The organism is Arthrobacter sp. CJL-S3, from assembly GCF_056711635.1.
The window spans coordinates 1,597,191-1,652,259 of the sequence record NZ_CM160046.1; the positions used below are offsets into that span (position 1 = coordinate 1,597,191).

63 protein-coding genes and 1 tRNA gene (2 of these 64 only partly in view) are annotated in these 55,069 nt (G+C 63.0%); 33 read left to right on the plus strand and 31 right to left on the minus strand.

All coding sequences use genetic code 11. The features are described 5' to 3' along the window. From AC06G6_RS07155 to AC06G6_RS07165, 3 genes are all read left to right on the plus strand, one after another. On the plus strand, positions 1-534 hold the final stretch of the coding sequence (locus AC06G6_RS07155) for a virginiamycin B lyase family protein (protein ID WP_479827661.1). The gene continues 681 nt to the left of window position 1, outside the view; 534 of the gene's 1,215 nt are visible here — the last part of the coding sequence; the start codon falls outside the window, past its left edge; the stop codon is at positions 532-534. Positions 535-975: 441 nt separating this feature from the next. Continuing rightward, on the plus strand, positions 976-1,302 hold the full coding sequence (locus tag AC06G6_RS07160; protein ID WP_479827664.1) for a hypothetical protein: 327 nt from the start codon (positions 976-978) through the stop codon (positions 1,300-1,302). Between the two features lie 193 nt (positions 1,303-1,495). Beyond that, entirely contained in the window at positions 1,496-1,981 is a 486-nt protein-coding gene (locus tag AC06G6_RS07165) for an N-acetyltransferase family protein (protein ID WP_479827666.1), read from the plus strand. Between the two features lie 281 nt (positions 1,982-2,262). Here the strand turns inward: AC06G6_RS07165 and AC06G6_RS07170 are convergent, their stop codons facing one another. The 3 genes from AC06G6_RS07170 to AC06G6_RS07180 form a co-directional block, all read right to left on the minus strand. Beyond that, positions 2,263-2,682 carry a hypothetical protein gene (locus AC06G6_RS07170; RefSeq protein WP_479827668.1) on the minus strand — a complete coding sequence of 140 codons (420 nt, stop codon included), beginning with the start codon at positions 2,680-2,682 and terminating at the stop codon, positions 2,263-2,265. A gap of 86 nt (positions 2,683-2,768) precedes the next feature. Beyond that, on the minus strand, positions 2,769-3,230 hold the full coding sequence (locus tag AC06G6_RS07175) for a DUF5956 family protein (RefSeq protein ID WP_479827670.1): 462 nt from the start codon (positions 3,228-3,230) through the stop codon (positions 2,769-2,771). Between the two features lie 122 nt (positions 3,231-3,352). Then, positions 3,353-3,913, minus strand: coding sequence for a suppressor of fused domain protein (locus tag AC06G6_RS07180; RefSeq protein WP_479827672.1), 561 nt, complete (start codon positions 3,911-3,913; stop codon positions 3,353-3,355). Between the two features lie 209 nt (positions 3,914-4,122). On the opposite strand from AC06G6_RS07180, the gene AC06G6_RS07185 reads away from it, so the two are divergent. From AC06G6_RS07185 to AC06G6_RS07195, 3 genes are all read left to right on the plus strand, one after another. Next, positions 4,123-4,956, plus strand: coding sequence for a hypothetical protein (locus tag AC06G6_RS07185; protein WP_479827675.1), 834 nt, complete (start codon positions 4,123-4,125; stop codon positions 4,954-4,956). A gap of 190 nt (positions 4,957-5,146) precedes the next feature. Next, complete coding sequence (locus tag AC06G6_RS07190) at positions 5,147-5,962, plus strand: MOSC domain-containing protein (RefSeq protein WP_479827677.1); 816 nt, start codon at positions 5,147-5,149, stop codon at positions 5,960-5,962. Beyond that, positions 5,959-6,462: a hypothetical protein gene (locus AC06G6_RS07195; protein ID WP_479827679.1), complete on the plus strand. Its 504-nt coding sequence runs from the start codon at positions 5,959-5,961 to the stop codon at positions 6,460-6,462. The genes AC06G6_RS07190 and AC06G6_RS07195 overlap by 4 nt, the downstream gene beginning before the upstream one ends. A gap of 117 nt (positions 6,463-6,579) precedes the next feature. On the opposite strand, the gene AC06G6_RS07200 is transcribed toward AC06G6_RS07195, so the two are convergent. The 4 genes from AC06G6_RS07200 to AC06G6_RS07215 all read right to left on the minus strand — a co-directional run bounded on the left by AC06G6_RS07200 (position 6,580) and on the right by AC06G6_RS07215 (position 9,397). Further along, positions 6,580-7,014: a bleomycin resistance protein gene (locus tag AC06G6_RS07200; protein ID WP_479827680.1), complete on the minus strand. Its 435-nt coding sequence runs from the start codon at positions 7,012-7,014 to the stop codon at positions 6,580-6,582. A 52-nt stretch (positions 7,015-7,066) separates the two neighbouring features. Continuing rightward, positions 7,067-7,561: an N-acetyltransferase family protein gene (locus AC06G6_RS07205; RefSeq protein ID WP_479827682.1), complete on the minus strand. Its 495-nt coding sequence runs from the start codon at positions 7,559-7,561 to the stop codon at positions 7,067-7,069. A 309-nt stretch (positions 7,562-7,870) separates the two neighbouring features. Next, positions 7,871-8,230, minus strand: a complete 360-nt coding sequence (locus tag AC06G6_RS07210) for a hypothetical protein (protein ID WP_479827684.1) — start codon at positions 8,228-8,230, stop codon at positions 7,871-7,873. 546 nt (positions 8,231-8,776) lie between these two features. Beyond that, on the minus strand, positions 8,777-9,397 hold the full coding sequence (locus AC06G6_RS07215; protein ID WP_479827686.1) for an N-acetyltransferase family protein: 621 nt from the start codon (positions 9,395-9,397) through the stop codon (positions 8,777-8,779). Between the two features lie 332 nt (positions 9,398-9,729). Here AC06G6_RS07215 and AC06G6_RS07220 point away from each other — a divergent pair, with 332 nt between their 5' ends. Next, complete coding sequence (locus tag AC06G6_RS07220) at positions 9,730-10,476, plus strand: hypothetical protein (RefSeq protein ID WP_479827688.1); 747 nt, start codon at positions 9,730-9,732, stop codon at positions 10,474-10,476. Between the two features lie 37 nt (positions 10,477-10,513). On the opposite strand, the gene AC06G6_RS07225 is transcribed toward AC06G6_RS07220, so the two are convergent. From AC06G6_RS07225 to AC06G6_RS07240, 4 genes are all read right to left on the minus strand, one after another. Next, positions 10,514-10,870, minus strand: coding sequence for a DUF2019 domain-containing protein (locus tag AC06G6_RS07225; RefSeq protein WP_479827690.1), 357 nt, complete (start codon positions 10,868-10,870; stop codon positions 10,514-10,516). Positions 10,871-10,971: 101 nt separating this feature from the next. Further along, positions 10,972-12,255, minus strand: a complete 1,284-nt coding sequence (locus tag AC06G6_RS07230; RefSeq protein WP_479827692.1) for an IS30 family transposase — start codon at positions 12,253-12,255, stop codon at positions 10,972-10,974. Positions 12,256-12,672: 417 nt separating this feature from the next. Next, entirely contained in the window at positions 12,673-13,299 is a 627-nt protein-coding gene (locus tag AC06G6_RS07235) for a hypothetical protein (protein WP_479827694.1), read from the minus strand. Next, entirely contained in the window at positions 13,296-13,880 is a 585-nt protein-coding gene (locus tag AC06G6_RS07240; RefSeq protein WP_479827696.1) for an RNA polymerase sigma factor, read from the minus strand. Before AC06G6_RS07240 ends, AC06G6_RS07235 begins: the two co-directional genes overlap by 4 nt. 460 nt (positions 13,881-14,340) lie before the next feature. Here AC06G6_RS07240 and AC06G6_RS07245 point away from each other — a divergent pair, with 460 nt between their 5' ends. Further along, positions 14,341-14,895 (plus strand): hypothetical protein, encoded by a 555-nt coding sequence (locus AC06G6_RS07245; RefSeq protein WP_479827698.1) that lies wholly within the window; start codon positions 14,341-14,343, stop codon positions 14,893-14,895. Between the two features lie 179 nt (positions 14,896-15,074). Beyond that, positions 15,075-15,734: a hypothetical protein gene (locus AC06G6_RS07250; RefSeq protein WP_479827700.1), complete on the plus strand. Its 660-nt coding sequence runs from the start codon at positions 15,075-15,077 to the stop codon at positions 15,732-15,734. Between the two features lie 250 nt (positions 15,735-15,984). On the opposite strand, the gene AC06G6_RS07255 is transcribed toward AC06G6_RS07250, so the two are convergent. After that, complete coding sequence (locus tag AC06G6_RS07255; RefSeq protein ID WP_479827702.1) at positions 15,985-16,578, minus strand: nucleoside/nucleotide kinase family protein; 594 nt, start codon at positions 16,576-16,578, stop codon at positions 15,985-15,987. Between the two features lie 63 nt (positions 16,579-16,641). Continuing rightward, entirely contained in the window at positions 16,642-17,364 is a 723-nt protein-coding gene (locus AC06G6_RS07260; RefSeq protein WP_479827704.1) for a class I SAM-dependent methyltransferase, read from the minus strand. A 234-nt stretch (positions 17,365-17,598) separates the two neighbouring features. Here AC06G6_RS07260 and AC06G6_RS07265 point away from each other — a divergent pair, with 234 nt between their 5' ends. Then, positions 17,599-18,237 (plus strand): GrpB family protein, encoded by a 639-nt coding sequence (locus AC06G6_RS07265; RefSeq protein ID WP_479828573.1) that lies wholly within the window; start codon positions 17,599-17,601, stop codon positions 18,235-18,237. 21 nt (positions 18,238-18,258) lie between these two features. On the opposite strand, the gene AC06G6_RS07270 is transcribed toward AC06G6_RS07265, so the two are convergent. From AC06G6_RS07270 to AC06G6_RS07285, 4 genes are all read right to left on the minus strand, one after another. Next, positions 18,259-18,726, minus strand: coding sequence for a P-loop nucleotide/nucleoside kinase family protein (locus AC06G6_RS07270; protein WP_479827706.1), 468 nt, complete (start codon positions 18,724-18,726; stop codon positions 18,259-18,261). A 141-nt stretch (positions 18,727-18,867) separates the two neighbouring features. Beyond that, entirely contained in the window at positions 18,868-19,041 is a 174-nt protein-coding gene (locus AC06G6_RS07275; RefSeq protein WP_479827708.1) for a hypothetical protein, read from the minus strand. Positions 19,042-19,419: 378 nt separating this feature from the next. Continuing rightward, positions 19,420-20,439: a hypothetical protein gene (locus AC06G6_RS07280; protein WP_479827710.1), complete on the minus strand. Its 1,020-nt coding sequence runs from the start codon at positions 20,437-20,439 to the stop codon at positions 19,420-19,422. Positions 20,440-20,548: 109 nt separating this feature from the next. Then, entirely contained in the window at positions 20,549-20,761 is a 213-nt protein-coding gene (locus AC06G6_RS07285) for a hypothetical protein (protein WP_479827712.1), read from the minus strand. Positions 20,762-21,178: 417 nt separating this feature from the next. Here AC06G6_RS07285 and pip point away from each other — a divergent pair, with 417 nt between their 5' ends. After that, positions 21,179-22,135 carry a prolyl aminopeptidase gene (pip, locus tag AC06G6_RS07290; RefSeq protein ID WP_479827714.1) on the plus strand — a complete coding sequence of 319 codons (957 nt, stop codon included), beginning with the start codon at positions 21,179-21,181 and terminating at the stop codon, positions 22,133-22,135. 73 nt (positions 22,136-22,208) lie between these two features. Here the strand turns inward: pip and AC06G6_RS07295 are convergent, their stop codons facing one another. Further along, entirely contained in the window at positions 22,209-22,772 is a 564-nt protein-coding gene (locus AC06G6_RS07295) for a chloramphenicol phosphotransferase CPT family protein (RefSeq protein ID WP_479827716.1), read from the minus strand. A 72-nt stretch (positions 22,773-22,844) separates the two neighbouring features. Further along, entirely contained in the window at positions 22,845-23,477 is a 633-nt protein-coding gene (locus AC06G6_RS07300; RefSeq protein ID WP_479827718.1) for a CG0192-related protein, read from the minus strand. A gap of 722 nt (positions 23,478-24,199) precedes the next feature. On the opposite strand from AC06G6_RS07300, the gene AC06G6_RS07305 reads away from it, so the two are divergent. Continuing rightward, entirely contained in the window at positions 24,200-25,453 is a 1,254-nt protein-coding gene (locus AC06G6_RS07305) for a hypothetical protein (protein WP_479827720.1), read from the plus strand. A gap of 457 nt (positions 25,454-25,910) precedes the next feature. Here AC06G6_RS07305 and AC06G6_RS07310 read toward each other — a convergent pair whose 3' ends face one another. Further along, positions 25,911-27,125: a Vgb family protein gene (locus AC06G6_RS07310; protein WP_479827722.1), complete on the minus strand. Its 1,215-nt coding sequence runs from the start codon at positions 27,123-27,125 to the stop codon at positions 25,911-25,913. Between the two features lie 812 nt (positions 27,126-27,937). Here AC06G6_RS07310 and AC06G6_RS07315 point away from each other — a divergent pair. Then, on the plus strand, positions 27,938-28,219 hold the full coding sequence (locus AC06G6_RS07315; protein WP_479827724.1) for a hypothetical protein: 282 nt from the start codon (positions 27,938-27,940) through the stop codon (positions 28,217-28,219). Positions 28,220-28,495: 276 nt separating this feature from the next. Then, positions 28,496-28,702 carry a PLD nuclease N-terminal domain-containing protein gene (locus AC06G6_RS07320; protein ID WP_479827726.1) on the plus strand — a complete coding sequence of 69 codons (207 nt, stop codon included), beginning with the start codon at positions 28,496-28,498 and terminating at the stop codon, positions 28,700-28,702. 95 nt (positions 28,703-28,797) lie between these two features. On the opposite strand, the gene AC06G6_RS07325 is transcribed toward AC06G6_RS07320, so the two are convergent. The 3 genes from AC06G6_RS07325 to AC06G6_RS07335 all read right to left on the minus strand — a co-directional run bounded on the left by AC06G6_RS07325 (position 28,798) and on the right by AC06G6_RS07335 (position 30,658). Beyond that, the gene (locus tag AC06G6_RS07325; protein ID WP_479827728.1) at positions 28,798-29,373 is read right to left on the minus strand and encodes a hypothetical protein; all 576 of its coding nucleotides are present in this window, start codon (positions 29,371-29,373) and stop codon (positions 28,798-28,800) included. Between the two features lie 275 nt (positions 29,374-29,648). Continuing rightward, positions 29,649-30,101 (minus strand): DUF5956 family protein, encoded by a 453-nt coding sequence (locus tag AC06G6_RS07330; RefSeq protein WP_307463300.1) that lies wholly within the window; start codon positions 30,099-30,101, stop codon positions 29,649-29,651. A 98-nt stretch (positions 30,102-30,199) separates the two neighbouring features. Then, positions 30,200-30,658 (minus strand): hypothetical protein, encoded by a 459-nt coding sequence (locus tag AC06G6_RS07335; protein ID WP_307463297.1) that lies wholly within the window; start codon positions 30,656-30,658, stop codon positions 30,200-30,202. A 262-nt stretch (positions 30,659-30,920) separates the two neighbouring features. Here AC06G6_RS07335 and AC06G6_RS07340 point away from each other — a divergent pair, with 262 nt between their 5' ends. Further along, positions 30,921-31,205, plus strand: coding sequence for a DUF6804 family protein (locus AC06G6_RS07340; RefSeq protein WP_479827731.1), 285 nt, complete (start codon positions 30,921-30,923; stop codon positions 31,203-31,205). A 223-nt stretch (positions 31,206-31,428) separates the two neighbouring features. Here the strand turns inward: AC06G6_RS07340 and AC06G6_RS07345 are convergent, their stop codons facing one another. From AC06G6_RS07345 to AC06G6_RS07360, 4 genes are all read right to left on the minus strand, one after another. Beyond that, positions 31,429-31,956 carry a GDP-D-glucose phosphorylase 1 family protein gene (locus tag AC06G6_RS07345; RefSeq protein WP_307463290.1) on the minus strand — a complete coding sequence of 176 codons (528 nt, stop codon included), beginning with the start codon at positions 31,954-31,956 and terminating at the stop codon, positions 31,429-31,431. Between the two features lie 12 nt (positions 31,957-31,968). Next, positions 31,969-33,000, minus strand: coding sequence for a NucA/NucB deoxyribonuclease domain-containing protein (locus tag AC06G6_RS07350; protein ID WP_307463287.1), 1,032 nt, complete (start codon positions 32,998-33,000; stop codon positions 31,969-31,971). A 458-nt stretch (positions 33,001-33,458) separates the two neighbouring features. Continuing rightward, on the minus strand, positions 33,459-33,653 hold the full coding sequence (locus AC06G6_RS07355; RefSeq protein WP_479827734.1) for a hypothetical protein: 195 nt from the start codon (positions 33,651-33,653) through the stop codon (positions 33,459-33,461). A gap of 89 nt (positions 33,654-33,742) precedes the next feature. Beyond that, positions 33,743-33,973 (minus strand): hypothetical protein, encoded by a 231-nt coding sequence (locus AC06G6_RS07360; protein WP_479827736.1) that lies wholly within the window; start codon positions 33,971-33,973, stop codon positions 33,743-33,745. A gap of 279 nt (positions 33,974-34,252) precedes the next feature. Here AC06G6_RS07360 and AC06G6_RS07365 point away from each other — a divergent pair, with 279 nt between their 5' ends. Beyond that, positions 34,253-34,852 (plus strand): recombinase family protein, encoded by a 600-nt coding sequence (locus tag AC06G6_RS07365; protein WP_479827738.1) that lies wholly within the window; start codon positions 34,253-34,255, stop codon positions 34,850-34,852. A gap of 114 nt (positions 34,853-34,966) precedes the next feature. On the opposite strand, the gene AC06G6_RS07370 is transcribed toward AC06G6_RS07365, so the two are convergent. Next, complete coding sequence (locus tag AC06G6_RS07370) at positions 34,967-35,680, minus strand: response regulator (protein WP_479827741.1); 714 nt, start codon at positions 35,678-35,680, stop codon at positions 34,967-34,969. Then, complete coding sequence (locus AC06G6_RS07375) at positions 35,677-37,401, minus strand: sensor histidine kinase (RefSeq protein ID WP_479827743.1); 1,725 nt, start codon at positions 37,399-37,401, stop codon at positions 35,677-35,679. The genes AC06G6_RS07370 and AC06G6_RS07375 overlap by 4 nt, the downstream gene beginning before the upstream one ends. Before the next feature lie 138 nt (positions 37,402-37,539). Between AC06G6_RS07375 and AC06G6_RS07380 the strand changes: the two genes are divergently transcribed. The 11 genes from AC06G6_RS07380 to AC06G6_RS07430 all read left to right on the plus strand — a co-directional run bounded on the left by AC06G6_RS07380 (position 37,540) and on the right by AC06G6_RS07430 (position 48,654). Next, on the plus strand, positions 37,540-38,892 hold the full coding sequence (locus tag AC06G6_RS07380) for a cation:dicarboxylate symporter family transporter (protein ID WP_479827745.1): 1,353 nt from the start codon (positions 37,540-37,542) through the stop codon (positions 38,890-38,892). 313 nt (positions 38,893-39,205) lie between these two features. Continuing rightward, positions 39,206-40,105: a ParA family protein gene (locus AC06G6_RS07385; RefSeq protein ID WP_479827747.1), complete on the plus strand. Its 900-nt coding sequence runs from the start codon at positions 39,206-39,208 to the stop codon at positions 40,103-40,105. An 8-nt stretch (positions 40,106-40,113) separates the two neighbouring features. After that, entirely contained in the window at positions 40,114-40,962 is an 849-nt protein-coding gene (locus AC06G6_RS07390; RefSeq protein WP_479827749.1) for a segregation and condensation protein A, read from the plus strand. 176 nt (positions 40,963-41,138) lie between these two features. After that, positions 41,139-41,708 (plus strand): SMC-Scp complex subunit ScpB, encoded by a 570-nt coding sequence (gene scpB / locus AC06G6_RS07395; RefSeq protein ID WP_479828574.1) that lies wholly within the window; start codon positions 41,139-41,141, stop codon positions 41,706-41,708. 111 nt (positions 41,709-41,819) lie between these two features. Further along, positions 41,820-43,133, plus strand: coding sequence for a pseudouridine synthase (locus AC06G6_RS07400; RefSeq protein WP_479827751.1), 1,314 nt, complete (start codon positions 41,820-41,822; stop codon positions 43,131-43,133). Between the two features lie 2 nt (positions 43,134-43,135). Continuing rightward, positions 43,136-44,245, plus strand: a complete 1,110-nt coding sequence (locus tag AC06G6_RS07405; RefSeq protein ID WP_479827753.1) for a prephenate dehydrogenase — start codon at positions 43,136-43,138, stop codon at positions 44,243-44,245. Beyond that, entirely contained in the window at positions 44,245-44,973 is a 729-nt protein-coding gene (gene cmk, locus AC06G6_RS07410; RefSeq protein ID WP_479827755.1) for a (d)CMP kinase, read from the plus strand. Before AC06G6_RS07405 ends, cmk begins: the two co-directional genes overlap by 1 nt. Before the next feature lie 79 nt (positions 44,974-45,052). Then, positions 45,053-45,733 (plus strand): lysophospholipid acyltransferase family protein, encoded by a 681-nt coding sequence (locus AC06G6_RS07415; RefSeq protein WP_479828575.1) that lies wholly within the window; start codon positions 45,053-45,055, stop codon positions 45,731-45,733. Then, positions 45,730-47,280, plus strand: a complete 1,551-nt coding sequence (gene der, locus AC06G6_RS07420; protein ID WP_479827757.1) for a ribosome biogenesis GTPase Der — start codon at positions 45,730-45,732, stop codon at positions 47,278-47,280. The genes AC06G6_RS07415 and der overlap by 4 nt, the downstream gene beginning before the upstream one ends. Before the next feature lie 164 nt (positions 47,281-47,444). Further along, a tRNA-Pro gene (locus AC06G6_RS07425) sits at positions 47,445-47,521 on the plus strand. A gap of 188 nt (positions 47,522-47,709) precedes the next feature. After that, a complete protein-coding gene (locus AC06G6_RS07430) occupies positions 47,710-48,654 on the plus strand; it encodes a carbon-nitrogen hydrolase family protein (RefSeq protein WP_479827759.1) in 945 nt (314 codons plus the stop codon). 40 nt (positions 48,655-48,694) lie between these two features. Here AC06G6_RS07430 and AC06G6_RS07435 read toward each other — a convergent pair whose 3' ends face one another. Next, on the minus strand, positions 48,695-49,564 hold the full coding sequence (locus AC06G6_RS07435) for an Fpg/Nei family DNA glycosylase (RefSeq protein ID WP_479827761.1): 870 nt from the start codon (positions 49,562-49,564) through the stop codon (positions 48,695-48,697). A gap of 146 nt (positions 49,565-49,710) precedes the next feature. On the opposite strand from AC06G6_RS07435, the gene gcvH reads away from it, so the two are divergent. From gcvH to AC06G6_RS07460, 5 genes are all read left to right on the plus strand, one after another. Beyond that, the gene (gene gcvH, locus AC06G6_RS07440) at positions 49,711-50,097 is read left to right on the plus strand and encodes a glycine cleavage system protein GcvH (RefSeq protein ID WP_307463222.1); all 387 of its coding nucleotides are present in this window, start codon (positions 49,711-49,713) and stop codon (positions 50,095-50,097) included. Positions 50,098-50,250: 153 nt separating this feature from the next. Further along, complete coding sequence (locus AC06G6_RS07445; protein WP_307463219.1) at positions 50,251-50,727, plus strand: FHA domain-containing protein; 477 nt, start codon at positions 50,251-50,253, stop codon at positions 50,725-50,727. Positions 50,728-50,750: 23 nt separating this feature from the next. Continuing rightward, complete coding sequence (gene ftsR, locus AC06G6_RS07450) at positions 50,751-51,467, plus strand: transcriptional regulator FtsR (RefSeq protein ID WP_479827764.1); 717 nt, start codon at positions 50,751-50,753, stop codon at positions 51,465-51,467. Then, complete coding sequence (locus tag AC06G6_RS07455) at positions 51,467-51,970, plus strand: bifunctional nuclease family protein (protein ID WP_226762347.1); 504 nt, start codon at positions 51,467-51,469, stop codon at positions 51,968-51,970. The genes ftsR and AC06G6_RS07455 overlap by 1 nt, the downstream gene beginning before the upstream one ends. 271 nt (positions 51,971-52,241) lie before the next feature. Then, on the plus strand, positions 52,242-52,838 hold the full coding sequence (locus tag AC06G6_RS07460; protein ID WP_307463212.1) for a MerR family transcriptional regulator: 597 nt from the start codon (positions 52,242-52,244) through the stop codon (positions 52,836-52,838). Positions 52,839-52,955: 117 nt separating this feature from the next. On the opposite strand, the gene AC06G6_RS07465 is transcribed toward AC06G6_RS07460, so the two are convergent. Beyond that, complete coding sequence (locus tag AC06G6_RS07465) at positions 52,956-53,798, minus strand: ParA family protein (protein WP_479827766.1); 843 nt, start codon at positions 53,796-53,798, stop codon at positions 52,956-52,958. 374 nt (positions 53,799-54,172) lie between these two features. On the opposite strand from AC06G6_RS07465, the gene AC06G6_RS07470 reads away from it, so the two are divergent. Continuing rightward, a protein-coding gene (locus tag AC06G6_RS07470) for a pyruvate carboxylase (protein ID WP_479827768.1) crosses the window boundary here: on the plus strand, positions 54,173-55,069 show its beginning. 2,499 nt of this gene lie beyond the right edge of the window; the window shows 897 of its 3,396 coding nt (coding positions 1-897); its start codon is at positions 54,173-54,175; its stop codon lies beyond the right edge, outside the window.

Genomic DNA, 55,069 nt, shown 5'->3' on the forward strand with positions numbered 1-55,069 from the left:
GCTGACACCGTGGCCTACCGCATCTATGTCCCGGGCGGACCCACGGAGGCCGCCGTCGGGCCGGACGGGACCCTTTACGTGGCCAGCGCCCTACGTCCCGCCCTGTCCGTAATACCGCCCGGGGCCACAGCGACCGGTCCCTCCATCCCGACAGGGAGCAACCCCGGTCGCCTCGCGGTAGCTCCGGACGGGACCATCATCGTGACGACCCCGGGCAGCGGCTTGGGAAACGGTTCCGTGGCCCGCTACGCAACCGCCGCTGCAGTTGCGGCTTCGGCGCCCGCCCCAGCCTCGGCACCGGTATCCGACCCGAACCGACCCGGCGACGCGGCGACAACCCCGTGGAGCTCTCCGGCCGGAATTGCGGGAACGGCCGGAGCGGCAGTTCTCGTCATCGCCCTGCTCATCGTGGCCACGCAGCGCCGGCGAATGGCGTCCCTTCGCGACCGCGCCAGCGGGTCAGAGAAACACCCCGCGGATCACCACAGCGCAGGTTTCTGGAGCGGGCACGCCGATGCAGGCCAAAGCAAGTGATCTGGCCCGAGCGGGCTTGACCGGTTGTCCCAAGCTGATGTGGAAAACCCGGACAGTAACCGTAGCCACAGCTATCCGCGGGCCCACGCCACCCTTTCACCAACTTCGGATGGGCAGTTCGGTCGCAGGCAACGGTGTGCAGAGGTAGGAGGGGTCGCCAGCTATCTATATATGGCACGCTTCACCCCGCCGAAAGAAGTCAGTCCGAGCCACGATCGTCGCAAACAGGGAAATGGCGGAAACACATGCCACTAGAGTTCATGGACATGCTGGCGAAGCCCACTCTTGGTTTCAGCCAGGCACTACTCTCAAATGCGAACCCGGAGTCAGTCCTGAATCGCTGCGCCTGCACGCCGAGTGGTATCGATAGAGTCCCGTAGAGGGATCCACTAGCGGACTGGCTTACGGGCACAGGTCTGAGCTGGATGTGATGATAAGGCGATGAGTCATGAGATGTTTCAGTACTTGCCTTGGCCCTTCCCAAATAATGAGTTTCCTGCCGATTTGGGCGCAGTGGTCATGCGTTCGGTTCTTGACCGAGTTATGCCGGCGCTTCAGGTCCTTCACGATCCAGAGGGCGGGTGGGCTATCGCTGACGGCGTGGGGGATCCGAACGATCAAGAAGCTTTGGTGGTTACGCATATCCGGCATGTGACTAACCATGATCCTTCGCTGGATGAGCTGGCGACGATGCCCCCAGGAACAGAGGCTAACCGTGAGAGCGTCAATGGCGATTGGGAACTTTCTAGTTTCGCTTGGGACGACTAACGCGGTATCCGATGCGGTCTCATTGGGATGGTGGCCTGCCGCAGGTGCGAAGTGACCCGCTCGAGGATGCACCTGTTAGCCTGCGGCAGGGATTTGTTTGCGCCCTGGTAGCGCAAACAGCCGCCCGCAAGGGTGCAACCCCGACTTTCAGTTGAGCGGAACTCAGTGTGGGGTTCCCGGGAGGGACGAGTGCATGGTGGTCGAGGATATGAAAGTGCGTTCAGCGGGCCTTGAAGACGCGGCAGAGGTACGTCGGCTCTCGATTGCGTTCACACCCAGTACCGAGGCCGACGTCCCACCGGACGTTTTCAACAGCCGTTACGCCCAGCTCTTGGCGGATGGCTCGTGGTGTGTGGCTGTGGCTCAATCAGGGGGCCGGCTGTATGGATATGCCTTGGCCCAAGACTTCGGGCCGAGCCTGCGCACGGACTTCACCACAGGTCGAGTGCACGATCTCTTCGTGGATTCTGACGCACGCCGAGCGGGCACTGGTAAGGCCCTCATGGCCTTCATCTTTAGCTGGGCGCGGGCTCGTCGCCACCCGATGATCTTGGACTGGCAGGCAAGTACCTCCGGGATCGCCTTCTATGAAGCCCTAGGCTTCAAGGCCGATCGCATCGGGGACTTCCCCGACCACCCAGGATTCACGCTGGATCTGCGGGCGGGCAACGGCGCTTAGCGACGCAGGACTTCCCAGGTAGCGCGTTAGGTCTTCTGCTGTTGGTGTGGGCGAGACGGAAGGTGTCTGTGCCGGCTTCGATAATGCTGCCATTGAACGTCTGCCTGTCCAGGATTGCCGCGTCCACCCGGAGAGTGATCCGTTGGGGGAACCCTGTGCGGGGAACTTTTCCCGGCGATTGCCTTTTAGGAGCCAAAAGGGGCCGATCTTCACGCGGCAATGCGAACGTCGGCAAAAGCCGCGAGACTGCGAAGCGGGCACCCGCTGTTCCTTTTGCGCCCTCAGCTGTCGAAACTAATACGGCTCCACTCGAAGGAATCACGCCAGTGCGGCTCCGCGAAGGCCCACGATGTGATCAAAGCGTGCGCGGCCCGCACGTCCGCCACGCTCGTGCTGAAGTGCTGATCCGCGCCCCCGTCGCGATACTCGACGACGTAGCTACCATCATCGTTGCGGGCAGACTGAATATACGTTTGTCCTGTCGAGTCGGCCAAGCGTTCGACGATCAAGAACTTCTCTTCACCGCGCTCGACATCCTCTAGGAACATGAACAGCGCATCCTCGGAAGGATCGTTCCATGATTCGCCCGACTCAGTCGTTGCCCTCAGCATCGGCTTCAGTTGAGCTTCCTGCATCATTTCCCCCGAGTTAGTACGGCTACCGATGCGGTAAACCCTATCGCCAGCGTTCTCGCGCGCCATACACCAACCCTGACGGGCGGCTGGGGAGTTCCTATAGGGGAACCCTAAACGGGACGAATGCCTCGATCGGGATGGCTGAGAGGCGCTCAATCGGTGTAAAAGCTAGCCATGGCTTCTTTCGCGCGACCTGCCATCGTCGACGGACGCAGTCCATCGTCAGGGAGTCTCTCGGTCGTGGCTGCCCAAACGACACCCCAGAACGCCTCGTCGTCCAAGTCGTAATTAAATGGGCGACGGATGTACCAATCGAACCCGCGGGGTCTCGGCGGGATGTCCGCCTCGGCCAGGTAGACATCAATGTCGTCGTCGATGGATGTCATGTCGGCTTCAGTCAGCTTGAATGGCTGTCGTTGCTCTCCGCCCCCGGGTAGTCGACGGACAAACGAACCGAAACGGTCACGCGCGGCTGGCCGTACCCTCGCAAAGTTGTCAGGACCCGCAGCCCAGAGGACCAGGGCGCCCCAGCCGTTCTCGGTGGCAAGTATCCAATCCTGAGGAGCTTCCGACAATTCAGTGCACTCCCACGGGTCATGTGTCATGCTCACCATCTTTCACGGCTAATCTAAGCTGGCAATCCCTGCGTGCCTATGGTGGATCCGCTTACGGTGGCAATCCCGTTCCTTTATCGCTGCCCGCCTCAGCATGCATGGCAGGTCAGACACCCACTGCGCTATGCACTTAATGGGCCCGGAAGGCTCCGGTTTAGGTCAGAAAGTCTGGGTGGGTCCTCATCCCAGACATCAAACAGACCTTCAAGGTCGTGTTCTTTCACGCGCTGGGCTTCTTCGGCGAAGACCGGTGTGGCACCCAGGAAGACTACGTGGTGCCCGTTATCGAGTTGCAGCGGCGGCATGAAGCCGTCAAATCGTTCCAGCATGAGCCACGACCTGAAGGGTAGGCCCTCAACGATATAGCCGTTGCTTGGAGTCACCAGATGGCCATGCTCTAAGAAGATGCCGTCCGAGATTAGGTCATTGGCCATCACGCCGAAAGCAGCCCTGAATGTTTCACTGCCAGCCGAGATACGCGTATACAGTTCAAACCCGTGCCCGTGATTCAAGGGAGCTTGCACCAGAGCGTGAAGCCCAAGCGTCGCGTACAGGTGAACTCGATGACGGGATGTCCCTCTTGGCCACTCGAGTACGCCGATCGTGCCCGGCCTGTTGTCGAACTTCCAATACTCTGGCTCTGCACCGAAGTGTTTCTCGTAATGAGAATCTACTGCTTTCACGCTGCCCAAGACCTCAACCCCCTGTAATACCTGGTCAGTACCAGCTTAAAGCTTGAGCGCCTGAGGCTGGCTTGCCGTGAAGCTTAGTACCCAACTGGCCAGCTGGGTTCGAAGCTCCCAGTAAAGGATCCTCGAATGGGCGGCTTCCCAGGGCACGTGGCCGCACAGGGGACGCCAGACATACGATTGATGCCTACTAGAGTGGGCACGTGCATGCAGTAACGAGGGTCGAGTACGAGAGCGCAGGATTCGAGAGGCTCAGGCACGCAGCCGATCTTTTCCAGTCCCTCGAGCGCGAAATCGACGAATGGAACAAGCAAAATACCCTGCTCGCACCGACAAAACGCAACGCATCGAACCCCCGAGAATTAGAGATCTTCCAACCGCGGGAGCCTCGAATTCCGCTGTCCCGCTGGAGCAACAGTTTTGGTGACGGAGTGCACAGTTTGCGTTCCTCGCTCGACAGGCTCGCCTTCGAACTTTGCCATGTGACCGGCCAAGCACCGGAGAAACCCGCGCAGATCTATTTCCCCATCGCCGAGAAACCCGGCGAGTGGAGGGACAAGACAAAGCATCTGGGATCGATACCGGAAAGAATTCTCGAGCGCCTGAAGCAGGTTCAACCCTGGCATTCAGCCAATCCGAAAACGCACTTACTGACCCTTATCCACGGCTTGGACATCATCGACAAACACCGAACCAAGGTCGATGTCACCGCCCTCCCGACCGGTTTGTCGCCGGAAAGATTGCGGGCATGGCCAGGCGGCGAGGAGCACTCGGAGGACTGGGGCAACCCTTGGATGCAGGTCACATACGACAGTCCTGTGGGCTCGGACGCGGAGCCCGCACTGTGGGACGTCGACGTATGGCCGTTCGTCCATTTCGAAGGTCGTATGGCGCTCCTGGGCCAGCCCCAGCCATGGCTCTACCAGGAGACCATGCGCATTTTCCTGTTTGTCACGTCCGGCGATTGGCCCGAGTCAAGCAATCCCGTACCCGAGCCGGAATGGGTCGTACTACCGCCCTCTGGTATCCAGCCTTAGCGGAAAGTCCCCGGGCCACATAACCGGAGCGGTTTTTGGCGTCGCCTTTCGGACTGCGCAACTGACAGTGCCGAACCCCGAATTCCGCTCGGTGAAGGAACCCACTAGTCATTGCCTGGCCGATCAAAACCGTTTGCAGACTGTGAGCATCTGGCATGACCACCCAGCATGCGCGTGGAAGGATGCCAGAATGACACACGAGGGAATACTAATCGGGACGGTCCGAGCGTTGTACCGCTATCCCGTCAAGTCGACCGCCGGTCAGGCGCTGCGCACTGCCCACGTGACGGCCGGCGGGCTGCAGCACGATCGCAAGTGGGCCATCTACACCGAAGACGAAGGCATCGCCAGCGGCAAACGTACCCGGCGTTTTCGTCCCGTCCCTGGGCTGATGCAATGGTCCTCCCGAGTAGACGACGAACACGACATCCCAATACTGGTAAGCCCGGACGGCGTCCAGTATCGCGCCGATGATGCCGCGGCCTCGCAATCGCTGTCCGAGGTCTTCGGACAGCAGCTGAACTTACGCCACGAAACAACAATCCAGCACCACGATGAGACACCACTGCACCTGGTGACAACGTCCTCGCTAGCAGCGCTGGCCGGCCTGACAGGACTGCCGGTGGACGAGCGTCGATTCCGAGCCAACCTCATCATCGACACCGGGACCGAGCCGGACTTTATGGAAGATCATTGGATCGGCGCCCAACTGGTCATCGGAGACGAGGTCCGCGTACAACTTGGCCAAGGTATGCCCCGCTGCGTGATGGTCGACCAGCCTCAACGCGGAGTCGCCGCCGAACCGAAAACCCTTAAACTGCTCGGCACGCACCACGATACGACTCTCGGATTGCAGGCCCACACCATCCGTACTGGAGTGATTCGCATCGGCGACAGTGTCGTCCTCCGGACCGGAGATGTCGACAACCTCGAAGAAACTGGATCAATGAAGACTAGTGAACAGAGCAACTCCCGATATTGGGGCACTGGAGGAGACCTGTGGTGAGCAAGCCAACGCTTGGGGACGTCTTTGTCATACCGACGGGGGACGGCCGGGCCGGGGTCGGACAGGTGGTTGCGACCTACGGCAAAGACGCATACTTCTTCGCGATCTTCGACTTTGTGCTGCCTCTGGACGAGGTGGCCGAGCGAGCCGTTGAGGGTCTCTCGGCGCCGGTGCTGTTTCTCGCCTTGTCAATGGACGCCAAGCTTTACGCTGGCCACTGGACTGTGGTGGCTCAAGCGCCCGTCAATCCAGCCATCCCGCTGCCGGCCTACAAGGAGGCGGTGGACTTAGCCACAAACATCGAGGTTGTCGATTTCTCGGGAGAGCGCAGGCGGGCAGCGACTGCGGCAGAGGCAGCGTCATTGCCGAATCGAAAGATCGTTGCGCCCGTGCGGCTCGAACGGGCGTTGCGGGCCGCGCTCGGCCTGGAACCGTGGCTGGAGCCGTTTGACGAACTCAGAGTCGAGAACGTCGTGCCGAGCGCTTCTGTATTCGGCTGAGCCGGTTCAGCCGGTGATGAGCCCGAACTTGGGTTTCATCAACGAACCCTCTGCGGGACGTCTGGTGGACGACTCATCCCACCGTCATACTCTGCGACTGACTGCATGCCGGGGGATCTAGCAATGTGGAGCGGGGCGGCGGCCGCGAGTTGATTGGAAACGTATGAGATAGCCGTCCGGATCGCTAACGAGGAACTGCTCCACCCCGGCCTCTTCGTTGCCGACGCGGTACCACTTCGTCTCGGGCTGCATCAGGAGATCGATCTCGGCACTCGCTAGCGCTGTAGAGAGCAGCGCTGTGTTGGGGACGTTGATCTGAAAGTTGATGCCGCGGCCAAGTGGAGCCACCAAGGGGCCAGTAATCCAGTTCCGGCCGACGCCGATTTGCTCCAGCATGAGGTGAGCACCGCCGAGAGTGATGTACGCAAAGCGTTCCTCAGGTCGCGAGTAAAGCACCTCAAATCCACAAACATCGCGCCAGAATGCAAGGCTGCGATCTAGGTCAACGACCAACAGCTCGGGGACAAGCGCTGGTTCGAGGCTTTGAGTCATGCACCTATCGTCGCACTGCCCTTAAGCCGATCCTTTGGCGGGCGTTTGCTGCTTAGATCGTGCGGACCATTCGAACCTCCCGCACGTCGCCTTCGGTCTTCACCGCCCCGTCGTTGACATAGCCATTCTTTCGGTAGAAGGCTTGGGCGCGCGGGTTAGGGTCTGCCACCCATAGCGCAGCAGGCGTGGTCCGGTCGATGACTGCGTTGAGCAGCGCCGTACCCACCCCCGAACCGTGGAACGCGGCATATGCGTAGAGGACGTACAACTGGTGCGGCTGGTCCGCGTCGTCAAGGGAGGGGCCCGACATTGCAATGCCGATCAGCGTGCCTCCATACGAAGCGACAGCGACGGTGTTCTGGTCGTACCTTGGATCGGTCAGGGCCGCGGCCCAGAACGTCTCGCGCCGACTCAGGAGCGCGGGATCGTCCAGAACAGCGTCGCGCATCAATCCCCGGTAGGTTTCGCGCCAGGCGTCCACGTGAACTCTCGCCATGTTTGGCGCGTCCGCGGGCTCAGCCCGACGCACGTCAAAGATGATCGTCATGGCACAACGGTACTTGGGCTGGCTCCAGACCAATCAGGCTTGTCACGGATCGCGGAGGAAATGCGACAGCAGCGCCTGCAAGCCTGTCGATCACCGCATTGTTGGTGCCCGTTAGTCGAACCCCTATAGGACAGATCCGTCACCAGGGCGTGCCCCGAAGGTCGATGTCACCTTTCGGCCACCTGCTTGCGTCGCGTTTGGTCGGCCACTTTGTCAGGGCTATCGCGCCTTCCAAGGTAGTGGCGCCCAACCCACGGTAGGGGGCCACTCTGCCGGCGGATGGCCGTGAGTCGCCTGCTGCCTTGATTGTCAGGAGCTGGCTTCGAAAGGTGCCTCGTCCACAACTTCCACTCGCACCACTAGCTTCTTGAAATCTGGGTTGAAGCCGATGTCATTGCATCGATAGCGCCAGCCATGAGGTTCAATACGTTCGACAAGCATTCCCGATGTGGCTTTCAGCGACTCAAAACGTCCGTATTTCCTCCCGGAGTCCCAGACGTTGTAAAGCGTGATTGTGCCGTTGCTTTCAACAACATCAATGTCGACTTCCGGAGGAGCGCTGTCCTGCCACAGGACCAGCGCTCGGGACGTCACATCAGCGAGGGTCAAACTGCCTTCGGTCGCGATAAACATTCCCTGCCGCCACGGAGCATTGACTTCCTCGAACACAACCCGAAGCCGCTGACCCGGGCGCACAGGAAAAGTATGTATACGGAACACCGGCTCACCATTCGGTCCGTGCATGCCTTCATGGATTGTCTCGCCAGGAAGTGCCCTGCTCTGCCCCATCAAGACCTCGGCCCCGTGGAGGAGGCATGCGTCTGTCCGAAACAGCCTCCACCGTGGATGACCAGCCGGGCACATCCTCTCATCACGCCAGGCTGACGGGTTGTCGCGGCGGCGGCAGCAAAGCAAGGGGCGACGATCTCAGTCATGGCGGTCACTCTAATAGACCCCGAGACAGATCGCGACGGAATCCGTTCCGTTCGGCGATTATTTTGTCGCCCGGTAGCCCCGAAGAGGGATCCCCTAGCGGGCACTCCATCGGCATGGCGGCAAGGGCCCCAGGTTCGACCACGCCCCTCTCTGAGTTCCTTGGAATCTCTGGCGGACAAGCCCGGGTGTTAGTTCGAGAACCGATCCATGTGATTGCGCAGCCGGTACGACGGTCGTCGCCCGGGGGGATCCTTTGCCCGCCATATAGACGAGAGCTCGTCATTCAACTGCCAGGATGGGCGACGTCTGGAGCTCGAGGAGAAGGGTATCTGAACCGCCGTTGCGGCCAACCTCGCGGAACCCTAAACGCTCATACAGCAACCGTGCCCTGTTCCCGTCCTCAACACTGAGACTGATAGCCCGCAAGCCACGGGATGATCCTTGTCCGATCAGACTTTCCATGAGCGCCGTGCCGACTCCCGTGCCGCGGCGGTCGGCCAACACACCGATAGTCAGCTCCGGGATGTCCGGGGCCACGAAACCGTAGCCTGCGTCGTCGACAGCGAAGATGCGACACCAGGCCGCGCCCACAGGCGTCCCTTCCGCAGCCTCGGCTACAACACCGAAATCTCCGGGCCGGGGCCATCCTTCAAGATAATGCGAAAGCTCGGGCATGCTCATGAACTGCTCCAAGGTGAACCGAGCCTCCCCAGTCCAGTTCATCGCTTCCAAGCCTGCAGCCCTGAGTACGCCCAAGTCCTCAGCAGTCGCCTCGCGGATGATCACTGCCTCAGTGCCCATGGTCATGAGGATAACCCCCAAAGCCCACGGCCGGACGCCGGCCTGCCTTTCCACCATCCCGCCGTCACGATTCCTTAGCATTACCGACGTCGTGTGCATGAAACACACCCAAACTTATCGGCACAGGGCGGTTTCCAACCATCGTCGCAACAGGTTCGATTTTGAAGGTATCAGAATCGTTGGTTAGCCATCGAAGACGCTGCCGGTGTGCGCCAAGCGAACGACGGGTTCAGTCGAATGCTGCTTCAACGGTCGCTGTCACGTCTGGTTGGACGAAGTGTGAATCGTCCGGTTCCTCTTCCTTTGCGGGTGGCAAATGGCACCCGCATTGGCTGCACTATCGATCGCTTACTCGCCATAGCGCATTCCGCAAAGCGGGCAGGAGGACTGGTAGCTTCGAGCTGTTGAAGTCCCGTTGATGGAGGTGTGGCATGACTCTTTGCGATGACGCGTTTGCTCCCATAACCTCGGTCATCGGTTTTATCCGGGTACCTGTACAGGATGCTGTCCATGCCCTGAAGGCCTGGAGGGCGCGGATTTACGGTTCTGCCACCGTCCGAAGTCTCGATGGCGGTCTGGTCCGGAACGTTGGAACGCTCGAACCACTTACGGTGGGCGTGAGGCCGCGAGAGCTTCTAGTGGCCACCCGAAACCCGGCATGGACGGCAGTTTTTGACTGCGGCGTGGACGGCGGGGACCCTTTGTCAGCTGTGGGACATCTGGCCCAGGAAATGCTGGTTCACGGGGTGGTGATTTGTTCGATACCTCCGGCCCGCGCGGCTAACGAAAGCCCCGGACGCTACGGAGCGCTCCAGCTAGAACTCTTCGGGCCTTTGAAAACGGACTTCATGAACTATGTACGGACCATTTCGCTGACCCAGGATGGATCAAAATGGCGTTTCGACGCGAACGGAACGGTCCAGCCTTTCGAAGACACAGAGGCATACGGGCGCCGGAAAATGACGGACAAGTTCACACTGGACATGCTGGACCACTACGCCCGGGAGCTTGGCCTTGACCCGTTCAATCCAGACTTCTATCCCGGGCCGTCCGCCTTGGTAACTCACCCGGTCCTGCCGGCTCATGAATCGATGGGCTTGACTGAAGCCCAACAACGGCTTGGGATCGAACCACCAGCTGAAGATTCTCTTACCTATTACACGGGACCAATGCCTTGATGGCGCCGAGCAGGTCTCTTCCTGGCGAGACCTCGTTCTACCAGTCGAACTTCATCCGGCCAGCCCTGTATTCGCGAAGTGTCATCTTGGCGGTGAAAGAATAGTCACCCTCGGCGTTGATCAAGGCTTCCAGAGCTTCTTCAGCGGGGCGAGGGGCGAAAGCCAAGCATTCTCCTGCTGACTTCATACGAACGCCCCGGACGGGGTCCCCCAGAAGGGCTACAAGACCTGCACGTCCCGCTTCGGATTCCCGTAACACCAGAGCGAGTCGGTGCAGTTCGAAAAAGACCTTGTTTGCCGTCTTTGCGTTTGACTGTGCCGCCACCCATTCAAGTGCCATCGATTCATACGTTGAGAGTTTTGATGCTATATCAGCAAGATTTGGTTCGATCATGGAAGAAGCCCCTTCTCTATTTCCTAGCACTGACAGGGTTCATTGACATTCTCACTCCCAGCCCAACACCCTAGCTGTACACATCTGGGCGTCAATTCGGGTTATCCACGGCTGAAGTTGGGAGCCATTTGGGGCAGCTCCCCGGCAGTAGTAGCGGTGGAAAACCCATGAGAATTGTCCCCAGCTGTGGGCAGCGGAACCGTGCCGTCGGTGACTGCGGAAACCGCCGTGACCTGAAGCGCAGCCAGCGACTGGAGGGAAACAAACCGAGCCGTTGCACTGTCCCACCCGAGGACGGCCCGCGGCCGGCCGTTGATCTCATCAGCAGCGAAGAGGACTTCAGCTTGTTCTACCGCGCTGAGGTCCGTCCCCTTACGGAAGTATTGGCGGAGCAAGCCATTGGTGTTCTCATTCGAAGCCCTCTGCCAGGGGCTGGCCGGATCACAGAAGTACACGAGCGTTCCAAGCACTGCGGTCACCTCTGCGTGCTTGGCCATCTCCGAACCCCGGTCCCACGTCAGGGACCTCCGCAGCGTCGCCGGCAAGATCCCGAGAGCTTCTATGAGGTAATCACGCATGACTTCAGACCGGTTTCCGGCGCGAAGTGCGAAGGCGATCAGGAAGCGTGAAGACCGCTCCACCAGGGTGACAATCGCGGATTTGTTCGCTTTTCCCATGATGAGGTCCCCTTCCCAATGGCCCCCTTCTTCCCGAGTGGCAATATGGGCCGGCCGCTCGCCGATCTTGAGGGCATCGCTCATGTAGTTGGGCGGCTTGACCTTGGTACGCGACCGTGGCCGCCTGGTGAACTTTCCCGAACGCAACAGCCGGGCGGAGCCCGACGGGACGGGCTGGATGTTCAGATTGTAGAGCGCACGATAGATCGTTTCGTGGGCCAGATGCCGGTGGGACTCCCCGGGAAACCGTTTCGTCAAGGCTTGGCAGACCTGTTGCGGACTCCAGCGCTGGGCCAGGCGTCCCACGACGAACGCCCGCAGCTCGCTGTCGCCGGCCAACTTGGAGAGCCGGACTCTCGGGCGTCTGCCCTGGGCCATCTTCTGAGCCCGAAACGGGTGATAACGTCTCGTGTCCGGCCGATTGCGGGCCAGCTCACGGCTGATCGTCGATGGGGAGCGCCCGAGTTCCCGAGCGATGGATCGAAGGCTTGATCGTGCCAACAAACGGTCTGCGATGAATACCCGCTCATCTTCGGACAGATAACGGCTGGACCCACTGACGACAGGGACTGGAAGCCGCCGGCGCGGATCCAGACCCTGCTGGCGCAACCCGGGCACTCCATTGCGGCCGTTCAGCCAACCGCTCCCTGTGTTACGGCTGATCCCGAGGATCCTGCATGCCGCGGAGTTCGAATGCCCGTCTTTCATGAGTTGAACATATCCGGGCCGCTTATCAAGCAGGCCCGGTGGTCCCATTTTCCGCAAACGACGCGCCGAGCGTCCCATAAACAGCACCCTTTTCAGTCAGGTGTTGCGACGTTGATGAGAAACCGAGCGGCCCCACTACGTGCCCGGATGGGGAACCCTTTGCGGGACAACCTGAGAGTTTTTATCGAATCACGTTTGGTGCCGCGGCTGTGAGTCGCTCCAATTCGGAGCTAGGGTTCATCGGGCCGGGCCGGTCGCCGAACATTATCCAGGCAACGACGATCGCAACCACGACGAGGACCAGCAGAAGCGTCGTAATGAGCAATGCGTTCGGCTTCATCGGTTTCATCGTGCCCCATTTTCCGTTGCTGGCTGGACGTCGTGGGAAGGAAATGGCGTTCCGGAGCCGCACTGTTCCTAGTCAGTTTCCCGAACCAGGAAGTTCGGCCCCTGCTGCGTCCAGCCAGGTTCATCCTTTACGGACTCGAGGTTCTTCTTCACGCCCGCGGGGACCATCAGCCACACCGATTCCTTGCCGTCCGCGCTCACGGACTTCATCCCGTAGGACTCGAAGTTCTTCAGCCACACGCACCCTGCTCCATCGCTGTTCCCCGTCTTTTTGTCTACCCCAATCATGCAGATGTAGTCATCGCCGGCGGGGGCGGCGTAGTACGTCTGCGCTGAAGTCTGTCCGATCCGCCGTGTCTTCGTGGGGTCGATGTCCCGCCGGGACACAGCATCCACCATCATGTAGCTGAAGAGTTCCGGATTCACCGTGGCCGGGATTTTGTCCGTGTCCTTTTGCGGCTCCGCCAGGCTCGGGATGATTCGTGACGCATCCAAAAACCTGTCCGGTGGTGCCGGTGCAGAGGCGGTGACGAGGACAGTCGTGCCGGCCACAAGGCCCGCTCCTGCCAGCGCCCCGGCGCTGATCCACAGCCGCGTGCGACCCCTGGTCCGTGAGGGTGACGCTTTCTGGGTACGTGAAACCAGTTCTGCCCGCAGGGCTTTGCTGAACGTGTCGTCGGGGTGCAACTGGTTCATGACCTGTCTCCTTCTAAAGCCGGGGTTGGCCGCAACTCCCCGATGATGGCCTTTTTCATGCGTTGACGCGCCCGGTGCATGCGGGACTTGGCCGCCGCCGGTGTCAGGTTCAGGACGGCTGCGGCTGCTGCGATGGTGTATTCCTCGAATACGACAAGGCTTACTAGCTGTAAGTCCAAGGCGTTAAGGGTTCCTAGGGCCCGGGCCGCGTCCCCGTCTATCTGGTCGTCCAAGTGCTGATTCGATGCGGGATCGGAAACGGCTTCATCCCGGGGTAGAGAGTTGAGGAGTCTGCGGTGGCGGAACGCCGTCCGTCCGCTGTTGCGTGCCACATTCGTGGTGGTGACCAGCAGCCAGGGAAGCACAGAGCGCTCAACGAGCCGCACCTTGCTTCGGCGTCTCCATAATTCAAGGAACGACGTTGCCATGATGTCGTCAGCGTCATGCCGGTTCCCGGACAGCCGGTAGGCGTGGCGGAAAACTCTGTCGCGGTGCCGGTCAAACAACACTCCGAAGGCGTCGCCCTCACCGTTAAGGCTGCGCGTCCAGAGCCCGTCGTCATCGGATTCAATGTTCCCCATGCCCTGTATTGTCCGGGAGCAGCCAAAAGGTTTCACATTGTTGGAGATATTTTCAATCGACTGCGCGGGCCCAACTAAACCAATGGAACGAGCAGTTGGATGGGATTGGTCCTGTTGCCACTTGCCTTGGGCAGTTACCGGCCGACCGTATCCGAAGTAGGGATAACGCCGGGCGCCCACCAGCGTTTCAGCTCATCAGAAGGTTGAGGAGGCCCGATAAAGGGATCCTTTACCGGACGTTTCGGTCAGCAGCTAGCGACTTTGATAGCGGAGACAACAAAAACGGGGCAGACGAGGGCAGACGACATGCGACAGTGGTCCGGCTCAGACCTTGAGGGCGGCTTTGTATCGGCGTCTCGTTTCTTGTCTGCCTGCCAAATCGAGCACGCGACCCAAAAGAGCTGCCGTTCCAGCGGGATAAAGTGGCTAATTGACGTCGTACTCCCAGTAGGCTCTGGGCATGTCATTACCTGGGGGAAGAATGCCGTGGTTCCGTGGGGCTGCGCTGTTGTTGGCCGCGGCTTGTGCGGTAACGGGCCTGTCCGGTTGCGAATATGCGGATGACGGCGCAGATCCGACCTCGGCGCCTTCCAGAACCAGCCGGCCGGCACCTCCGTCGCCGCTGCCGACGGCCCCTGATCTTGCAAACGCCGAAAATCGGAACTTCAAAGACCTCGACCCCTTACTCGGCGCCGGGCCAGAAATCGTCGTTCTGGAAGGTGTCGGTGGACTAGGTGGAAGCGGGTTCCGTAAGTCGGTCAGGGCATTGGCCAAGGGAACGTACACAATTACCGCGGCCTGCGTCGGTGCCCCGACCGCGTACCTGTACATTTCCCAGGAGGGCCTTCGGGACGGCGGCAAACTTGAACTGAATCTCATCTGCGGAAAAGCCACAAAAGCTCAGGTCGACATCGAAGCAGGCCCGGTTCAGGTCCAAGGGTTCTATCCCACCAACAACCCCGGCACCGGAGCAGTTGCAGGTTTCTGGATGGTCCCGGACGCCACCGGTTCCTAGAGAAGGTGGGGGTTCGCGGCGACGCTCACCCGCTTGCCGTCTCCGAAAGAAGGGGTCATGCATCAAAGGCCCCCTTCGTGTTTCAAGGGTATTGGCCCACTCCGACGGACAACCGAACAGGGCGATTCTTAGGATAGGTTTCTTTCACTGGGCGGGCGCCCGGGCATGGAGGGGGACCATTGCAGACATCAAACGAAGGCCCGGTTAAGGGACAGCCAGACACAGTCAGCGGATCCGGTCGTTATGCGACGGTGCGGCCGGCCATAACGCTCCGCTCGGCATCGGCACGACCGGTGGCCGCCGGAGTGTGGTTGTTCGCTGCCGGCACGCTGGCGTGGTTGTTGATTGCCGAGGATCTCAATGCCGCAATACGCGCTGCGCCTTGGCTGGTTTTGCTGTCCTGGTTTGTTTACGCCTCCCAGTGGCGGCCGTGTCTGCGTATCGACGCCCTTGGGTTTGAGGTGATCAATGGTTTGCGCGACCACCAGATACCGTTCGGGACCGTGAAGGACATCGAAGTCCGGTTCACCACAGCCATCTGGGCGGCCGGTAAAAAATACGCGAGCTGGGGCGCTCCGACCCCTCCGTCCGCATTCGTCTCCGGATTCCAGAATAGAGTAGACGTAAATAGCCGCCCCTTCAGCATGCTCCCGAGCAACGAACGCATCAGCCAGCCGGAGACGAGGACTGGACGTGATGCCATCGTCGCCGCGTGGCAGGACGCCCGATCCGCCGGATACACCTCCACACATGAGGTTGTTGTCTCCAAGTGGAACGCACCCGTGATCGTCGTCGGACTGCTCGCGATTCTCTCAGTGATCGCCGCAGCTTTGGTCTAGACGCTGGCCTACCTCCGACGGTCGAGTCCGTTGCTGCTGCCACAAGGATGAGAAACGATCTGGTCCACATTGGTCCAAGCACCAGCTTGGTTGATTTGAGCGGCGCCCTCGCCCCGATGTGCTTGCAGCCCTTGGGAGTGCGGGCACCAAACCCGCGCCAATGCGCGGTGACAGAATGACGCCAAAAAGCTCCGGGACCCACAGGGTTCGGTCGCGCAAGACGTTTCTGGCGCGCCCGGAAGGCGAACCCTCACCGGACAGTTGAAACCATGTCGGGACGGATGACTTTCGGGGAAGTGAAATCCGAGTTGTCCACGACGAACGTGGCACGTTCCCAGGGTCGTGCAGCGTCGAAGTAGAGGCGCTGTCCGCCGACGTAGCGGCGCATCGTTGGGTGCTCCGGGTCGGGGTTGCTGCCGTTCCGTACTGCCATTCGTGCCGCGGTTTCGATGAACGGAACGTCCAGGAATACCGATGCCTCCCAGTAGGAGGCGAGTTCATCTCGGTGCAGGAACATGCCTTCCACAACGACCAGTGCATCTGACGGAGCGCGAACGAATTCCGCTTGTTTCATTCGGTCGGTCACTGAGTCATAGGAAGCCGGCGAGTACCAGCCGTCCCCCTTTGGGCCGAGTGGAGCGAGCAACTGATCCCGTAGGGCCGCGTAGTTGTAGGTATCCTCCCAGAATCCTTCGGGTGAAGTACGTCCCTTGGCATGCCTGACAGTCGAGGGGTTCAGAAAGTCGTCGGCGTGGATGACGATCACGGGTCGATTCTGGATCTCGAATGCCAGGTTTGCGGCGAAGGATGTCTTGCCACTGCCATCCACGCCATCGACTGCCACTAGCCGGCGCCCTGGACCGACGGCGCAGAGAATTTCAGTTGCCAGCGTTCGCAAGGGGATCCCTCACCGTGCTCGCGCGACAAACACCATCAGAGGCGATTGCGCGGTGAAAGGAGATCGCTGCCAGTCGCCGTACACCGCCTCCACCTCAAACCCCGCGTCGCGCAGTTGGCCTTCCAAACAGTTGCGCTCACGGAAGGCGAGGCACAGGGTTTCCGTGACCGTTTCGTTTGCCTCAAAGAACAGGTTGTGGAACGCGATCTCTACGACACCAGCGCTCAGCTCCCTCACATCCGCCCACTCAACTAGTGCGCCGCGTGGCGTTTCCCGCGTGGTGCGGGCACCCGATCCCCACTCCTCCCAAGCTCTCGCGGAGGGGTTGCGGCTTTCGAAAGCGAGGGTGCCGCCGGCCGCCAAGCTGCTGCGAACGTCGCGCAGGGTACGTTCCCAGTCCGGGTCGAGAATGTGCTGCACAACGTTGCCCGTCATGACCGCGTAGTCGAACCGGATGTCAGGGATGCTGCGGCTGTCGCCCAGGATCCACGTCACCGAGCTGGCCCCAGGCCGCCGGCGTGCGTAGGTCACCATGCCCGCTGAGGGATCCACCCCCACAACGGTCCTGCCGTCCCGGACAAAGGTTACGGTCAGTATCCCTGTGCCGCAGCCGAGGTCCAGCACCGACTCCGGCTGTCGTTCGTCCGCCAGTACGCGGTAGAAGTCGTGGTCCGGCCCGTCGGGATTGTCTTCGTCGTAGAGGTCGACAAGCCTGGAGTCGTAATCGATCACATCGCAAGGCTAACCGTTACGCCGGCGAAGAACGACGTTCCCGCACTCCGGCCAGCGAATCACGGTTGAACACACTGCGTAAGCTGAGGGATCCATCACCGGACGCCTGCGTCCCAAGTGGTCGAGATTTGGATGGTGCGCTAGTAGGACAGCCCTGCTCCGGTGATCCTTGAATGTGTGAGGCCAGCTACTCACTTGGCGTGCCTTCCCATCCGTGTAACGATCGGGGTTGTGATGACCCATCCCTTGTGGCGCCCGTTCGAACCCGACAATAACGCCCGCCGTCAGGCTGGACGTGTCGCTCACCGACAAGTTCAACCCGGTCCGCTTGAGGAACATCACCCGTCATGGGTGAAACAGTTCACGTCGATGCATGACTTGATCAGCCAGACGATCCCGGAGCAAGCGCTGTGCATCCGTCATGTCGGGTCGACAGCAGTTGCCGGCCTCCTGGCCAAACCCGTCATCGATATCGACCTGACCGTACCCGATCCGACTGCTGAACCTAGCTACGTCCCTCGGCTGGAGTCAGTGGGATTCAGGCTCATTTTTCGGGACGACGTGGCGGGGGACGCGCATCGACATCTCACCTTTAACGAGCCGAACACCAATCTGCACGTCTGGGCCCCGCACGCTACGGAACCACGACGGCATGAGCTTTTCGCTGCATGGTTGCGGTCACATGAGCAGGACCGGCGGATCTACGCTGAGGCGAAACGCGCTGCCGCGGATGCTAGGGACTCACGTCGATACAACGACGGCAAGGCCGCAACCGTGTACGACATCTACGAACGGATCTTCCACACCGATCAATCCCACCATCACTCTCCGCAACCCCGGACCCGGCCCGACAACAACCTAGACGACCAGTGATGGGTTCGGTGAGGGAACCTTCTACGGGCCGGCTATGACCCTTAATGGGCCTTCGTCCGTAGTCGGAACCTCGAAGTGGTCGAAGTACTCGGCCGCCAGTTCCTCGCTCAAACTGAAGTCGTCCGGGTGGTTCGCCCCCCGGGCACGAATGCGGGCCAAGACCTCGTCTCGAGGCGTGGCCAAATAGATGGTCTCTGGCTCCACTCCCAGCGGCCTGAGCAGACGGCGGTATTCCTCACGCATGCTTAGCGACCAGAACGAGAAGTCGAGGACCACGTCTTCACCTGACTCGACAAGGGTGACCAGGCGTGCCCGGAGTGCTGCATCAATCTCGCGTTGATTTTCCAACCCGAGGGGCATGGTGCGCAGTCCCATCTGCCACGCAGCCTTGTCGACAGAGAGCCGAGTCATTCCATCAGCCTCCAGCTGCCGAGCGATCGTGGATTTACCTGCGCCGGCTGGGCCGCACATGAAAACGACTCGACTCATTCCACGATCGTACGGGCCAAGGGAGCGCTCATGGCGGTACAACGTGGCGCGGGCTGGGCTTGACTGCCTCCAACTCAAAAACGGCCCCTTTCGCGGCTGGAGCCGCCCCGGTCCCACGGAACCGGCTGGGACCGGCAGAAGCTACTGGAGGTAGATGAGGTGTGGGTTGTTCAGGGGTGCCGCTGCGAAACAGATCAGCAGGACCACGGAGAGCCAAAGCATCCAGCCGCGGTCGAACCAGGCCCCCGAAGCCGATCTGATCCCTTTAAAGACCAGGATGGGCAGGGCGACGAGCTGAGCGAGAGTGACAGTCATTTCGAACTTTCGCCATCCTGACCCGGGGGCGCAGGCCGCCGTCCGGTATTCGCCATCGCAGGCAATCCCGGCCAAGCCGTCGAGTCCGGCGATCGATAGAAGCGTGCCGGCGTAGGCGCCCCAAACCAAGGACCAGGATTGCTGCCACGGCTACCCACGCGAGGAGAGTTCTTCTGCGGCTGGCCGGTGTCCAACTCGAAATCCGCTCGCTCGTTGTTTCCCCCATGGGGCCACCCTGTCATTTCCTCTAATGGTTCTTGGCAGGTCTGGTACCCGCTGGCAGGCTTGGTGTTGATCTGTCGAAGTCGCCTGCACGGCCACTACTTGTCCCCAAGGGGATCGCTCACTGGGACGACTGGCCGTCTTGGGCTCCAAGGTCTAGTGGTGTCGATATTGCGTGGCGAACGCATCCTCCATGAGGACGCCGAACATCTCGGTTATATAGACGGCGACACTCGCATGCTGCGCAATCAGATCAGCACCGTCGCCGAGTGCCGCACGCACTGGGTCCAGTGCTGGTGTGGCGGGGTCAGCGGCGGCGGCACGCAACAACTCCAGCCGCTGAAGACCGGAGGTATAGCCGAGTTCGAATAGCGTCCAGTGGAACAGGTGCATCAGGGCAGTATCACGGTCGAAGCCGTCATGATCGGGCATTGATGCTTTTTCCTCCGCAGTGAGGTCAAATTCGCGGTGAAGTGCCAGGCCGAAGTCCGTGAAGAGTAGTCTGCCCTCTCGAACGAGGATGTTTCCCGGGTGCACGTCAAAGTGTTGGAATCCCTGGCTGTTCATCCATGCCGTGGCTTCAAGAAGTTGGTCGACCACGTCAGGGAAGACGGTCGCCCCAGTGCCCTCAGCTACGCACCTGCGCACCCAGGCGCCCAGCGTCTCGGGCACGTACTCAAGGAAGAACACCATGCTTTTAGATGCGGACTCCATCGCGGCAAGTTTGCTCTGCATTTGAGGCCAATGTAGCCCCCACTGGCGGGGAGAAGCATCGCCGTCGAACTCGCTGAGGTCTGCCTCACACTTCAGGTTCAATACTCGCCAGTTGAGCAGCAGCGGGAAGAAATCCACGGTTCCTGCTTGTACCCACGTGGACGTTGCTTGATGCGCTGCCAGTTCTCGCCCGACCGCGTGGGTAGGGCTTCCTATGCCGTAGTGGGAGACGAAGGGAAGCTGAAGCCTGCTTGTGGTGGCGGTCGGATCGGCTTCTTCGACGCTTGTCAGTGGGAGTTGTTTCAGGAAGGCAGTCCGTTCACCGATGCGGACTTTCTTGGTTGTTCCCCCGATACCAACGCCTACTGGCTCAGCAGCATCGAGAAGCATTTGCACGCCGGCGTCATCGAGCCCGGCGAGCAAAGTGGAAATACTTTGGGCTTCCTCTAAACGCGCCGTCATCACTACACCCTAAGGTCCGGGGCTTGCCACGCAAGCCCTCGAGTCAATCCTTCGGGCTATGTCGGACCAACAGCGAGGAATCCGGAAAGCGCCGCCCGTAAGCCGAACGCTACGCGGGCCTCCTGCCTGGCTCGCTCACATTTGTGAATTCCGGGATGCCGAATCGCCTCCCAATGAGTATGCGGATGGCCGCTTCTAGGGGCTGATCTTCCAGCTCAACGCCCTCGCCCCCGTAACGAATTCCCGTTTCGTCGCCTACCGCTTCGATGTCAAAAAGGTTGAGGACCTCGGCCACGCGCACCTGATACTCGGTGGCGGTCATTTGGCGAGACACACCCACTGGAATTGTGCTGAGGGTGCGCGCGACCCCAGCCTGGATGGATTCATTCACCTGGCGGGCAAGCCAATGCAGCAACGACGCCGATCGCGCCGAGTTTTCGAGTTTTCAATGCTTCCCCCTGCGTCCGGACGGGGTTTCGGTGTAAACCGCCGCCAACTGATGGTGCACTCTTGCATGGCGTTCTGCCATTGCACAAGGGGTTCCAAACCGCCATTTCACCGCTGCTCTTCTTTATGTGCACCCGTCGACGGAACAGACATACCTTTGGGGCACTCGTGCTGGCTCACCACCCCACGAAGCACAGCAAAATATTTCTCGCATACCCGCCCTCACAAGCTGTCCCATATGCCGGTCCATCAACGGACGGCTGATGGTAGGAGGTTCTCGTATGGTTGCAACATGAAGTACTCCCCCTTGGCGCCCTTCGATTCGGGCCTGCTCGATCTTCATGACGGTGCGCAGCTGTACTGGGAGGTGTCAGGGAATCCTGATGGCCTGCCGGCGCTCTGGCTGCACGGTGGCCCTGGTAGCGGATTGGGCCTTGGAGGGTACCGCCGCCACTTCGACCCCGACCGTTACATGATCGTCGGGATCGACCAGCGAGGGTGTGGCCGCAGCCGCCCACTCGTGAGCAAAACGCCTGAAACCTTGGCGTTGAACACCACCCAGCAACTTGTCGCCGACGCTGAGCAGTTGCGCGAACGGCTGGGGATACAGCAGTGGGTGCTTGCAGGTGTGTCCTGGGGCACCACGCTGGCCCTGGCCTACGCGTTGGCGCACCCCGGCCGCGTTCTGGGTCTGGCGCTCGTGGCCGTTACGACCACCGGACGAGACGAGGTCGACTGGATCACGGAAGGCATCGGTCGTGTCTTCCCCGAAGCCTGGAATGAGTTCGCCGATGCCTCACAACGCGGACATGGCGAACGGGTGGTTGACGCGTACGCGCGGCGGCTTGCGTCTGAAGACCCGATCGATCGCGCAGAAGCCGCACTCGCTTGGGATACGTGGGAGAGCATCCACGTATCCCTGGACACTCCCGACCAGCGCGGCCTCCGACACGAAGACGATGCCACGCGGCTCGGCTTCGCGATGCTCGTGACACACTACTGGTCCAACGACGCATTCCTCCCCGGACCCGATTCGATCCTCGCCCGGATCAACGAGCTGAAGGACATTCGCGCCCACCTGATTCACGGCCGCCGCGACATCAGCGGACCAGCCATCACCCCGTGGCGACTCCACCGCGAATGGCCATCGAGCACACTGACCATCGTCGAAGACGAGGGACACGGAGGTACCGGCGAGATGGAACTCCTCGCCGCAGCACTCGACGAACTCGCCAAGGATGACACCTGACGGCCCAACAACCCATAGCCGACCCCTCACCGGACGTCTCCACCCTTCATCAATGTGCACGGTGATGGATCCCTTAGCGGGCGAATGCCTCAAGCGAGAGCTGGCGCGCGATGTCGCCTGCGCACTCTTCCGCGGAGCTATGCGTGGTGTCGACCTCGATGTCGTAAACCACTCCGTCGTGCACGCTTAGAGCTTGCTGTCGCGCCATCCCTTCCGCTCTGTCGAGGCGTCGTGCCTCGCGGGATGCGGCGACGTCCGGGTCGCAGCGCACGGCCACCCAGATCAGTTCGACACCGCTGAAGGCTGAACGCAGGCGCTCCTGTCCCGCTCTCCCTGATAGAAGGACCTCATCGAGGATCAGGTGGGCCCCTGCGCGGGCTATACCGCTGAGTCCGGTGTACCAACTGCGTTCCAAGGCCCGATGCTCAGGACTGAAAGTGATGGTGCCGTCCTGCTCGAAGGAGATTCCCGCGCGCGGGCTGTCACCCCCAGCAGGAAGGGCGTCGATGAAAGTGTCGACGCCGAAAGTCAACCAAATGCCCGGGAGGATTTCCTGAAGCGCCCGAGCAATTGAAGACTTACCGGAGCTGGAGCCGCCGTTCAGTACTATCACTTGGGGATTCTGGGTGGTAGACACCCCGCGAGCCTAGTACGGAATTGAGGACTGAGGCACGCCCGCAGACCCTCGGACGGGGCAATCACCGGCCGTTCAGGTCTGGGTCAACGATGCGAGCTGCACTGGCGTGGACTGTTGATCCCAAGTGGCGGTGAGATTCCTCAGCTTTGGGGGACTACCAACGAGGTTGAGTGCCCGACGAACTGACATCTCCAGGTTTTCTGTTTCAATGGTTGTCACATCGCCTATGGTGTCGGGAACTGCGGAGCCGATGACGGGAACTCTGGTGTTGGACGTTCCGGTGCTCTGCAGATGTACGGACTCGGGAATTATTTCCATCTTCCGATCGACCTCGGAGTACTGGTCGGCCTGAGGCTCTCCGGTCAAAATGGTGGCAGCCAGGGCGGATGCATAGACGGGATCACCGGCGGCGTCGTAAATCCATCTCGTTCCGAGAAATGAGTGCTCCATCGTGCCGACAAGGCACGGGTCGGCGCCTGGAAGAGGCGAACCCCTGTACGTCATTGGAACCTGAAAAACTGCGCCCTCGCTTGCAACGAGAAGTGTTTCGATGCCGACCTCGCCGTCCGGATCGTCAAAGCGGAAGGAGCCGACACGTACGAGGTTTATTGGCCCGATGCACCTGAACCATTGTTGGTTGGGCAGCCAGCGTTCAAGGAGCTCCATTTTCGACGGAGTCAGAGTAGCCCTGTGAACGATAGCCATGAGCCCAGCATAAGGGCGGGCGAAATGAGGGGAATAAGACTCCGCACGCTCCCGGCCAATTCGTTCCCGCAAGCCGGTCCGTTAGAGGAACCTTGACCGGGACGAAAACTGGCGATGCAGCACCGAAGGCCCACGGCGGCCAAGAATGTGACGTTCATTGGATTGCCACCATCATCGGGCGAAGTATGAGCCGCTCTATGCGGTGAACTCCTTCAGTGTCAGCATTGGAGCTCGTCGGATTGCACATAGGGGAGTCAATGAAATCCACATCCGCTAGATCAGGCCATAAGTTTGCGAAGTCCGCAAAATGAATACTGCGAAGGTTGTATCGATAGCTCTCGTCATCGCACTGTTGCTCGCCATTGCTTCCCTCGTGGTCTCGGCAATTAGAAGCGATTGGACAACTTCCGTCGTAGCGGGCGCAGTATCAGTGATGGTACTGGTCCTAATCGGCATCCTGAGACGACGGAGGCGCAGCGCCTGATTGGGAAGGCTGTGCAATGTCGGTGCACTGGTTGGTGGGGTCGTGAGCCCCACGTTCGCCGGGACAGATGCGCCGCAGCGGGGTTGCCCCTCAAGCCGATCCTTTACCGGGCGCTTCCGAGGGTACCCCGCAATACCTAAAGGATGGCTGCGTCGTTGAGTTGCAGCCGCCTAGACCGATCGGGAAGGCGCCGAGCCCAGTACCGCGGTCACGGGATACTGGACTCATGAGTTGCCCCGTGCCTGATGCCCACCGCCGCCTCGATGACGCGCATGCGGAATGGCACGACGCCCTCGATGCCTACTTCGATCCTCATCGGTTCCGGCGCAGCTTCAACTCGTTCCTCGCTTCGTTTCAAAGCACCATCGATACCATCGCCCGACGAAAACGGAGCATACCGGGAGGCGAGGAAACGCTTAAGCAATGGGAAACAACGGTCAAGGGCGACCGCCTCTACAAGTGGGCGGTGAAGGCTCGGAATCTGGTCGTTCACGAGGCCGACCTGTCCCTCCACAGCCTCGCATGGGTCGAGCATGCGGCATTAGACCACAGCCGGTACGGCGGGAAGCTGGAAGCGGCTCCTGAGTCCAGCGCTGACGAATTGTTGTCTGCATACCTCTTGAACAAGCCGGAGAGCATCCGGTCAGGGGTAGTGAAAGTGTCCAGGAAATGGGTAGATAACTCCTTGCCTGACAAGGAGCTACTTGAGGTAGCCAGCCACCTGTACGGAAGATTGGCCGCACTCGTCGCCGCATTTCACTCTGACGATGAAATGTCGTGTTCTGACCTCGGATTGCCGGAGCGTGATTGCACCAAAAATCGGGACAGAAGCAGGCCAAAATGCATGGCCTGGGGAAGCCAGGCACCGATCAGTCGAACTGTTGACCTCTCAACGCGCCACGAACTCGCCATGGAAATAATGTCCGTCCAGCGGGACCCATCTGTGAGCCAACAGGACTTAGAGCAGCGCTATGGCAGCGTCTTCAAGTTGGACGGAGACCCTATCAAAGAGTCCTTACAACAGATGCGCCGCGCCTCCGTCTACCTAACAGTCGACAGCGAAGCGATGCCTTGGATGCTGCTCTACAAGGGCAGCAACCTAGTTGATACTTTCCAAATTAGTGCGGTCTCAAAACCGACTCTGCTCGCCATGTTTAGCGGTATGGCTGAGAGGGTCCGCACGACCGGAGCCGATGGTTTCCTCTTCACAGCAGAGGCTTGGACAACATGGCACCCAGTCGTCAAACGCCCTGTCCACCAACATGAGGGCACGTTCTATGACGTCAAACCCGACCGGGGTGAAGTCCTCTTGGTTGTGGCAGCAACCAGCGATGGCAGACGCGTATTACTTCAGCGACACTTTGCCCGGGACGAAGCTGGCTGGCCCGTGCTCGGGCGAGTTGTATCAACCACGAAGCTGGGGCCCGAATGGCGAGTGGTCGTGGAAGCATTGAGTGGGCTTCCGCGTAACAGCGCATTCCGCCGCGATTGACCGTACCTGTTAGACACGAAAAGACCGCGAAGCAGTCCTTGAACACCGCCAGCAGACCGTTCCGTGTGCCGATCCCTCTACGGGACTCTATCGATACCACTCGGCGTGCAGGCGCAGCGATTCAGGACTGACTCCGGGTTCGCATTTGAGAGTAGTGCCTGGCTGAAACCAAGAGTGGGCTTCGCCAGCATGTCCATGAACTCTAGTGGCATGTGTTTCCGCCATTTCCTGTTTGCGACGATCGTGGCTCGGACTGACTTCTTTCGGCGGGGTGAAGCGTGCCATATATAGATAGCTGGCGACCCCTCCTACCTCTGCACACCGTTGCCTGCGACCGAACTGCCCATCCGAAGTTGGTGAAAGGGTGGCGTGGGCCCGCGGATAGCCGTGGCTACGGTTTACTGTCCGGGTTTTCCACATCAGCTCGGGACAACCGGTTAAGCCCGCTCGGGCCAGATCACTTGCTTTGGCCTGCATCGGCGTGCCCGCTCCAGAAACCTGCGCTGTGGTGATCCGCGGGGTGTTCCTCTGACCCGCTGGCGCGGTCGCGAAGGGACGCCATTCGCCGGCGCTGCGTGGCCACGATGAGCAGGGCGATGACGAGAACTGCCGCTCCGGCCGTTCCCGCAATTCCGGCCGGAGAGCTCCACGGGGTTGTCGCCGCGTCGCCGGGTCGGTTCGGGTCGGATACCGGTGCTGAGGCTGGGGCGGGCGCCGAAGCCGCAACTGCAGCGGCGGTTGCGTAGCGGGCCACGGAACCGTTTCCCAAGCCGCTGCCCGGGGTCGTCACGATGATGGTCCCGTCCGGAGCTACCGCGAGGCGACCGGGGTTGCTCCCTGTCGGGATGGAGGGACCGGTCGCTGTGGCCCCGGGCGGTATTACGGACAGGGCGGGACGTAGGGCGCTGGCCACGTAAAGGGCCCCGTCCGGCCCGACGGCGGCCTCCGTGGGTCCGCCCGGGACATAGATGCGGTAGGCCACGGTGTCAGCGCCTGGTTTGATGACGGCGACGTGATTGGAACTGATGTTGGTGACATAGATCGTCCCGTCCGGGCCGGCGGCGATCCCGTGGGGGTTCTCTGTCCTCCCGGGCGTGGAGCTGACCTGGATGGTCCGCGAGACGGTGTTCGCCCCGGCCGGGATCACCGAGACCGTCCCGCCGTACTGGTTCGTCACGAACGCGGTGCCGTCCTTCGTGACCGCCACTTCCACCGGGCCGGCCCCGACCGTGACAATGCGGTCCACTGCCGATCCATTGGGTGCGATGACCGACACGGTGCCCTCGGCGGGGTTCGGAACGAAGACCGTCCCATCGGGTCCGGCGGCAATCAGATGGTTCCCATCCGACACCGGAATGCTCCGTACGACACCCGCCGCCCCGGCCGGGATGACACCCACCACTGCCTCACCCAAGGCACTGTCCTGCTGTGCCACGTACAACGTGCCGTCCGGGGCCAATGCGATCCCGGAGACATTGATACCCGTACTGAGCGTGCGCGAAGGCCGGGACGCTCCCGGCGGTATCACCCGAATCCCGCCCGCGCCGTAATCGCCCACGTACGCCGTGCCATCAGCACCAACCACTACCCCGAGGGGTGTCCCGCCGGCGTCGATAATCTCCGCAGGAGCCGCCACGGCCGGTGCCGCCCCCAGGAAAAGGACCGCCGTCACCGCCGCGGCAGTCCTCAGACTTTGATGCTTCACGCTTTTCTACCCCCAATAGACGTGGCACCACAGCGCCACAATGTCATTGCATGGAGCTTAGTCCAGCCACCGGCGACTTTCGGCCCTACGGAATCCGGACAGCATGTCCGTCGCTGTGCGGAAACAGCGCCCGCTCAGGGATCCCTCGTTGGCCGGCCGGAACCCCTCTTACGCAAATGCAATTTTGTAGGGAACGTGGCATCTAGAGCCGTAATCGAGACGTTACTGGTCTCTTCTGCAGCCTCGGTGTTTCCGCCATAGCGCTCTGACTAGGCCTGCTGCGAAAGCTGTCACCAGGAAGAGGGACACCGCGGTTATCGCCCAGGTTGCGGTGTAACCAGCTGGGGGGCCTAGATAGCAGGAAGTGTCTCCTTCATAGTCCTCGGTGTATCCGGCGCACCGTCCTATGGGCATCCATAGCCATCCGGTGAATAGGACGATCGGGGTTATGAAGAATATCCATGGCCAGGATCTGTTCCACGGCCACTCATCAATTTTTCTCATCATCCTGCCCCCTGTTGCGAGTGTATCCAGGAAAGAGGGCGAAAACATTTGAAGGGGCTCTGGCCTTTTGAACGGCCTGGCACGAGTCCGGTGACCCTGTGCCTCGATACCTACCTGCAAGCGATGGGTACATTGAAACGGCCGCCCAGCTAAGGATCCTTCAACGGGCAAACCGACAGACAGTCCTGGTCCCCGTAGGATTCACTCATGGCCCTAGATGACCTTTCATTCCTCGCGTCGGATCTCCAACGTGGGGCCAACCTAGTGGTTGGACGATGAACAATTACAACTGCCGCCTTGTTAGGAAGGTGCTGGAGGCCATCAAAAATCTAGAGAACGGAACCAGCACGCTTGCTGAAACCCAGTCCGTCCTAGATAGCGTTGCCGCTCTCTTTGAGAACGACGGTTCAGGTCTAGAGAATGCCATTCGTCTCGCTTCAGCTGACCTTGAAGAGATCCAGTTCACCACCCTGCGCGACGAGCAAGTGCCGGCAGCGATCTTCCGCCTCGACAATCTGCGTGCTGCCGTGCAGCCCGCAGACATCGAGTCTCAGTGAGACGGCATAGCTCGCCGATAGGCGAGTGAGTCCTCCACGACCTGGACATGTGGACTGATCCCTAAGGCCATCAGCCGACCGCAACAGATTCTGTCTGAAGCGTCCCAATGGACGAACCTTGAACGGGATGCCGTTGCCAGAGAAGTCCAGCTGGGGTGCGACCGAAATCCTTTTGCCTCCCTGCCCGGACGAGTACGGTGAGGATGAACGCTGAGGGGCCGATGGTAGCAAAAACTTTTCGGGGGAGACATGAGATTAGGTTTTGACGGGGTTCCCATGTGGCCACTCTTGGTAGGCGTCCTGGGGCTCGCGTTGACGGCGCTGATTATTACCGCCCTCGTGCAGATTGCAAAGCACCCGACCATTGACCCTACGGCGCGGGCTGTGTGGATTCTCATCGTCCTGGTTGCGCCCGTGCTCGGAGCAATCGCATGGTTCTGGATCGGGCCAAAAGACATCGGCCACCTTTCCCCACCAAAGTAATCGACATCCTGCCATGTATCGCGGGTGAGTCCGGGGGGCGACGCAGATGCGGATCCTGCTCGGAAAGTTCCGAAACGGGAACCCTCAGCGGGCCGTTATGACAGTGCAGCCTCACGCAAAGCTCTGCCGTAGGTGGCGGGATCATTTCGAGTTGCGGCAGAAACTGCAAGGTGACGACGGGTAACTCGTCTAGCGAAGTACCCCGCGTACGGCAGCACGATAACAGTGTCCAGGCCGCTCTCCCATGCGGGGATCAGGTCTGATAGATTCCTAGGCTCCGCATCGCTGGGAGGAATCGGGCTTAGAGCGTTATGCCAATTATTGAAAGCACTGCTATCCAGGCCGTCCCAGTCGTACTCAGTGGTCCAAAGCGGAGGTATGAGCGGATGAAGTTCCTGCCCCGGCTGCAAAACTTGCCGCATTAGCTTCTGGGTGGGGTGCTTCATCCGGTCCGGCTCCTGAATGTTGTACCAGTCCCATGCCCGATCCCAAGCGATTTGCCAGCGATCAGCCCACTCTTCACTGCTGGCAGACACTGGCATTTCGGAAGCCCCCATGTTCGGGGCTGGGTTGAGTGCAGGAATATCGATGTCCCGCGCAATTGACCAGGCGTGCCGAACGAACAGCAGTAGATTCAGCGACAAGGGATGATCATCTACTGAGATCACCATGTCATGTGGCCAAGGATTCCCTGGCGTCGGCGTGTTCCACTGCATCTCCCACTTCCCCCTGTTCGACCACAGCCCACGCGGCCGCGATGCGTTCAGCATCGCACCGACTCCATACCCTGTAAACGGAGCATGTTTCGTGCGAGGTCCTGTCCTTGATGCACGAGTACGTGGCAGCCTCAACAACCAATTCAGGAACGACGTCGAGCTGTAGCACCGTGGTCATTCCAGGAACCCTAAGCGGGACGAATTTCTCGAACGGGATGGCTGCGACTCGCTCAATCGCGGTAAAAGCTAGCCATGGCCTCTTTCGCGGGATCCACCATCGTCGCCGGACGCAGTCCGTCGTGGGGGAGTCTTTCGGTCGTGGCCGCCCATACGACACCCCAGAACGTCTCGTCGTTCAGGTCGTAATTGATTGGGCGACGGATATACCAATCGAATCCCCGGGGCCTTGGTGGGATGTCCGCCGCGGCCAGGTAGACATCTATGGCGTCGTCGATGGATGAAAGGTCAGCTTCGGTCAGCAGGAATGGCTGTCCTTGTTCTCCTCCCTCTGGTAATCGACGGACCATCGAACCGAAACGGTCGCGCGCTGCTGAACGTACTCTCGCAAAGTTGGCAGGACCGGCAGCCCAGAGGACCAGGGCGCCCCAACCGTTCTCGGTGGCACGTATCCAGTTCTTAGGAGCTTCCGACAGTTCAGTGCATTCCCACGGGTCATGTGTCATGCTCACCATCCTTCACTGCTAATCGAAGATGGGAATCCCTGAGTCCCAATGGTGGATCGCTCGGCGTGATTGCTCGCTGTGCTCGTTGGTTCCGGGACTTACGGCCGGTGGATGGAAAGAATATCTTTCCGCACCTTGAACCAGTCGTTCGGCCCTAATTTGCCTGGGTACGGCAAAGGTGTCATGCCAAGTCTTGACGACGGAATGACACCGACCTGCCAATGATCTTCATAAACAATTCTTCCGGGATCGTCCGAAACGGACCGTTCCCAAGCCACGCCCTTCGAATCGAGAATCGACAGGAGCGGTCGTAAGCGATCGGTCATACCTTCACTGGCATGCCGGAACCAGGTGACGGCACCTATAGAGTTCCCGTCATCGTAAAACGAAGGATTCGGAAGGTTCTCCTGAAACCAGTCATCGACGACGGCATAGAGAACGATCTCTTCTTCGCTGAGCCTCCCGGTCCGGCGAAGATGATCAACGGCAACGAAGACCCCGACGGGTACACCTGTCTGCCCCACATAGCCTGTATGAAATCGCTCAAAGACCCCCATAGCCTCATGCTCCCACACCTATAGCGCAGGTCGATCGGACTACGCATCAACATTTGCGCCACCAATGCGAAAAAGTCCCGGTGGAGGATGGGTATGGGGAACCAAGAGAAGGCACAAACGGACAGCGAACTGTGGTGGCGCGTCCTGGCATGACCGGACCAGGCATCCGGCTGCCCCCGGCTATAGCGAGAAGCAGCTCGAAGGACGCGTTCTGGAGACACTCCATCCGGCTGTCATTCCCTCTTCGATCGGGGCCGTTGCGATGTTCATGGCCATCCTGCCGATGCCCTATGAGTTTTATGTGCTGCTGCGCTGGGTGGGGCCCGCCGTGGCCATCTGGACCGTGGCAGGCGGGCAGAAGAAGACCGGGTGGGTCGCAGTCTTCGCGCTCGTCACTGTCCTGTGGAACCCTCTGCTGCCGGTCGAGATGCCCCGGAGCTCCTGGGTCTTCCTGAACGTTGCCGGGCTCGCCCTCTTCGCCGCGGCCGGGGCCCAGCTGAAGGCATCGAAACCGGCATTGCGGACGCACCACGCAAAATCCCTCTGATCTGCATACCGCCAGGGGTTCAGGAGAGCCCTTCGTTATGAACGAAGGGCCCAGTTTGCTCGAAAGCGGACCGGGCCCATCGTGTAGGTCCTGAGAACTCTTAGCTCTCGTTGACGAATAGCTCCACGACTCCGACGTAGGACAGGCTGCTCAGGAACGTCACACAAGAAGGCCGCGCCGCACAGTGTGCGACGCGGCCCCCTTTTGCGTGTTCTTGGACCGGTCAGAGGTTGCTTTGCCACATAGCGACAAATCGCGGCAAAGACTTTGACACCGATGAAGCATTAGCCAGTACGATCGTGTTCGCAAACGGAGCCTTCCAGAACTGCACCAGGTGCCTTTCCTTCGACTCTTCCACGACGACGTCGTAGTCCAAGTCCCTGCCGACAGCGTGAAGCCGGGCCCGATAGCTGCCCGCCTCCGCCGCCGACATGAACCCGACCTCGTGGGAGTCCGAACCCGTGGGCCCGTTGAAGTGCACCTTGCCTTCCGGGATGACCAGGGAGACGTCCGCAACGTCTTCCCAACCGGGGGCGACTGTGTCCGGCTCGTGATCAAGGACCTCGATCGTCAGGTGGATGGGTCCGCCATAGATACCGGTGAAGACCAGAGGCACCCTGAGGGTTGGCGGTGTCTTGCCGCTTTGTGCCGCTTTGAGCGCCTCGATGGGGTCTTTAGGTTGAGGCGGATCCACGACCAGGTCGACGAGGTGGCTCCATGCACTGATGGTGAACTCTGCGGGTTGGATCACTGGCCGTGCCCTTCAGGCGATGTGCACGTAGAACGGGTCCGCGTCGATGACCCGCATCGGGGCGTAGAGGACGTTGTTGAGCACTGACCCCGCGTAGTTGTTTTCATCGAGATTAATCATGCACACGCTGTATCCGACGGGGCCGGTGGAGTCAGGAGCGGACAGGGTTATCTGGCACCAGGGGAACGTCCTTGCGGTGCCCCCACCTGTGTAGGCGCCTTCGCTCGTTGACGCAAACGGGTATTCATCACAGGAGTACCCTGTCGGGCGAGGGTAACTCGAGTTTTGAGGGCAAGCCGTGTTGCGGTTCAGGTCCCGCAGGGTCTGGTTGACGAGTCGGTGCAGCGGGGCGCCGGACAACGCGCCTGGCAGGCCGCTGTCCTGGGCTGCCTTGACGTGGGTGCCGAAGGAATCAAAGCCCTGGTACTGGATGTAGGGGGCAATGTCGGGGTTGACGCAACCTGTGGATGCGTTGTTCGGCAGGGCTGTGTCGCAGCGGACGTTCAGTGATGAGGACCCCAGTGTCCACGAGTTGCTTGCTGAGGGGACCTTGAAGGTGATGTTCCAGCTGCTGCCCGTGGGGCCGACTGCCCCGGGTGTGATGGCTGTGGTGTTGTAGAAGAACTCACCGGAGGAGCCGTTGCCGGTGGTGAGTGTCTGGGTCCCGAAGCCCTGGGACCCTGCAGCGCAGTTCTGCCAGCACTGCGCGGTGGCCGACGCGGTGGCGCCGACGGCGTCACCGGTCATGCTGGAGGGGATGATCGTGATTTGATGGGCGACCGTCGGCTGGTTCTGGGCGCCGTAGTGGAAGCCGCTGAGGGTGAATTCCATGACTCCGGTCACGGTCTGGGAGCCTTTGACTTTCCGGACGACTGTGAGCTGGTACGGCCAGTTCCCGCACGCTTCGTAGCGGGTGGCGGAGTAATACCCCTCCGGCAACGTCCCGGCTTGGGCGCACCAGGACGGCAGCGGCTGCACGGTCATCGGCGTGAGGGCCTGCTGCTTGCCGGTGGCCGGTTTCAGCTGCTTCTTGAGCGGCTTCACGCACGTAACTGCCTCGCCCTCCGCGGCGGCCGCGCACTCCTGAGGCGCCTGGGCCCTGCCTGGCGGGGTGACCTTCCGGACGTCCGGGGCGGTCGCCGTGGGCGGAAGCGGCGGAGGGGCTGGCCTCTCGGCGTTTGCCGCGCTGGCCGGGCCAGCAAGAATTGATCCTGCGAACAGGGCCGCGCAAACAGCCAAACTCGCCTTACTCTGACGTTTCATTGTGTTCCCCCAAACGTGCTCGTAATGAGCGTGCGCAGGGGACGCTGAAATGCCTCCCCCATCGGCAGCGTCAGCCTATGGGATTGATGCCGCTGGGGATAGAGGTAAAGGAGAGTATCCTTGGGGCCTGTGAGACGAAAGAACCCGGGAGTGGTCAGGCAGCCCCGGGTCTTCGTTCCTGCTAGTTCTTCTTTGGTGGTTTCTTGCCGCGCGGCGGACCCGGCCCGCCCCGGCCGCGTTCACCGGGCCAGGTCCAGCAGCCAGTCCCGCAGCTTCCAGGTGCTCAGGCAGTCGTACTGGCTGTAGTCCTTGATGGCGGCGAAGATGTCCTTGGCGACCCGTTCGCCCGAGCCAGCTACTGGCAGGGGGGGGGAGGAAACCGGCGGCCGCGTAGTGCTCCGATTGGATGACCAGAGCTTGTACTTGGCCTTCACGGCTGTCAGGCGCGGTCATGGTGATCGAGTTCGTTTGAGTAACCCTGACCGGGTGGCCCCAGAAGTCATCAGGCAGAACGAGGCAACAGTCATCTACCTCCGAAGACGAAATAGAACAGAGCAAAGGCCGCACCTATCGTGACGATGGCTATTCCGTAGTTTCGGACAGAGCGCTTTCGTCTTCTCTGATACTCGACGGCGTTATTGTCCGGTAAGAAGAGGTTGACCTTCCTAGCTCCTCTGGCGAGAGGCCCGGCCGTCAGGATCATGACGAGCCCTAGAACGGTGACAAGAGAAACGAAAAGCACCGCCGGTTCCATGCACATAACCCTTTTCGTTGGCGTCTTGTCCCTTTTGCTAAGGCTTCTGAGCGCGAGCCTACCGCCCACCTCTCTCGCGGACCAACGGCTGTGAATGACGTTCCGTATGCTGCAAGGGGGTGCCCTGGACAGGCCGCTTCAAACGTCCCGTTAGCCGGTCCTCCACCGGTCGCACACACCGCTGAACTGCATCATTACGAGCTAGGTTCCATCACCGTCCCGTAAGGCCCGTCCGATGAATTGACCGGCAAGGGAGTCTTATATGACACACTATTTTTTATGTCTCAAATACTGGTCGGCTACGCGCGCGTGTCCACCGAGGCGCAAGACCTCACAGCGCAGCGTGATGCCCTGGCTGCCCTTGGCGTTGAGTCTGACCGAATTTATGTCGACCACGGCTTCACTGGCACAAACAAGAACCGTGCCGGACTTCGCGAAGCCCTGGCCGCGTGCCGGGCGGGGGATACCTTCGTCGTCACGAAACTTGACCGCCTGGCCCGTTCCGTCCGGGATGCCCACGAAATTGCAGATGACCTCGCTAAGCGCGAAATCAAACTCAGCATTGGTGGATCCGTCCATGACCCCGTTGACCCGATGGGCAAACTGCTGTTCAACGTGCTGGCGATGATCTCCGAGTTCGAAGCCGACCTCATCCGCATGCGCACCCGTGAAGGAATGAAGGTTGCCAAGGCCAAGGGCCGGCTACGAGGGAAACAACCGAAACTCACCGTCAAACAGGAAAACCACCTCCTCGAACTACACGCCGCGGGGGGATACAGCAAGGCAGAGTTGGCCGAGCTGTTTGGCGTCGGTCGCTCCACGGTCTACCGGGCAATTGAACGCGGGCAACGCAGGACGGCCGAACCAATACGCCCCTGAGAATCATTGTTCATAGGAGTACTGAGCGAGAGGTGCGAAGCGTGCAGGGGAGTGCTGAAAATGACAGGCAGTTAATGTGGCGGTATCCGTCGACACTGAGGAAAGTGCGTCCGCTTAGTTTTGCCTCCAGCGGTACTCGTTCTCCGGCCGGCCGGGCGCGCCGTAGCGCGCGGCCCGGGTGACCGTGCCGGCGTCGGCAAGGTATTCCAGGTAGCGCCGGGCTGTCACCCTGGACATCCCCAGGGCGTCCATCACCTCGCTGGCTGACACGGCGCCGGACTGCAGCTTCACGAAGTCCTGCACCGATTCCAATGTGGACGCGGACAGCCCCTTGGGCAGCGGCAGCTCCGAGGGCGCCCGTAGGCTCGCGAAGGCCTGGTCCACGTCGCTCTGCGACGCACCGGGGCCGGCCTGCCCGGCGGCGGGGGAGGCCAGCTGCTCCCGGAAGAGCCTGTAGCTGGTGAGCTTGTCCGCGAACGTCGCGAACGTGAAGGGCTTGATCAGGTACTGCACCACGCCGGTGGCCACCGCGCTGCGGACGATGTTCAGTTCCCGGACGGCGGTGATGGCGATGATGTCCGCGAACAGCCCGGCGGCACGCATCCGCCGGGCGATGTCGAGGCCATGCAGGTCCGGCAGGTTCATATCCAGCAGGACCAGGTCCACCGGAGTCCCCGCCGCCGCGAAATCCGTCATCAGCCGGAGCGCCGACTGCCCGTCCGGGGCCGTGCCCGCCAGCGTGAAACCCCCCAGCCGGCCGATATAGGCGGCGTGGGCGGCCGCCGCGATGGGCTCGTCTTCGACGACGAGAACTCGAATGTCGCTCATTGCTGTCCCTTGCTGGTCAGTGGTGCCGGCGTTGAGACCGGTGGTGAGGCAGCCGTCGACGGCGGCGCTAATGCCACCGGCGACGTTGGCAGCGTGACACGGAACAGCGCCCCGGCCGGGCTGGTGATGGTCATGGTACCGCCGAGCCGCTGCACCGCCTGGCGGACCAGGGCCAGGCCGAGGCCCCGCCCGAACGGCCCCGGGGCCTTGGTGCTGAAGCCGTGCCGGAAGATGTCCTCGACGGCCTGCGGATCGATCCCCGGCCCGCTGTCCTCCACCGTGATCTCCAGTGCCCCGGCGGAATTTTCCACCGTGAGCTCGACGAGCTTCGGGGCCGGGGCCTCGGCCGCGGCGTCGATGGCGTTGTCCAGCAGGTTGCCCAGGATCGCCACGAGGTCCTGCACGGCCAGCCCGGACACGCCGGCAGGGCCGCTCCCGGTCCCCGCGGTGTTCAGGGTCAGCTCGACGCCGCGTTCGTGGGCCTCCGCGGCCTTGCCCATGATGAGGGCGCCGAGCACGGGTTCCTCCAGGGAGCTCACCACATCATCGGTCAGCCGCTGGCTCAGCTCGAGGTCCTGGGTGGCGAAGTCCAGGGCCTCCGCGCCGCGCCCCAGTTCCATCAGCGAGACGATCGTGTGGAGCCGGTTGGCGTGCTCGTGGGTCTGGGCGCGCAGTGCATCAGAGAGGGTGCGCATGGTTTCCAGCTCGCTGCCCAGCGACTCGATTTCGGTGCGGTCGCGGATCGTGGCCACGGTCCCGTACACGGCCGCGCTGCCGCGCCCGCCGGCAGAACCGGGCCCGACGGCCGGTCCTTGGTTCACCACGAGGATCCGCGAGCCGGTCAGGTGGATCTCGTCCAGGGCGGTCCGGCCCGATTCGAACAGCTCCCTGAGGCTGGGGGCCAGCGGGAGCTCCGCGAGCGACGGCGCGTCCTGCCGCCCGCCGCTGGCCGGGGCGCCGGCGGCGTCCGAGGCGCGGGGAGTGAGCCCCAGCAGTTCGGCGGCCTGGTCGTTGTACATCACCACCTTGCCCTTGGGGTCGATCAGGATGACACCTTCGCGGACCGAGTGCAGAACCGACTCGTAGTAGGCGAAGAGCTGGGCGAGCTGCTCCGGTCCCCAGCCGCGGGTGACCTGGCGCAGGTACCGCCCCAGTAGCCAGGACGCCACCGCTCCGCCGGCCAGGAGGGCCAGCCCGATGGCCAACAGCGCCGGCAGCCTGCCGGAGACGGCGACGTCCACGGTGTTCACGGTTACGCCGGCCGCAACCAGCGCCCGCACCGTGCCGTCCGCGTCCTTGACCGGTGCGATGGTGCGCACCGAGGGGCCGAGGGTGCCGGCCGTAATCTCGGTGAACACCTGCCCGTCCAGGGCGGCGTCGATCGAGCCGATATAGGGCTTCCCGAGTTCCTCCTCCCGGGGATGGGTCCACCGGGTGCGGTCCGGCGCCATGATCGTGATGAAATCCGCGTCCGCGTCCGCTGTCACCTTCAGGGCATACGGCTGCAGCAGTGCGGTGGGATCGGCGGCGTCGGCCGCCTCCAGCACCAGGGGGCTGTCCGCCACCGCGGTCGCGACGGCGGCCATCCGCCGGCCGGCCTCGTCGTAGGCGTGGTCGCGCGCATCAACGAACGTCGCGGTCCCGACGATTGCGGTGAGGGTCAGCATAAACAGCAGATGGGCCACAAACAGCCGTCTGGCGATGCTCCAGCGGTGGATCATCCACACCTTCCATGACCAATATGAACGCAACGGTGATGCGCGTCACTCCATCCCCAATGATGGTGGAACACGCAGAACGGACGCGATGGGCCCACAGCCTGTGCCGCACCGACGTCCAGCCTATCCAAGGAGAACACCATGACCTCTCAACGAGGAGAGTCGGCAGTGACGCCGGTCAAGAAGCGCAAGGGTCTCGACAAGTCCCATTATCTCTACATTGCGGTCATCGCGGCCGTCATCCTCGGCGCCCTCGTCGGGCTGCTGTTTCCCGAGTTCGCGAAGTCCCTGAAGCCGCTGGGTGACGGGTTCATCAAACTCATCAAGATGATGATCGGCCCGGTCATCTTCTGCACCATCGTGCTGGGCATCGGTTCGATCGCCAAGGCGGCCACGGTCGGCAAGGTCGGCGGCCTGGCCTTGGGCTACTTCATGGTCATGTCCACCTTCGCGCTGGCCATCGGCCTCGTCGTCGGCAACCTGATCCACCCGGGCGAGGGCCTGAAGCTGGCCCCCTACGACCCGAGCAAGAAGGCCGCCACCGACAGCACGGTCGAGTTCCTGCTGGGCATCATCCCGGGTGACATCCCGGTCCTGCCGACCCTGCTCGCCGCGCTGCTGGTCGGCTTCGCCCTCCAGCAGATGGGCACCCAGGGCGCTCCGATCCTCAAGGCCGTCGGCTACGGCCAGGCCCTCGTCTTCCGCATCCTGGTCATGATCATGTGGCTGGCCCCGGTCGGAGCCTTCGGCGCGATCGCCGCCGTCGTCGGTGCCACCGGCATGCAGGCCATCCTCAGCATGGCCACCCTGATGGGCGCCTTCTACATCACCTGCGCACTGTTCATCGTCGTGATCCTGGGCGGCCTGCTCAAGGTCGTCGCCGGCCTCAACATCTTCCGGCTGATGAAGTACCTCGGCCGCGAATACCTGCTGATCTTCTCCACCTCGTCCTCCGAAGCCGCACTGCCCCGCCTGATCGCGAAGATGGAACACCTCGGTGTGTCCAAGCCCGTCGTCGGCGTCACGGTCCCCACCGGCTACTCCTTCAACCTCGACGGCACCGCCATCTACCTGACCATGGCTTCGCTGTTCGTCGCCAACGCCATGGGCACCCCGCTGGACCTCGGCGCCCAGGTCTCGCTGCTGATCTTCATGATCATCGCCTCCAAGGGCGCTGCCGGTGTCACCGGCGCCGGCCTGGCCACCCTGGCTGCAGGGCTCCAGGCCCACAAGCCGGAACTGCTCGGCGGCGTCGGCATGATCGTCGGCATCGACCGGTTCATGTCCGAGGCCCGCGCCCTGACCAACTTCACCGGCAACGCTGTTGCCACCGTCCTGATCGGCACCTGGGTCAAGGAGATCGACGGCGCCCAGGTCGAGCGGGTCCTCTCCGGAAGCGAACCCTTCGACGAGCAGACCATGATCGCCGGACACGGCGCACCCGAGGAAGCAACGGCACCGGCACCGGCACAGCCCGTCCTGGCCAACGCCTGAGCTGTTCCAGCACCTTCACGAACCACCCATGACCGCCCGGACGCCCGCCAGCGTCCGGGCGGTTTTTCGCGCCGCGGCAGGAACCTTCTACTTCTACCAGAAGGTTGAGGCTCAAAGATTGGCCGCTGTCAAGGTCCGCGGAATACCGTGTCGGGCGCTGTAACCTTGGGAGGAAATAAGATCGGCGCTGGAAGTCCAGCACAGAAGAATCAAGCCTGCAGAAGTGTCACGCAGGCAGCAGTACTAAGCACGACATCAAGCACGACAATCACCAGGCACGACCATCACCGTCATCGAAAGTGTGGATAGATACGTGAGCAGCGAACAGGGTTCAGCAACTCTGGAAGGCACCGAACTCGATCTGGAAGACGCCGTCATGGGCCCCACCGGGCGCCCTCAGCGCGAGTTTCCGGAGCCGACCCGGCTGTCCTCCCACGGTCCCGCGCGGGTCATCGCCATGGTCAACCAGAAGGGCGGAGTGGGGAAGACCACCTCCACCATCAACCTTGCGGCCGCGCTGGCGGAATTCGGCCGCCGGGTGCTTGTGGTGGACTTCGACCCGCAGGGTGCCCTCTCCGCGGGCCTGGGCATCAACCCGCACGAACTGGACCTCACGGTCTACAACGTCCTGATGGACCGCAAGGTCGACATCCGCGACGCCATCCACAAAACCGGCGTGGAAAACCTGGACCTGCTCCCGGCCAACATCGACCTCTCCGCCGCGGAGGTCCAGCTCGTCAACGAGGTCGCCCGCGAACAGGTGCTGGACCGGGCCCTGAAGAAGGTCGAGGATGACTACGACGTCGTCCTGATCGACTGCCAGCCCTCCCTGGGCCTGCTCACGGTCAACGCCCTGACGGCCTCCCACGGCGTCATTATCCCGCTGATCTGCGAGTTCTTCGCGCTGCGCGCCGTCGCGCTGCTGGTGGAGACCATCGACAAGGTCCAGGACCGGCTGAATCCGCGGCTCCAGGTCGACGGCGTCCTCGCCACCATGTATGACGCCCGCACCCTGCACAGCCGCGAGGTGATCTCCCGCCTGGTGGAGGCCTTCGGCGACAAGGTCTTCGAAACCGTCATCAAGCGGTCCATCAAGTTCGCGGACGCCACTGTCGCGGCCGAGCCCATCACCAGCTACGCCGGCAACCACATCGGCGCCGACGCCTACCGCAACCTGGCCAAAGAACTGATCTCGCGCGGCGGCGCGCCCTAGTCAGGGCCGTGGCAGCGACAGGCACCCCGACGGCGGAGCTTTCGCCGGCCGGGAAGAAACCCGGCTTCGAGGTCCGCCTGGCCAACTTCACCGGCCCCTTCGACCTCCTCCTGGGCCTGATCTCCAAGCACCAGCTGGACATCACGGAGGTGGCGCTGTCCACCGTCACCGATGAGTTCATCAAGTACATCAAGCGTTTGCAGAACCTGGGCGAGGAATGGGCCCTTGACGAGGCCAGCGAATTCCTCGTCATCGCCGCCACCCTGCTCGACCTCAAGGCGGCCCGGCTGCTGCCCGCCGGCGAAGTCGAGGACGAGGACGACATTGCCCTGCTGGAAGCCCGCGACCTGTTGTTCGCACGGCTCCTGCAGTACAAGGCGTTCAAGCAGGTCGCGGGCATGATGGGTTCCACCCTCGAGCTCGAGGCCCGCCGCTACCCGCGCCAGGTCGCGCTCGAAGGACACTTCGCGGCGCTGCTTCCTGAGCTGCTCTGGAAGCACACGCCGCAGCAGTTCGCCGCCCTGGCCGGGAAGGCCCTCGCGGCCAAGGACGTCCCGCCCACCGAGATCGGCCTCGCCCACCTCCACGGCACCCCCGTCAGCGTCAAGGAGCAGGCCGAACTGATGGGCCTCCGGCTGCAGCGCGGCGCCCCGCTCACCTTCCGGGCGCTGATCGCTGACGCCGAATCCACCCTCGTGGTGGTGGCACGCTTCCTGGCGCTGCTGGAGCTGTTCCGGGACAAGGCGGTGGCCTTCGAGCAGCTGCAGCCGCTGGGGGACCTGACGGTCCGCTGGACCGCCGACGGCGGGTCCTGGAGCAGCGACACACTCAGCGACGAATATGAGGAGCAGCCGTGAACAACACCCGCTCGGGACAAGCACCCGGAGAGGCAGCCGGAGCGGCAGCCGGACAAACAGCCGCCGACCGGGCACCACACGAGGCCGGTCCCGACGTCGACGGTCCCGGCTGTGACGGCCTGCCCGACGTCGGCAGCCTGCCCGGCGGCGCCCGCGCCGCCCTTGAAGCAGTCCTGATGGTGATCGACGAGCCGGCGACGGCGGCCGGGCTCGCCGCCGGGCTCAACCTGACCGTCGACGTCGTCGAGGAACTGCTCGCGGAACTGCAGCGGGAGTATAACGGCTATACTGTTAATGCCCCGGATGTGCACGACGCCAGTTTCAACGGCTTCGGCGCCACCCCCCGGGGCTTTGAATTGCGGAATATCGCCGGAGGCTGGCGGATCTATTCCCGCGCTGAGTTCGCCGATATTGTCGGTGGATTCGTGCTGGAGGGACAGACAGCCAGGCTGACGCAGGCGGCGCTCGAAACGCTCGCCGTCATCGCTTACCGCCAGCCCGTATCAAGGGCGCGGGTGTCTGCAATTCGAGGAGTTAATGTTGACTCTGTCGTGCGGACGCTGACGCAGCGGGGGCTGATCGAGGACTCGGGAACAGATCCTGAATCCGGGGCCATCCTCTACCGCACGACGTCGTATTTCCTGGAGCGGATGGGAATCGGCTCGGTGGCGGAATTGCCGCAACTTTCACCCCATCTTCCGGGGCTGGAAGGCATCGAAGAGTTCTACGACGCAGCAAGAATGTAGGCAGGAACAACTGCCTGCGCACGAGTATCCACCGGGGCAGAAGCTTTTTGCCCCAGCAGGCGGGTGTTGTCGGGAGACAGCGGCCGTCGGCCAACAAACGAAGGACGGGTCATGACACAGGCGGGACGCCAGGGTTCACCACGTAACGGTTCGGGACGCAACAGTGCCGGACAAAACTCAGCGCAGGGCTCAGGCCGAGGCGCACAAGGCGGCTCAGGCCGCGGCGCACAGGGCGGCTCGGGCCGCACCGGCGGAGCCGAATACAAGGGCGGCTCAGGCCGCGGCGCGCAGGGCGGCGGGAGCCGCACCGGGGGAGCAGGCTTCAAGGGCGGCGGAGACCGCCCCTTCAAGCACCCCAAGCCCCGCGAAGAGGCGTTCATTGATCCGGACCTGCAGGGTCCCGACGGCACGCCGGCGGCAGCCTCGTCTACAAAAAGGCCCGCTTCCGGCGACTGGAAGTCCAAAGCACCCTCCGGCAAGGAGGCAGCCCGCAAGGCCGCCGCCCGCAAGCCCGGATTCGGCAAGGCCCCCGGCACGCCCGGCGCCCTCAAGCCCAAGCCGCGCACCGGCGCCCCCAAGGCCGCAGGCCCCCGCGCCTTCGGCAGCGAACGCTTCGGCCAGAACCTCGGGCCCGTGCGCAAGCCGGCCCGCAAGCGCGGCCCCCGCGCCGAGGTGCCCCAGTCCGACGCGCACGACCAGGACGGCATCCGCCTCCAGAAGGTCATGGCCTCCGCCGGCGTCGCCTCACGGCGTGTCTGCGAGGAAATGATCGCCGAGGGCCGTGTTGAGGTCGACGGCCAGGTCGTCACCGAGCTCGGCGTCCGCGTCGACCCGACGAACGCCGTGATCCACGTGGACGGTCTGCGCATCCAGCTCGACGAGAACATGGTCTACATGGTGTTCAACAAGCCCAAGGGCGTTGTCTCCACCATGGAAGACCCGGACGGCCGTCCCTGCATCAGCGACTTCGTCCGCAACAGCCACGGCGAACGCCTGTTCCACGTCGGACGCCTCGACGTGTCCACCGAGGGGCTGCTGCTGCTGACCAACGACGGCGAACTCGCCAACCGCCTGACGCACCCGTCCTACGAAGTCCCCAAGACCTACCTCGTGCAGGTCCGCGGGCCGTTCCCGCAGGGCATCGGCGCCGAGCTCAAGGCCGGCGTGGAACTCGAGGACGGCATTGCATCGGTTGACTCCTTCAAGCTCGTGGACTCCACCCCGGGCCACGTGCTGATCGAGGTCGTGCTGCACTCGGGCAAGAACCGGATCGTCCGTCGTCTCTTCGACGCCGTCGGTTTCCCGGTGCTGCGCCTGGTCCGCGTCAAGGTCGGCCCCATCGGCCTGGGCGACCAGCGCCAGGGCAGCATCCGCAACCTCGGCAAGCAGGAAGTCGGCCACCTGCTGGCATCCGTAGGGCTGTAGGCATGTCCGCCTTTCGCACCCACGGCCGCGGCCACCTCAACGGTCCGGTGGTGGTCGTGGGGACCGGGCTCCTGGGCACCAGCATTGGGCTGGGCCTGCGGGGCCGCGGAGTGGCAGTCTTCCTCTCCGACCCTTCGCCCACCAACCAGGCCGTCGCCGTCGACATCGGCGCAGGCCTGCCTTTGGCGCGCCTTGACGGCGAGCAGCCGGAACTCGTTGTGGTCGCCGCACCACCCGACGTCACGGCGGACGTCGTGGAACGCGCCCTCACGGACTACCCGGCGGCCACGGTCGTCGACATCGCCAGCGTGAAGGCCGGCATCCAGGCGGAGCTCCGCGCCCGGGGCGCCGACCTCGGCCGCTACGTGGGCACCCATCCGATGGCCGGCCGAGAAAAGTCGGGCCCCGTCGCAGCTCGCGGCGAGCTCTTCACCTCAATGCCGTGGGTCCTGTGCCCGGCGGACGAGACCCAGCCCCGGGCCGTGCAGGCAGCGCGCGCGCTGGCTGTGGACCTGGGCGCCGTGGTGTCCGAATTCGGCGCCGAGGAACACGACGAGGCCGTGGCGCTCGTCTCGCACGTGCCGCAGGTCGTGTCCTCGCTTGTGGCCAGCCGGCTGCAGGGCACCCCCCTGCACGCGCTGTCCCTCGCCGGGAACGGCCTGCGGGACGTCACCCGGATCGCGGCTAGTGATCCGACCCTCTGGGTGCAGATCCTCGGCGCGAACGCGGACAAGGTCGTGGAGATCCTGCACGGCCTCCGCGAGGACCTCAACCGGCTCATCGGGACGCTTGAGAACCCGACCGCGCCCGGCGCCCGGCTCGACCTGGCCCAGCTGATCAGCGAAGGAAATGCCGGCCAGGCCCGCATCCCGGGCAAGCACGGCGGACCCCCGCAGGCCTACTCCTGGCTGACGGTCCTGGTGGATGACACACCCGGACAGATCGCCAGGCTGCTGACCGAGATCGGCGAGATCGGCGTCAACCTCGAGGACCTCCGGCTGGACCACTCCTCGGGCCAGAACGTGGGCATGGTGGAAATCTCCGTGCTGCCGAACAAGCACGAACTGTTAATCGAAGCCCTCAATGACCGTGGATGGCGGGTACTCCAGTAATGACCCAGGAACTTATCGAAACCGTGGACGTCCTCCGCCCCGGAAAGAGCCTTGTCGTCGCCATCGACGGGCCGTCCGGATCGGGCAAGTCCAGCGTCAGCAAAGAGGTGGCACGCCGGCTCAAACTGGCCTACCTCGACACCGGCGCCATGTACCGTGCCCTGACCTGGTTCTGCCTGGACAGCGGCACGGACCTGGACGACGGCGCCGCCGTCGAGGCCGCCTCCAAGAGCTTCCCGCTGGAAATCAGCACCAGCCCGCTGGAGGAATACGTGCTGGTGGGCGGCACCGACGTCACCCTCGCGATCCGCGAGCCGTCGATCTCCGCCGCCGTCAGCGCCGTCGCCACCACCCTCGGCGCCCGCACTGAACTGATCCGCCGGCAGCGCGAGCTGATCGAAAAGCACCACCGCCGCATGGTGGTCGAGGGACGGGACATCACCACCGTCGTCGCGCCCCACGCCGAGGTGCGGATGCTCCTCACCGCGAGCGAAGAGGCGCGCCTGCGCCGCCGGGGCATCCAGCTCGGCGGCAGCCAGAACGCCGAACAGCTCGCAGCGCAGGTCACCCAGCGCGACGCGAAGGACTCGACCGTGGTGAACTTCACCCGGGCCGCCGACGGTGTGGTGACGCTGGACTCCTCGGAGCTGGACTTCGCCGAGACCGTCGACGCCGCACTCAGCATCGTGCACAGCGTCGTCAACCATCAGGCCCTCCACCGTGACTGACGCCGGGCAGCAGTCGGCTGTTCCGTCCACGGCCCGGGCCGCGCTGCCGGCCCGCTGGACCACCATCTGGAGCCGGCCCGTGGGCTGGACCCTGAACCACGTCCTCTACCGCACCTCGGTCACCGGGCGGTCCAACGTGCCGGCGACCGGTCCGGTGATCTTCGCCGGCAACCACATCAGTTTCCTGGACGGACCGGTGATGTTCGGGGCGTCACCGCGCGCCATGCACATCCTGGTCAAGCAGGAAATGTTCACCGGCTTCCTCGGCCGTGTGCTGCGGGCCTCCGGGCAGCTGGCGGTGGACCGCTCGGGCGACCGGGCGGCCCTCCTCGCGGCCAAGGGTGTGCTCGACGCCGGACGGTGCGTCGGCATCCTTCCCGAAGGCACGCGGGGGAGCGGTGAGGCCTCCGCGATCAACAAGGGGGTGGCCTGGCTCGCGCTGAACTCCGGCGCGACCGTGGTGCCCGTGGCCATCCTCGGGACCCGGACCGGCGGCGAACACCTCGACACCGTGCCGCGGCTGCGCCGCAGGCTGCACGTCAGCTTCGGCGGAGCCCTCAATGTCAGCCGCAGGCCCGGCGAGACCGGGCGTGTTTCAATGGACAGGGCCGGAACCGAGATCCGCGCCGCGCTGGCCCGCCACGTCCAGGACTCGATCCTAAGAACCGGGCAGCCCTTGCCCGACGCGGATTCCCCGCAAGAACGTCATGAAGCAGTAGCCGGGACGCCGGCAGATCACCCCATAAGGAAAGTGCAATGAGCGATACGACTCAAACCTCCGGCCAATTTGGCGCCGGCGAAGACGAATACACGCCCACCGGCACGGACCAGGTGGCCGAGCACCTCGCCGCCCTGGACGATGAGGAAGCCGAGGTCCGCGCGGCCTCCCTCCGGGCCGGCCTGGACGACTACGAACTGGACGAAGACGACGCCGCCCTCCTGAGCGGCGAGTTCGACGATGAGGATTTCGACGGCCCGGTCAAGCTTGATCCGGTCCTGGCCATCATCGGCCGGCCCAACGTGGGCAAGTCCACCCTGGTGAACCGCATCCTGGGCCGCCGCGAAGCCGTGGTGGAAGACACCCCCGGCGTCACACGCGACCGGGTGATGTACTCGGCCACCTGGAACGGCCGGAACTTCACGGTCGTCGACACCGGCGGCTGGGAGCACGACGCCCGCGGCATCCACGCCCGCGTTGCCGAACAGGCCGAGATGGCCGTGGAACTCGCCGACGCCGTGCTGTTCGTCGTCGACTCCGCCGTGGGCGCGACCGCTACGGACGAAGCCGTCGTGAAGATGCTCCGGAAGTCCAAGAAGCCGGTCATCATGGTGGCCAACAAGGTGGACGACTTCGCGCAGGAGGCCGACTCGGCCACGCTCTGGGGCCTCGGCTTCGGCGAGCCCTACCCGGTCTCGGCACTGCACGGCCGCGGCGTCGCCGACCTGCTGGACCACGTCATGGACACTCTTCCCGAGTTCTCCACGATCGAAGGCCTGGAACGCTCCGGCGGTCCGCGCCGCATCGCCCTGATCGGGCGTCCGAACGTGGGCAAGTCCTCGCTGCTGAACAAGCTGGCCGGTTCCGAGCGCGTTGTCGTGGACAACACCGCCGGCACCACGCGTGACCCGGTCGATGAGTTCATCGAACTCGGCGGGCGCACCTGGCGCTTCGTGGACACCGCCGGTATCCGCCGCCGCCAGCACATGGCGCAGGGCGCGGACTTCTACGCCTCACTGCGCACGCAGAGCGCGCTCGAAAAGGCGGAGGTCGCCGTCGTGCTCCTCGCGGTGGATGAAGTGCTCAGCGAGCAGGATGTCCGCATCCTGCAGCTGGCCATCGAATCCGGCCGGGCCCTGGTGCTCGCCTTCAACAAGTGGGACCTGCTGGACGACGAACGCCGCATCTACCTGGAGCGTGAAATCGAGCAGGACCTGGCCCACGTGGCCTGGGCGCCGCGCGTCAACATCTCGGCGCTGACCGGGTGGCACAAGGACCGGCTCGTCCCGGCCCTGGACACGGCCCTGGAAAGCTGGGACAAGCGCATTCCCACCGGGCGGCTCAACGCCTTCCTCGGCGAGCTCGTCGCGGCACACCCGCACCCGGTCCGCGGCGGCAAGCAGCCCCGCATCCTCTTCGGCACCCAGGCCTCCAGCCGTCCGCCGAAGTTCGTGCTCTTCACCACGGGCTTCCTGGACCCGGGCTACCGCCGCTTCATCACCCGCCGGCTCCGGGAAACCTTCGGATTCGAGGGCACGCCGATCGAGGTCAACATGCGTGTGCGGGAAAAGCGCGGCAAGAAGCGTTAATTCCGGACCGCCCGCCGAGGGAAAAGTTCCGTGGCATGCTGAAAGTGTCACGGGCACCCTCCGGAATCGTGTAAGCTTTTGGAGGTGGTTCGGCCGGACTGCTCAGATGAAATTCTTTTGGAAAACACGAGAATGACATCGGGAGCGGAGAACGGCGGAACCAGCGGGCTGTAGCGCAGCTTGGTAGCGCACTTGACTGGGGGTCAAGGGGTCGCAGGTTCAAATCCTGTCAGCCCGACCATAGAAACACCAGGTCAGAGGCCGCTTCCGGAGAAATCCGGAAGCGGCCTTTGCTGTTTAACGAGCGCGCCGCGAGCTCGTCCCGCCCGAGCGCGATGACGGCGTACTCGAGGGCCCCTGGCCGGTCTGCTGACCCCGTGGACCGCTGGGGTGTTGACGAGGCGCGGGAGTGCGTGCCAACGTTCCGTTATGTCCACAGCAACTGTGCGCATCGCTGCGATTCAGGCCACCCCGGTAATCCTCGATGCGGAGGCCTCGGTGTCAAAGGCGCTCCATCTTCTGGGCGAGGCATCGGGCCAGGGCGCGAAACTCGCGGTCTTCCCTGAAACGTTCATCCCCCTGTACCCGTCAGGGATATGGGCCCGCGAAGCGGCCCGGTTCGACGGATTTGATGAGATGTGGACCCGTCTCTGGACCAACTCTGTCGACGTCCCCGGTCCCCACATCGACCGTTTTATCAAGGCCTGTGCCGAGCACGGCATCTATTGCGTGCTTGGCGTGAACGAACGGGAATCCGATAGGCCCGGAAGTCTCTACAACACCATGGTCTTGATTGGTCCTGAAGGGTTGCTCTGGAAACATCGCAAATTGATGCCCACGATGCACGAACGGCTCTTTTACGGCGTCGGTTACGGACAGGACCTGAATGTCATCGAGACTCCGGTCGGGAGGGTTGGCGGCCTCATCTGTTGGGAGAACCGCATGCCTCTCGCTCGATATGAGCTCTACCGTCAGGGAGTGCAGATCTGGACGGCCCCGACGGCCGATGACGCTGACGGCTGGATCTCCACGATGAGTCACATAGCGATCGAATCCGGCGCGTTCGTGGTTTCGGCCCCTCAGTACATCCCCCGCTCTGCGTTTCCCGAAGACTTCCCGGTTCAGTTGCCAGACGATGGCAAGGCGCTGGGACGAGGTGGTGCGGCGATCTTCGAGCCACTTGAGGGCCGTGCCATAGCAGGTCCTCTTTATGATCAGGAAGGGATCGTTGTCGCAGACGTCGACCTGGGCCGCTGCATGACCGCGAAGCGATGGTTCGACGTCGTGGGGCACTACAGCCGTGAGGACGTCCTCCACCCACCGGCCCCAGCCGGTCACGCTGCGGACGGCCCAGCATCAAGCCGGCCCCAGTAGGTGAAACCGCGGCGGAGCCGCTGACCGATGGTTCCGGCGGCTACTTCAGGAAACGCGACGTCCGGCGGTCGGCCAGGATTTTTCCGCGCGTCTGGCACGTCGGGCAGTACTGCAGGGCGCTGTCGGCAAAGGACACCTCTCGGACCGTGTCCCCGCACACCGGGCATGCCTCGCCGGTGCGGCCGTGGACCCTCATGTGAGTGCGTTTGGTGTCCTTGAGTTCGCCGGGCGGCTTGCCGCTCGCTTCCCGCAGCGCGGTCCCCAGAATGCCGTGGACTGCGTCGTAGAGCCGCTGGACGGCCTCCCGGTCCAGGGACCTGGCGATGGCGAACGGCGAAATCCGCGCCGCGTGCAGGATCTCGTCGCTGTAGGCGTTGCCGATGCCGGCGATGACGCTCTGGCTCCGCAGGACACCCTTGATCTGCTGCGAACTGGAGCCCAGGATCTCCGCGAAGGCATCGACGTCGAACCCGGCGCTGAACGGATCTGGGCCCAGCGCGGCAATCCCGGGAACGTCGGAGGGATCCCGGACGACGTACACCGCCAGGCTCTTCTTCGTGCCGGCCTCGGTCAGGTCGAGATCCACGGGCCCGGAGGGGCCGGAAAATGACAGCCGCACCGCGATGTGTCCCTTTCCCATTTTCAGGGGTGTCCCCGTGGGGGCGTCGGTGAAGCGGACCCAGCCGGCCCGCGCCAGGTGGAAGACAAAACTCAGCCCGCCGGCCTCCAGGCTGACGAATTTGCCGAAGCGGCGCACCCCGGTCACGGTCCGGCCCGCCAGTTCGGAGATGGGGGGATCCGCCGTTTTGAGCACCGCGAAGGAGACGATCTGGATCTTCGTGACGGCAGCGCCGAGCAGGTGCTCGGCCAGGAAGTCCGTCAGGGCAGCCACTTCCGGAAGCTCGGGCATTGCCTAGCCGATACCGGGGATTTCCGTCATCGCCCCATCATGCCAGAGTCCTCCCCGGGCCCGACCGGATATGCCTATACTTTCAGCGGCGGACCGTTCACGTTCCCGCCGTCGATATTGGTGATTGACCCGATGAAAGGCCCGTCATGAGCATCATTCCCGAAGAGCTGTCCTACACCGCAGAACACGAGTGGGTTTCAGCCCCGAACGCCGACGGTGTCGTGCGCGTGGGCATCACTGATTTTGCCCAGGACGCCCTTGGGGACGTCGTCTATGCCCAGATGCCGGAGGTCGGCACAACGATCAAGGCGAACGACGTGATCGGCGAGGTCGAGTCCACCAAGAGCGTCAGCGACATCTACGCCCCGGTTTCCGGTGAAGTGGTGTCCCGCAACGAGGCCCTGGACACGGATTCCGCCCTGATCAATTCGGATCCCTACGGCGAGGGCTGGCTGATGGAAATCAAGCTGGCGGAAGCCGACGCGATCGAGTCGCTCCTCAGTGCATCGGAGTACGAACAGCAGGTAGGCTAAAGCTAAAGGCCATTCGGTCCGGGGCGTTGTTCCCAACGCTGGGAAACCAGCCAAACGACGCCCCGCCGAAGGGTTGAATCCCGGATTTGCCAGGCACTTCCGGACGGCATGCGTTGTTTGCAGGGGGGACACCTGCAGCGAATGGAGGAATCAATGTTTGGGCACGAACGCAACAACACCGGTGACGGTTTTGGCACGGGTGGAGTGAAGTCTTCGGAGACCACGTCGATCAACCTCACGCCGGTCCGCGATGAACCCACGATCACCCCGAAGCTCTCGGCTGAGGAGCGGACCGCCGTGGAGGCGCTGCCGTACGGCTCGGCCCTGCTCGTCGCGCACAGCGGCCCGAACATGGGCGCGCGCTTCCTGCTGGACTCGGACGTCACGACGGCGGGCCGGCACCCGGACGCCGACATCTTCCTTGACGACGTCACGGTCTCACGCCGGCACGTCGAATTCCGCCGCACGGCGCGCAGCTTCGAAGTGGTGGACACCGGAAGCCTGAACGGCACCTACGTGAACCACGACCGCGTCGACAGCGTCGAGCTGAAGTCCGGCAACGAAGTGCAGATCGGGAAGTTCCGCCTCACCTTCTACCTGAGCCCTGCCCGCGCAGCAGGCAACGTCTGATTCCGGGGTAGCTGCCTGTGGCCATGGCACAAGCGGAACGGCGCGGACCCCAGGTTCTGAACATCGGGGAAGTCCTGGCTCAGCTGAGCGACGACTTCCCCAGCATGACCGCGTCAAAAATCCGGTTCCTTGAGGAAAAGGGGCTGATCAACCCCCAGCGGACCCCCGCCGGGTACCGGCAGTACGGCGAGAACGACGTCGAGCGGCTGCGGTTCGTGCTCGCCCTCCAGCGCGACCAGTACCTGCCGTTGAAGGTCATCAAGGACTACCTCGACGCGATTGACCGCGGCGAACGTCCGGAGAACCTGCCTCCCGGCGTGACGGTCTCGCCGCGGATCGTCTCCGAGGAACTGGCGTCCGAGCTCCAGAACCGGGTGCGCCGGCTCAGCGAGGAACAGCTCCGGGCCGAGTCCGGCGCCAGCGTGCCGCTGGTCGAATCGCTCCTGAGCTACGGCCTGATCGGCCACGTCAACGGCAAATTCGATGAGCACGCCCTCCAGGTCGCACGCGCCTGCGTCCAGCTGGAGAGCCACGGCCTGGAACCACGGCACCTGCGGCCGTTCCAGGCCGCCGCCGAACGCGAGTTCGGGCTGGTGGAGCGCGCGGTGGCCACCCTGACCTCCCGCAAGGATGCTGCGTCCCAGGCCCGTGCCGCCGAGGCCGCCCGGGAGATCAGCGAGCTGTGCCTGACGCTGCACCGCGCGCTGGTCCAAGACCGCATCTCGAGGATGGACATCTGATGATTGAGGTGGAAATTGTAGGCGTGCGGATAGAGCTTCCGTCCAACCAGCCGCTCGTCCTGCTCAAGGAGATCCACGGGGAACGGCACGTTCCGATCTGGATCGGTACCCCCGAGGCCAGTGCCATCGCCCTGGCCCAGCAGGGTGTCGTCCCGCCGCGCCCCATGACCCACGACCTGCTGATCGACGTCGTCGAAACCCTCGGCCACTCGATCGTCAGCGTCAACATCGTGGCCGTGGAGGACAACATCTTCTACGGGCAGCTGCAGTTCGAGAACGGGACCACGGTCAGTTCCCGGGCCTCCGACGCCCTCGCGCTGGCCCTCCGCGCCAAGTGCCGGATCTGGTGCGCCGACGCCGTGATGGAGGAGGCCGGCGTGCGGATTACCGAACACGACGAGGGTGAGGACACCCACCCGGGTCCTGCGGTTGACGAGGAAGGGGAGCTGCGCCGCTTCCGCGAGTTCCTCGACGACGTCGAACCTGAAGACTTCGCCGGTTGAGCGGGCTGACGTCACGTAAAGGTTAAAGTCGAGGATGAAAGTTTCGACACGCCCCGGCAATACCCCGAACGTCTTTGACCTTGGGCCCCGGCAGGCCTAACGTCAGAAGTACAAGTTCCCATTGCACGCAACAGCCGCTCAGGTCACACTGGAAGGTGCAGCCCGGCGGAATTACACGGATGAATTTTATCCACCCGGGGTTTCTTTTCGCTAGGGATAACCGGTTGTTACTGCAAATGTCCGCAGGGGAGCCATGACAAGGAGGATCCACGTGAGTCCGAAAGGCGAAGCAGGCGAGCTTAACCAGCCCTCGACGGCCGGTGTAGCCGTGCCGGCCAGCGGTGCCCAGGGTCTGCTGTTCACCGAGGATCTCCCTGTTCTGGACGAGGACGCGGGCTACCGCGGCCCGACGGCCTGCAAGGCCGCGGGCATCACCTACCGCCAGCTGGACTACTGGGCACGCACCGGGCTGGTCGAGCCCGCTGTCCGCGGCGCCGCAGGTTCCGGTTCGCAGCGCCTCTACGGTTTCCGCGACATCCTGGTTCTCAAGGTCGTCAAGCGACTTCTGGATACCGGCGTTTCCCTGCAGCAGATCCGCACCGCCGTCGAGCACCTCCGGGAGCGCGGGGTCGAGGATCTTGCGCAGATCACCCTCATGAGCGACGGTGCCAGCGTGTATGAGTGCACCTCGGCCGACGAGGTCATCGACCTCGTCCAGGGCGGACAGGGCGTCTTCGGCATCGCCGTCGGCCGTGTCTGGCGGGAAGTGGAAGGCAGCCTCGCGGCGCTTCCCAGCGAACACGCCAGCGTCCAGTCCTTCCCGGACGACGAACTCAGCAAGCGCCGGGCCACCCGCAAGATCGGCTAGCACCGGCCCCCGCCACGCCCCAAAAAGCAACGCGGGGTCACTTGGCGCCCATCACGGATGGGCGGAAAGTGACCCCGCGTTGCTTTCGTTTTTGACGGGACCGGGAGTGGCTAGCGGTTAACGCGATCCCGGACGCGGGCAACCGCGCCGGCTGTCCGCGGCCAGCAGGTTGGCCAGCAGGGCGTCGAACAGCGCGGCAGCGTTCTTGGCTGAATCCCCGGGCCAGTGGTGGATGGAGTGGGCGGCACCCTGGATTTGCTGCCAGTTGGCCTGCTCCGGGATGTGCGGTGACAGCAGCAGCCCGCCGAACATGGACTCCATCTCGGAGAGCCGGAAGGTGTGCTCGGCGGATCCGCTGCGCACCCGGTTCGCGACGATGCCGGCCGGGGAGAGGTTCGGGGCAAATTCCCGCCGGAACAGCTGGATGGCCCGCATGGTGCGTTCCGTGCCCGCCACCGAGAAAAGCCCGGGTTCGGCCACAAGCGTGACCTTGTCGCTGGCGGCCCAGGCCATCCGGGTGAGCCCGTTCAGGGAAGGCGGGCAGTCCACCAGGACCAGGTCGTACTTGTCCGCGCCGGCCAGCACTGCGGAGAGCCGGCGCAGGTCGCGGCGTCCGAGGTCGGGGCGGTCATAAATGCCGGTGTAGGCGGAGCCGACGGCGACATCCAGAATGGCCGGCGACCCGCCTGCGGGCGCCGCGCCGTTGGCGGCAGCGCGCTCCACCCAGCCGCTGGGAACGACGTTTTCGGTGAGGCGGGCCCGCCGGGGGGACTTGAGCATCCGCCCGATGTCCTGCTGGTCGCCGGGCCGGACTCCGAGGGCCGTACTCGCATCCGCGTGCGGATCAAGGTCGACGACGAGGGTGGGGATACCGGCGGCCAGTGCCGCGGACGCCAATCCGGTGGTCACCGATGTCTTGCCGACACCGCCTTTGAGGCTGCTGATGCTGACTACTTGCACTTGAAAAACCAATACCTAACGCCGGTTGCCGGGACGGGGTCCTGCCGGCTCCCGCGTTCTCCGGAGCCGTGGCGAGCATGCGCCACCCACCTCCTCATCATATGTTGCCGCCCCGCCTAAACCTGCCTCATCTGGTGTCGGGGCGGCAGATCATGGATAAGCTTCACCCGGGGCCGGAATCCGGCCCCGCCTGAACTACCCCGCCTGAACTACCCGCCGGATGCACTTGACTGATGTACATGCCCTGTACTTGCCTAATCCTGCATACGTGACGCGCGTCGCTGTGACGGTCGCCACAATAATTTGTGTTTGTCCGTGCAGGTCTTAGACACTGTGACCAATTACCGATACACCCGCGATGATGCAGGAGAAGTATGTTTTCGAAGATTCTGGTGGCCAATCGCGGCGAAATCGCGATCCGTGCCTTCCGCGCCAGCTACGAACTTGGTGCCAAAACTGTCGCCGTCTTCCCGAACGAGGACCGCAACTCCATCCACCGCCAGAAGGCCGACGAGGCCTATCTGATCGGTGAAGAGGGCCACCCCGTCCGGGCCTACCTCGACGTCGACGAGGTGGTGCGCGTGGCCAAGGAATCCGGGGCCGACGCCATCTACCCCGGCTACGGCTTCCTTTCCGAAAACCCGCGCCTGGCCCGGGCCGCGGCCGCGGCCGGCATCACCTTCGTGGGTCCGCCCGCCGAGGTCCTCGAACTGGCCGGCAACAAGGTCGCCGCGCTCGAGGCGGCCCGCAAGGCCGGCGTCCCGGTCCTGAAGTCCAGCCAGCCCTCCAAGGACCTGGACGAACTCATCGCTGCCGCCGACGAAATCGGCTTCCCCATCTTTGCCAAGGCCGTCGCCGGCGGCGGCGGCCGCGGCATGCGCCGCGTCGAATCCCGCGACGCCCTGCCCGAAGCACTGCAGGCGGCCATGCGCGAGGCCGACGCGGCGTTCGGCGACCCGACCATGTTCCTGGAACAGGCCGTGCTGCGCCCCCGCCACATCGAGGTCCAGATCCTGGCCGATGCGGAGGGGAACGTCATGCACCTCTTCGAGCGCGACTGCTCCATCCAGCGCCGCCACCAGAAGGTCATCGAGATCGCCCCGGCGCCGAACCTCGACGAAGGCATCCGGCAGGCTCTCTACCGCGACGCCGTGAAGTTCGCCAAGGCGCTGAACTACGTCAACGCCGGCACCGTGGAATTCCTCGTCGACACCGTGGGGGAACGGGCCGGCCAGCACGTCTTCATCGAAATGAACCCTCGGATCCAGGTC

Coding starts and splice junctions, on each gene's coding strand:
- AC06G6_RS07300 (WP_479827718.1), bottom strand. CDS start 23,477: ATGGCTATCGTTCACAGGGCTACTCTGACTCCGTCGAAAATGGAGCTC.
- AC06G6_RS07325 (WP_479827728.1), bottom strand. CDS start 29,373: ATGGTGATCTCAGTAGATGATCATCCCTTGTCGCTGAATCTACTGCTG.
- AC06G6_RS07230 (WP_479827692.1), bottom strand. CDS start 12,255: ATGAAAGACGGGCATTCGAACTCCGCGGCATGCAGGATCCTCGGGATC.
- cmk (WP_479827755.1), top strand. CDS start 44,245: ATGACCCAGGAACTTATCGAAACCGTGGACGTCCTCCGCCCCGGAAAG.
- AC06G6_RS07380 (WP_479827745.1), top strand. CDS start 37,540: ATGACCTCTCAACGAGGAGAGTCGGCAGTGACGCCGGTCAAGAAGCGC.
- AC06G6_RS07240 (WP_479827696.1), bottom strand. CDS start 13,880: ATGGGGAACATTGAATCCGATGACGACGGGCTCTGGACGCGCAGCCTT.
- AC06G6_RS07285 (WP_479827712.1), bottom strand. CDS start 20,761: ATGACCGCCACCGAGTATCAGGTGCGCGTGGCCGAGGTCCTCAACCTT.
- AC06G6_RS07445 (WP_307463219.1), top strand. CDS start 50,251: ATGTTTGGGCACGAACGCAACAACACCGGTGACGGTTTTGGCACGGGT.
- AC06G6_RS07190 (WP_479827677.1), top strand. CDS start 5,147: ATGACACACGAGGGAATACTAATCGGGACGGTCCGAGCGTTGTACCGC.
- AC06G6_RS07370 (WP_479827741.1), bottom strand. CDS start 35,680: ATGAGCGACATTCGAGTTCTCGTCGTCGAAGACGAGCCCATCGCGGCG.
- AC06G6_RS07455 (WP_226762347.1), top strand. CDS start 51,467: ATGATTGAGGTGGAAATTGTAGGCGTGCGGATAGAGCTTCCGTCCAAC.
- scpB (WP_479828574.1), top strand. CDS start 41,139: ATGGTGATCGACGAGCCGGCGACGGCGGCCGGGCTCGCCGCCGGGCTC.
- AC06G6_RS07375 (WP_479827743.1), bottom strand. CDS start 37,401: ATGATCCACCGCTGGAGCATCGCCAGACGGCTGTTTGTGGCCCATCTG.
- AC06G6_RS07170 (WP_479827668.1), bottom strand. CDS start 2,682: ATGGCGCGCGAGAACGCTGGCGATAGGGTTTACCGCATCGGTAGCCGT.
- AC06G6_RS07315 (WP_479827724.1), top strand. CDS start 27,938: ATGAACAATTACAACTGCCGCCTTGTTAGGAAGGTGCTGGAGGCCATC.
- AC06G6_RS07220 (WP_479827688.1), top strand. CDS start 9,730: ATGACTCTTTGCGATGACGCGTTTGCTCCCATAACCTCGGTCATCGGT.
- AC06G6_RS07270 (WP_479827706.1), bottom strand. CDS start 18,726: ATGAGTCGAGTCGTTTTCATGTGCGGCCCAGCCGGCGCAGGTAAATCC.
- AC06G6_RS07265 (WP_479828573.1), top strand. CDS start 17,599: ATGACCCATCCCTTGTGGCGCCCGTTCGAACCCGACAATAACGCCCGC.
- gcvH (WP_307463222.1), top strand. CDS start 49,711: ATGAGCATCATTCCCGAAGAGCTGTCCTACACCGCAGAACACGAGTGG.
- AC06G6_RS07430 (WP_479827759.1), top strand. CDS start 47,710: ATGTCCACAGCAACTGTGCGCATCGCTGCGATTCAGGCCACCCCGGTA.
- AC06G6_RS07340 (WP_479827731.1), top strand. CDS start 30,921: ATGTTCATGGCCATCCTGCCGATGCCCTATGAGTTTTATGTGCTGCTG.
- AC06G6_RS07200 (WP_479827680.1), bottom strand. CDS start 7,014: ATGACTCAAAGCCTCGAACCAGCGCTTGTCCCCGAGCTGTTGGTCGTT.
- AC06G6_RS07225 (WP_479827690.1), bottom strand. CDS start 10,870: ATGATCGAACCAAATCTTGCTGATATAGCATCAAAACTCTCAACGTAT.
- AC06G6_RS07435 (WP_479827761.1), bottom strand. CDS start 49,564: ATGCCCGAGCTTCCGGAAGTGGCTGCCCTGACGGACTTCCTGGCCGAG.
- AC06G6_RS07165 (WP_479827666.1), top strand. CDS start 1,496: ATGGTGGTCGAGGATATGAAAGTGCGTTCAGCGGGCCTTGAAGACGCG.
- AC06G6_RS07335 (WP_307463297.1), bottom strand. CDS start 30,658: ATGGGGGTCTTTGAGCGATTTCATACAGGCTATGTGGGGCAGACAGGT.
- AC06G6_RS07275 (WP_479827708.1), bottom strand. CDS start 19,041: ATGACTGTCACTCTCGCTCAGCTCGTCGCCCTGCCCATCCTGGTCTTT.
- der (WP_479827757.1), top strand. CDS start 45,730: ATGAGCGATACGACTCAAACCTCCGGCCAATTTGGCGCCGGCGAAGAC.
- AC06G6_RS07400 (WP_479827751.1), top strand. CDS start 41,820: ATGACACAGGCGGGACGCCAGGGTTCACCACGTAACGGTTCGGGACGC.
- AC06G6_RS07405 (WP_479827753.1), top strand. CDS start 43,136: ATGTCCGCCTTTCGCACCCACGGCCGCGGCCACCTCAACGGTCCGGTG.
- AC06G6_RS07245 (WP_479827698.1), top strand. CDS start 14,341: ATGTCATTACCTGGGGGAAGAATGCCGTGGTTCCGTGGGGCTGCGCTG.
- AC06G6_RS07330 (WP_307463300.1), bottom strand. CDS start 30,101: ATGACACATGACCCGTGGGAATGCACTGAACTGTCGGAAGCTCCTAAG.
- AC06G6_RS07235 (WP_479827694.1), bottom strand. CDS start 13,299: ATGAACCAGTTGCACCCCGACGACACGTTCAGCAAAGCCCTGCGGGCA.
- AC06G6_RS07215 (WP_479827686.1), bottom strand. CDS start 9,397: ATGCACACGACGTCGGTAATGCTAAGGAATCGTGACGGCGGGATGGTG.
- AC06G6_RS07280 (WP_479827710.1), bottom strand. CDS start 20,439: ATGACGGCGCGTTTAGAGGAAGCCCAAAGTATTTCCACTTTGCTCGCC.
- ftsR (WP_479827764.1), top strand. CDS start 50,751: ATGGCACAAGCGGAACGGCGCGGACCCCAGGTTCTGAACATCGGGGAA.
- AC06G6_RS07365 (WP_479827738.1), top strand. CDS start 34,253: ATGTCTCAAATACTGGTCGGCTACGCGCGCGTGTCCACCGAGGCGCAA.
- AC06G6_RS07205 (WP_479827682.1), bottom strand. CDS start 7,561: ATGACGATCATCTTTGACGTGCGTCGGGCTGAGCCCGCGGACGCGCCA.
- pip (WP_479827714.1), top strand. CDS start 21,179: ATGAAGTACTCCCCCTTGGCGCCCTTCGATTCGGGCCTGCTCGATCTT.
- AC06G6_RS07320 (WP_479827726.1), top strand. CDS start 28,496: ATGTGGCCACTCTTGGTAGGCGTCCTGGGGCTCGCGTTGACGGCGCTG.
- AC06G6_RS07360 (WP_479827736.1), bottom strand. CDS start 33,973: ATGGAACCGGCGGTGCTTTTCGTTTCTCTTGTCACCGTTCTAGGGCTC.
- AC06G6_RS07175 (WP_479827670.1), bottom strand. CDS start 3,230: ATGGTGAGCATGACACATGACCCGTGGGAGTGCACTGAATTGTCGGAA.
- AC06G6_RS07160 (WP_479827664.1), top strand. CDS start 976: ATGAGTCATGAGATGTTTCAGTACTTGCCTTGGCCCTTCCCAAATAAT.